Below are 52,134 nucleotides of genomic sequence, written 5' to 3'. Positions count from 1 at the left end.
GTTATAGCAAAAGGTATTCAACACTTTCTTGCCTGAGCTGTATTGAGCCAGCTTCTTTCGGTTTTCCCGCTGATCGACAAAAAAGCCTGTTTTTTGACCGTTCAATAGATCGAGGCTATAAGAAAGCCCCCATTCTTTGGCCATATACTCTGTGCTTGCTTCACCATAAAGAACTTCGGCTTGTGTAGAATTGGTGGCACTGGGGTGCTTCAAAATAATACACTCCAATTCGTTACCCAACACTTCTTTCAATGCCGTGGCTATATTTTTGGCCTGCAGGAACATGCCATGGGAATGAGGTTGTATAACAGCTGTTTTAGCATATACATCAATCACCAAGCCTGTGAGTGAGTCGCCTTCTCCATGCACCAGTCTATACATATTGGTATCGGCATTGGGCAATCCCAAGCGCTGACGGGTCTCCAGAGCTGATTGCAGCGATTTTTGCCAAAAAGCCTCATCAATTGGCTGGTCTTCGAAAGAAATGATGCGTATGGCTATGGAAGCATTCTGATAATGGCCAATCCCAAGAAACTGGCCTCTGTGAGACTGCACACGAACCAATTCTCCGTTGTGCAGACTTTCTTTCAGGTTTAATGCCCCACTAAACACCCAAGGGTGTCCGCGAAACAATGATTTTTCTTTACCGGGCTTTAAGGCTATGGTCTTCAATTTTTTGGCTTTTCACTAACTGCCCGCAAGTTTACATATTCTTGCAACAACCTGTAGGCAATTGACTGCCGATCTACTACTTTAAAAAGATGTGGGAGCTGGGTACACTAGCTTTTCTATGGTTATATTTTCTTTTGGCAGGTAAGGCAAATCATCATATAAAGCATCGGTTTCGTTACTTTTGATTATGCTTGGCTTGAATTTCCATGAAACCTTTCTGGTGCTCACTTCGGTGCTGGCCTGCGCGGTGCTGTTCAACCTAACGCTCTATTTTGGCTATAGAAGACAAATCACCTATTTGTTTTTTGCGGCTTATTGCGCCTTTCATATGCTTAAAGTGGGGTTGAAAACTTTACCACCGGAAGAACTGTTGATTCTTGGGTTAAAGGCCTCAGACTGCATTTACATAAGTGTCATATTAGGTCTCTTTAGCTTAAACTTGTTCTTAGGCTATTATCATAGGCTAAGTAACCTTAGGTGGTGGGCATTGGGTTTTCTGTCCTTTTCGGCCATAGCTTATGGTTGGTTGAGCGAGGACTTATTTCTTGTGGCAGGGATTGTTATTGCCATTTTGCAAACAGCCCGGTACACGAAGAAAGAACCTTCATCTATACTTTTTCTACTCGGACTCATAATGCTTTTGGCCTTTACCTTACTGGCGTTGGCCAACCTTGTGCCCTTTGGCTACTTTATTGGTACTATAGTAATGGTGTTAATGATGATGGCCGCCAGCGGAATGCGACTTTCCAAACAGACGCTCGATTATCAAATGGCGCAGCGCAAATCGGTCGAGTTGGAAAACCATCTGTTGCGAAAAAGTATTCAGCCACATTTTATTCTCAATTCCCTTACCTCATTGCAGGAGCTGATCGAAAGTCATCCTCAGAAAGCCGGTGAATTCGTTCAACATTTATCGGAAGAATTCAGCTTCTTTTCAAAGCTAAGTCAACAGCGCATGGTGAGTGTACAGGAAGAACTGCAACTTATTGAGGCTCATTTGGGCATTATGTCTACACGCCTCAACAAAGTGTTTCGCACACGCATTGAAAACATTTCAGTAGAAGATGAATTGCCTCCGGGCATACTACTTACTCTGGTAGAAAATGGAATTACACATGGGTATAGCAGTAAGCAGGAGGGACTTTTCGTAATTCGAAAAGAAGAAAAGGAGAGCTCTATTGACTTTGTGGTACATAATGACGGAGAGGCTCCTGAAAGCGTGAGAGAAGGTCTGGGCCTGCAGTATGTGCGATCAAGACTCACAGAGGTATATAAGCGATTTGAGCTCAAACACGAGTGGAACAATTTTGGATTTTCAACCCGAATAAGCCTGCCCAAATGACGGAAGTACTGATTATAGAAGATGAACACCTGGTCTTTCAGCGGCTGGCACGCTTCGTTCGCCTGGCTTTTTGCGACCGGTTGGTATTGCACCATGCCGATTCGCTTGAAACCGCCCACGAGCTATTGGAAGAACACCCAATTGAACTTACATTTTTAGACCTGAACCTGCATGGAAAAGATGGATTTAAGGTATTGGATTTCTTTTTAGCACAACCTTTTAAAACCATTGTTGTATCGGCCTACACCGACAGGGCCATTGAAGCCTTCGAACATGGTGTGCTCGATTTTGTGGGCAAACCATTTACCCAAGACCGTATTGCCAAGGCGGTAGAGCGGTTTCGCCTATCTAAGGGCACTGATACTCATTTGCAACGGTTGGCGGTAAAACTGAGGGGAGATATCACCCTGGTGCCCATAAGCGACATTCAATTTATTCAGGCTTCAGGTATTTACTCGGAATTACATACTTCTAACAAAACCTATGTCTACGATAAACCGCTCAACCACTTGCTCAAACTGCTTCCCAATCAGTTTATGAGAGTGCATCGGTCGTTTGCAGTAAATTTTTCTCTAGTTACGGATATAGTGCGGGTAAAACATAACCTCTATCATTTGCAGCTAAGTACCGGTAAAACCGTTCCTGTGAGCCGCCAAATGCGGCAACAGATCAGGCAACGCCTAATGGCATAGAACCCTCTGAAAGTAAATAGTACTGACGAGAAAGATAAACGAATACGCTTCGCAGGAATTAGTCAACTTAAGTCCATGACGCGTATTCAACAATCAATTAACCGTAGAGACTGGCTTGGAACGGCCCTTACAATGGGAGGGAGTCTGTTGCTATCTCCGTACCTCTCCAAAGAATTTTTAAGGCAAAATGATGCGGAAACAGTCATTAAACTTAATGCCAACGAAAACCCCTATGGACCACCGAAAAGCGTCTTAGATTCCATCCGTCATTTTGATGGCGAACTATTTCGTTATCAGGGAATATATGCCAATAATCTGCGTGAGCAACTGGCATCTTTTCATGGGCTGGAAAGTCAAATGATAATGCTTGGGGCCGGTAGTTCGGTTTTACTGCAACTGCTGGGACATTATGTGCAGCAGAAAAGCGCTACCCTGCATTATTGCAGCCCAACCTTCAACATCTTGCCTGACACGCTAAAGAAAGCAGGAGGGAAGCTAAACTCCTTACCACTCACTACAGACTATAAGTTCGACCTTGCTGCATTGAAAGAAGCAGATGAAACCCCGGGAGCCATTTATCTGGTGAACCCGAACAACCCCACAGGTACCTTTTATGAACGGACTGAAATGGAGCTTTTTTGTAAAAGCATTAACTCCGAAACCCTGATTATACTCGATGAAGCATACATTGAGTATGCCGGTGACGGGCAGTCTTTGGTGGGGCTTCTCAAGCAAATGCCCAACCTTATTATCGTGAGAACTTTTAGTAAAATCTATGGTATGGCCGGGCTTAGAATGGGGTATTTAATGGCTTCAGCTGCCATTATCAGGCAGTTGCAACAACTTGTTCCCTGGCCCAACCACGACTTGAGTACTCTTTCTCTTGTGGCAGCCGGTAATGCACTACAATCTAGCAGCTTTGTACAAACCACGCGAACCACAAATGCCCGGGTTATGCAATCCACCATAAAAGCACTGGAATCGCTTGGCTACCGTTGTAGCCCTTCGGTAGCCAACTTTGTCTACTTCAATACTAAGGGCCAGAATTTGCGTGCAGCGTTAGAAGGCTATGGGGTGCAAATAGGCCAGCTCGATTATGAAAATCAAACCTATGCAAGGGTCACGGTTGGTAAAGAACAAGAGATGGAAAGGTTTGTTCAATGTCTCCAAAAGCTCAATTAATAACACTTAATTAAAAATCAAAAATCATGAACATTAGTAAAATTCTGGTTTGCCTTATTGGGCTTACCATCAGTAGCTTATCGACACAGGCTCAATCGCAGAAGCAGGAAGTAGACCAGATTACCACCACGCTTAATTATTACCTGGAAGGTGGCACAAACAACGACTACGCTACTTTGGCCAAAGCTTTTCATCCGGAGGCCATGATGCAGTCAGTTGGGGGCAACGGACACCAAAACGTAAATGTGCTGGAGTTCTTTAAGAAAGGCATGAAGCCGGGCCCCAGGCAAAACCGAACAACCCGCATTGTTTCTGTCGATGTGCAAGGCAATGCTGCGCAGGCAAAGCTTACCATTACTTATGAAGGCTTTCGTTTTATCGACTACATGACTTTGTTGAAAGTAGACGGGAAATGGCTGATTGTAAGCAAGGTTTTCTATAAAGAAGATCTATAAACAATACTTATATTCAAGGATAACGGGTCAAGAGTCAGGTTGATTTTTGGCCGAGAGAGTTGGGAAGAAATCCCTTTCACCTAAGGTTAACTACCCACTAAAAGCCTGTGTGGCCGTGCGTTTTTCTGCAAATTCTGTGTAGATTTCAGAAATAATAAACACCACACCATGATCTCCACATACAAGCTCTTTTGCTTTAAAGTATTAATCAGCACAGCTTTATTAAATAAGTGCAATCTAAAGAACGGTTCCCTGTTTTATGGTGGAACCGTTTTTTTATAGCTGTTTGTCTGTGCCTATGGTCTGTTCATTTAGGCAAGGAAGCACGTCTATCAGATCTTATATTGCACATTATAATCAATTGATTTACTGATACTTAAAAACACATACATAAACAAACACCACACATATTATGAGCATTGAAAAATACGAAGTTATTGTAATTGGAGGCGGGGCTATGGGCCTGGCTTCTGCCTATTACCTTGGCAAACGCAAGGTAAAGTCGCTTGTCTTAGAACAGTATGAATTTCTAAACCAGCAAGGAAGTTCGGCTGGGGTATCCCGGCAATTCAGGATTCCATATCCTCAAGAATATATGGTGCAAATGGCTCTGGATTCCATGCCTTATTGGGATGAGCTACAATCACATGCCCAATCGGTATTATTGGATAAGGTAGGAACCCTGTGGTTTGGGGACCCAACCGTACAATCGACCGAGGGCAATATCAACGAAGCGAAAAAGGCGATGGACGCTCTTAACGTACCGTATGAATCGCTTACAAGCAGTCAGATTGAATCGCAATATCAGTTTAAGAACTTGCCTGATTCTTACGAGGGTATATTTCAGGCCGATGGTGCCAGCATAGATTTTAGAGCAACTATCGAAACTTTATTGGAGCAGTGCCACAACAACTCATACATAAGCCTGAAACAGCAATCGCCAGTAATTCACATTCAACCGGAGGGAAGCGGCTTTATGGTTTCTACCCCAACGGCTAAGTTTTTGACCGAAAAACTGATACTAACCCCAGGTCCGTTTGTGAACGATGTCATTAACCTGCTCAATTTTAGCATAGAAGCCACTTATTGGAATATGGCCTCGGCCTACTTTAAAAAAACCGAAAACAGTATACAGTATCCTACCTGGTTTGTTTTTCAGAACCCCGAAGGCACTAATGGCAATCAGTTTTACGGGTTTCCGGAAGTATACTGGGATAACCCCGAATACATACGAGTAGCTCCTGATTTTGTAATGCAATCCCTGGACGACCCTTCTCAACGCACATTTATACCCAATCCACAAGAGTTGGCCTATACTTCTCAATGGGTGAAAGACCATATGACCGGACTGGCTCCTGAACCGCTTTTTACTTCTACTTGTCTGGTGGCTCTAAGCAAAATACCAAACAAGGAACTCATTATAGATTTTGCACCAAATTATGTAGATAACTATAAGAATGTGGTGATTTATGCCACCGGCTGGGCGGCAAAGTTTACGCCATACTTAGGAAAAATTCTGGTAGACCTAAGTCTCGATGGCCATACTTCAATCGATTTAAGTCCTTTTAAAATGGGCGACCAATTCTTCAAAGCATTAAAGTAACATACAAAACAACTTTACATTATGAACAAAAACACACCACTCAACTCCGGTTTTAAAGACGGACTTCAGGTTGAAGTTGCCATAGTAGGAGCCGGAACCTCAGGCCTCTACAGTGCCTACCGCCTGTTGGACGAAAAGAAATACAACGGAAGCCAGGTACAAATATTCGACATGAACACCAAGCTGGGAGGAAGGCTGGAGTCGGTTATTATGCCGGGTATGAATTTTTGGGGCGAACTAGGAGGCATGAGATACCTTACTTCGCAAGAAATAGTGACTACGCTCATAGAAGGTTACCCACTCACTGAGCCGGACCTGAACAAACGAACTCCGGTACTTAAGGATAAAATGACACCGGTGCCGTTTCCTATGGGCAATACTTCCAAGCTACTTATGTATTTACGCAAAGAGCATTTTAAGCAAGATGCATGGGAGGCGGCCCAAAAGCAGAATAAAAAACTTACTACCCGTTACTTCCTTAACCAGGACGATATTGGCTACAGTGCCGATCAGCTCTTTAATAAAATCATTTACGATGTATTAATGGCCGACCCGTGGTTCAAAACCAACTATGGAAGTAAAGTAAGTCATGAGGCTGGCAGCTACGACTACACATTTATGCTTACCAGTCGTGATTGGGACGAGGTAAAACCCATGCTCACCTATAACTTCCCGGGCTCGCCTTATCATGCCCGAAAAGTAAACGACATAGGTTTTTGGAACCTCATTAAAGACCAGGTATCACAAGAAGGCTATCTGTTTTTGGCCAATGCCGGAGGCTACTATTCCAACACCATCAACTGGAACTCTGCCGAGGCATTTCCCTATATGGTTGGAGATTTTTCGCAAAACCCAACCTATAAAACCATTGAAGAGGGTTACGACAGTATTGCCTACGCCCTGGCCAATCAGTATATGGAATACTCCGGAGCCTGCATTTGGAGCGAAAACCAACTTCTTGACTTTGGTAAAAACGATGAGCAGTCTAAGGGCAGGTACCAGCTGACCTTCCTGAATTTAAAGAGTAATGAAAAATGGCAGGTATTTGCCAACTCCATTATTCTGGCTATGCCCAGAAAGTCGTTGGAGCTGCTCAATCAGCAAAACTTCTTCTTTAGCGATGACAGTGTAAACAACAACATGCGATCGGTGATTAAAGAGCCTTCTTTTAAGATTCTGATGGGCTTTGAACGGCCCTGGTGGAAGGAGTTGGGTATCGATTCGGGGCATTCCATTACCGATCTGCCAATGCGACAGTGTTACTACTTCGGTACCGATCCCAACAACCAGCACTCTATGCTATTGGGAAGCTATGGCGACATGGAAACCGAAACTTTCTGGAAGGCCCTTTCAGACGATGAGCTGTTGTTTGAAGTAAAGCCTACCCAGTCGGTTGGAGCCGAAGAAGTAAAGAGCCTCAACGATGTACAGGCCAGCCAGTTTATGGTGAACGAGCTAATGAATCAGCTGAGAGAGTTGCACGGTGACAGCGTAGAAATTCCCGATCCGTACATTACCTATTTCAAAGACTGGACAGACGATCCCTTCGGGGCGGGCTACCACGCCTGGAAAGCCGGTTTTAAAGTGAACCGGGTAATGCCCTACATGCGCAAACCCATTTCGGGCGAAAACATTCATGTTTGCGGAGAAGCATACTCCGATCAGCAAGGTTGGGTAGAAGGTGCATTTTGCGTGGCCGAAAATATGCTGCAAGAACACTTTGGATTAGGCTGGCCATACTGGCTCGACAAAGACTATTATTTGGGCTGGTAGAACAATCAGACCGGGGTTGCCTGTGCAAATCTTGCCTGTGGAGTAGTTTGCATGGGCCTTCAGTTAAATTATCTTGTATTTTGATGGCAGAATAGGAAATCCCATTAATTAACCCCACCTTTGCCATAAGAAATAGCAGGAGTAGCTTTTCTTTATTTAATCCCACCTGATTCAATAAAAATTTTGCCCCACTTATTTCTTGATTAAAATGCCTGAAAGGGCAAGCCTTGGGTTGTACGTCTAAACCATTTAGTACAGCTCCGGGAAATAGTAATTCATTAATGTTTAATACAATGCAAAAAGGAACAGTTAAATTTTTCAACTTCTCTAAAGGTTTTGGCTTTATTGTGCCTGCCGATGGAGGAAACGACATTTTCGTTCACCAGTCAGGTCTTACTGAAGACATCCGTGAGAATGACGAGGTAGAATTCGAAACTGAGCGCGGTAAGAAAGGTATCAATGCCGTGAAAGTAAGAGTAGTAGCTTAAGCACTAAACTTTATACCACTCGATGGTGTACCTGTGATGGGCTATCGAGTGGTTTTCAATACTTTATATTCATTTCTAAACTAATTTATGGCCCGATCACAAACCACATTCAACAAAAAAGAAAGAGAAAAAAAGAAACTTCAGAAGAAGAAAGAAAAGCAGGCAAGACGCGAAGAACGCAAAGCCAATTCTTCTGATGGTAGTCTGGATAGCATGATGGCTTATCTGGACGAAAATGGAAACATTACAGACACCCCACCAGATCCGAACGCAAAACCAAACAAGGTAAAGGCTTCGGATATTGAAATAGGTATTCCTAAAAAGGAAAAAGAAGACCTGACTGCCGAACGAAGAGGTCGTGTAGCCTTCTTTAATCATGCCAAAGGCTACGGATTCATCGATCAGGATGGAACCAAAACCCGCTACTTTGTACACATCAATAGCACCAAAGAAACCATTCAGGAAGGCGACAAAGTAAGCTTTGAGGTAGAACAAGGTCCTAAAGGACTGGTAGCCGTTCAGGTGAAAGTACTTCGCTAAACCCTACTGATTTGCCGATACTTGCAGGGTTGGGATTTTTCCGACCCTTTTTTAATGCAATTGGTTTTTGGTTCATAATTCATTGTTCATGGTTTATGACCTTCCCGAAACACAATGGCTTAAGACTTGTTATACCTAAAAAACGTATGACCCGGCAAGAAGCACAATCGGCCATAGATGCCATACCTCTGGGAGCTACACTGGAGCTTGTTAAAACCAACGGAGATATTATTCAGGTAAAACTGATGAGTAAGGACCTTAGCGCCATTGAAGCCAAAGACTATGGTGCTGTTACGGTACCCCAATTGCCTCCTGCACTTACCGTTGTAGGTGGTACCCGATTTGGCAAATACAGAATAGAACTATCGGAATTGGTGAGCATTGCCAGGGTTGGCTAAAGCATTTCGCTCAACCTGAGGTCTGAGTTTTTATAGCGCTTTTCTTTAAAAAGCCCTTTATATAGCTTGTATAAAAGTGCCCCCAGGGAATAACTATCAGCTCAACCAGTATTGCAACCCTCCAGGATAGAAAAAGCTCCTCACCGGCAGGCTTACCACTCGTGTACAAAGGGTAATAAACACCCACTACCCAAATAAGTTTATATAAGAACTGAAGCACCATAAGCGGAAGCAGTTTATATGGATACCTAATGCCAAGCAACATGAGTAGGGCATAAGCAGCCCAAACACTGTATGTAACTCCATAGATCGGATCCCAGGTGCCTTCGGGCATAAGAATTTCCCTCCATGCCTGAAAACCAACACTTACGGCCGTAGCCAGGTAAATAAACTGCAGTAAATAGGTTCTGATTTTATTGAGTCTTTGAGAATACATGCTCTGTCGATGGTTGATGTCAGGATTCGTTGTTTTCAAACGTTTCGAGTTCCTGAAGATGATTAAGTACTTTGTTTAAAGAAAAATTGATAGATAAATCTGTAAGAAATGACTGTTTGGCGAGCTTTTGCCACATGACATCATTGCCCGGTTTGTCATACTTGTTTAGCAACCAATGGGCGAAAGGAAACCAGCTCACCAACAAGAACACATGAGCCCATACCGTGAGAGGACTCTTCTGCCAGGTGTTTACAAGAGCATTGGCAATATCCCATTCAAAAAGGGTGATAATCAACGACCAGAAATAGACTATACAACTGTAGAAAATTAGCCGATTGTGCCGAATTCTTTCCAGCTTTAGCCTTTCAATCTTCTTCTGATACTTTGCTATGGGCAAAGCCACATTTAGGCTATATATACCCTGGAGTTGTTTTATGTTGAGGTACGCAACCCAACCACTAAGCAGCCATAAAAGTACTGCACCCATAACAACCGCTATAACCTGTTTGTGACTCCATAAAACCATGGTTGACCACCCCAGCATTACCAGGTTATAGAACAAAAAGAGCCATGTATTCAACTTGGTTCGGTCGATTACCCGTTCGGCCTTTTGATGCTTTACTTCCTTAAAAATCCTTAGCACCAGGTCATCAGAATTCTGGGCTTTCCATGCACTATGCAATTTATCTTCTATCATAACCCTCTTTCTTCACGTTCAAATTGTTGCTTCAATACCTTCTTTATTCTAGAAATCTTTGTTGCCACATTAGTTTTACTAATACCCAATGCAGCAGCCATATCGTCATAAGTCTGTTCATCCAAATAGAGTAACATTAATGCCCGATCTAGCGGACGCAGGCGCCCAATGAACCTATAGAGAAGCTTGCGGACTTCCTCAGTCCGGTCCAGTTCTTCAGCTTCAATTAACTCTAATTCAACCTCTTCAATGGCTCTGTACATTTGCACCCGTTTGCTGTGTTTTCGGTAAAAGGAGATGGATACATTAAGAGCAATGGTATATACCCAGGTAGAGGGTTTATACTTTGGGTTATAGTTGGGCCACGATTTCCAAAGGTTATAGCTTACTTCCTGAATGAGGTCGTCTCTATCGTTCTCTGTGTTGGAGTAGGCGTTGGCCACTTTTATAACAATGCCTTTGTGCTGCTCCAAAAGTTGGAAAAACTGTTTTTCGCTATGGTTAAATGCTTTCACTAAAAAATACTCTATTGAAAGTGCCGATTAAACCAGGAAGAAACAATGCTCATGGCTTTTTTGCTGTGGCGTATACCTCCATGTGAAAGCCCTTCTAACACTACTGCCTCACCATTGCTAAATTCTGAAACAGCAACCGGGTAAGCCGAAGCCCGGAATACTTCGTCTTTACCTCCCGCTAAAACCAGCAGAGGTTGGTTTACAGCCCTTAAGCTCTCACGGTAATCATTGGGAGTCATGCTTTCAAATGCCCTGTAGGTATAATGACGAAAGGGGAACTGCTCCGGCAGATTAAAATATAGCACCGGCAAACTATCATACCGATGTTCTTGGAGCAGGTTCAGTATTTTTATTCCCAGAATCCTCCGGGAATGTGCTTTTAGCATTTGAGAACTATCGGGGGGGTCAGAAGATGGCACAGAAGTAGGGGAGTTTTCACCCAACAGAGGGGAAAATAAAACATAGCCGCCTACTTCGGGTACATTCTTCTTCATGGCATAGCGAAGAGCTATTCCACCGCCCATGGAATGTCCTGCCAGAATAATCTTGCGACTTGGTTTTTGCTTCATTAAAAAGGCCACTACATCGGCCAGGTCGTCCACGTACTGATCCACATAACTCACATCTCCTTTAATACCTTCGGAATTGCCATGGCCTCTAAAATCCAGGGCTATTACCTCAGCACCGGTGGCCTCACGCAACAGGCCTGCCGTTTTGTTGTACAGATAACCCGTAGAGAGAGCCGCATGGAGTAATAGAAAGGTGTAGTTACTTTCTGAGGTATAATGATAGGCCTGCAGCTTGTTTCCATCTCTCATGGTCATTTGAATCAGGTGATTGGCATATACCTGTTCAAAGCCAATGTCTTCCAACTCTTCTAAGGTTGGGGTAGAACTTTGAAAAGGAGAAAACTCCGGTGCTTCAGAGTGTATCAAACTAAGAGCCTGTTGAACAATGATATCCAAAGCCCCGGCCGTTTGAAGAGAGTCTCTCGCTTGTTGAGCATTGCCATTGCTCGCCAACATCAGCCAAGTGATACAGATCCCAATTAGCCCACGTGCTTTTGTTCTTCTTAACATTTTTCCTGAGTGATTTTTTTTCATAACCCTTTACTCAATTATTCGCAGCAAGGGCCTGAAAATCACACCGATAAGTATAAAACGAACAAGTCCGCTCAATCAACAATACCTAATTAACTCATAATCAACACTTAAAGTGAAGTGGGGTCGATGTCAAGGTCAGTCCTTTCTTAACATGGGTAAAGCCTTAAATCACGGGAGGTGCTCTATATATTAAGGCTTTATTCAGCCGCGTACACTTTCCATTCAGAGCCAGCAGTCGACCTCTCGGCCCATTCGCCATAGTTCAAATAATAGATTTCATTTAATGAGGGGTCTAACTTTACTAGCTCGTTCAAGCAAATACAGATAAAAGACCAATAACCCGTGGGCAAAAAAGAGATTCCGGATATCCGCTGCGCTACTTCCGGAATGACGTACTGATGGTGAGCTGGGCCACTCTTTGGTGATATGCAGTTCCTAAATGAATTATCCTACTTCTCGTACTCGATACTCATGATTTTCCAAACAAAATCACCCAATTTGGTCGTAACAATGGCTTCGTCACCTACTTGTTTACCAAGTAATGCTTTGGCCATGGGGGAGTCCATAGAGATATAATCTTTATTGCCAATAAGCTCTTCATAACCTACAATCCGGAAGCGATTATGAAGGCCTTTTGCTTCGTTTTTGATTTCTACCCAGGCGCCAAAATTTACTTTTCCTTCCTGGTTGGGGTGGTAGTTTATGACTTTAAAGTCATCGATACACTTCCTTAAATAACGAAGACGACTATCAATTTCTCTTAGCCGCTTTTTGTTGTAGTGGTAATCGGCATTTTCTGAACGGTCTCCCAGGCTGGCTGCCCACGACACCTTAGCGGTAACGTCCGGGCGTTCCACGCGCCACAAGTGATCATGTTCTTCCCTTAATTTTTGCATGCCTTCGGGAGTAATCATTTGCGAGCGATTGAGTTTGGGTAGCGTTGATTCAGGGATTTTTCGCCTCATGGTCAATGAGCAGGTTTTGACTTTTTAGCAAAATAAGCGAATGATCAGCAGTTTGTTGGTGCCAAATACATGAAAATAGGGCAATACGTTGCCTGAAACTTTCAGCAGATATTTGCAGAGTAATCGTGGACCACTCATAATCATCATTCCTTTGACATAAAACCTGACGTTATTGTACTGGCGTAGCGATAACTGATCTTATGTAAACCACTCCGTGGCTGCAAAACACTATAGTTGTTATATAATGGCCTGTGTTATGTTAAATCAGCTTTGGGATGGGGTCGGAATTAATGCTTTCAGGAAGGGAAGGAAAATTATACGCAACAGGAGGGGAGGTCTGGAACACTCTTTTGGCATTCTTGGATTGTGGAAGGATTTGAGCGAATGACAAATGTGTGTGGAAGAAAAGAGAGGGGAATGCGTTAGGGATAGAGGTAAAGTACCCCGCCTTCGTAATGGCACTGAGGATGGGCAGGCGTGTACTGCCGAAAGCCCGACTCGGAGGGGAACGTCCAAAGAAAAAAAGGTATAAAAAAAGGTCTGAGTTTAGTCACCCAGACCATCCTTATTAAAGTCAGAATGAAAACTACAATGTAATTTCCACTTCTGTTGCTAGATCAAGTCCGTCAGCAACAATGTCAAAGATCTCTGCATTGCTAGTTTCGCTAATTACGATTACTCCATCATTGTTCTTGATTGCAGCTGAAAGTTCATCTCTGGTAACTCCTGTAAACCATACAGCCGGATCAAAAGTAACCTCAGCCAATACACTGGCTCCTTCGCCAATAACAATTCTTCCTTCTTTCTCCACTTCAAAGGTTTCTCCTGAATTAAATTCAAAGCGGATTGGATGCGTTTCATCATTGGCATCCGTAAATGTTCCTTCAATTACAACTGAAGGATTATTGTTCTCATCTTGCAATTCCAGTTCCACTTCAACTTCAGCGTAAGTACCAATTGGAAAAACCAGGTCGCTCAAATCCGGAGTTGTAGCACCAGTTGCAAAATCAATATCTACGATCTGCTCAAGATCCACTTCAATAGAATCACCTTCATCCGTTTCTGCTTGGAATTGAATTTGTCTTAGTCTGATAGTACCAGAAGTGAATTGTAAGGTATTTGCTGCAATTCTCCCACCAGGGACGTTGATTGCTGAGCTATTACCCGTAAAACTCATGCTAACAGTAGCATTAGATGGTTCATCATCATCCCCGCAGGATACTAGTGTAAATGCAAGCATTAACATTGCTGCATACTTCGTTAATTGTTTCATTGTTTGTTTCATTTTAATTGTCCTTTTTGTTTAAAATTTAATTTGATGAAAGCTGCAGTCGTTTTGTGCCTTCTTCAGGGTCTTGATATTCCAGTGTGATTTGTGTTTGAGTATGCTCTGTTATTGTCCAGTTCTCATTTAGTAGAACGAGAGGCTCCTCTTCTGTATCGAATTCAATGGAAACTGATTTTGCGGTATCCGATAACTCAATATCCCATTCGCCTTCTACGACCTCAGCACCTTGAGATTGAAGTGTCATATCCTCATTGAATCGCAGGGTATAGCCAGAGAAAAGTGAAGTGTTCTCAACACTATCTGATTCATAGAAACTTACTTCCCAATCGGTCGATTTGAAAAGCATTCTTAGCTCTTCTTCAAAAATTTCTTCGAACTCTATAATGTCTTGCTCATCACATGAATTAGCCGCATTAGTTATGATGTTGGTCAGCTCTTCATTGGTAAAAGCTTCTAAGGTATTTCCGGTTGCATCAATCATCCTTACAGGATATTCAATGGTGGTGATCAAAACAGATGACGTAAAGGTGTTATATGCTTCTCGATCACTCGTTATTTCCCGGGAGTCTACATTTTCTGTGCGTGTATCAAATACCTGAATGGTGAACGGATAGATGAAATCAATACACTCATTGTCTGGATCACTTCCTCCTTCAATACAGCCATCTTGAATGGTTTCAAGCTCATCTTCATCATTCAAAGTAATTTCCGTATGATCGAACAAGATGACATTAAAAGGAAAAACCCAATCTACTTCTAATGCTCCAGCTCCCAGAGCCTCTACCTCAGTCAACGTCTGAAACACTTGTTCTTCATCTTCGAAAATTCCAGCGATTGGGAATATGACTGTTGTACAGCTTGATCGATCAATGATGTTGTCCGTAGAGCCATCTTTCGTGGCAACAGCTACAATTGATTGTGCTACCGGATCATTTGAAACGATCCCATCCATATCTATTTCTATTTCAGGTTCAATTTCATCCTGGCAGCTTGCCAAAGCCACTAGGCTGATACCTAAAATCAGGAGCTTTGCCAATATAGATAGTATATACTTCATTTCAATCAAAAAACAGAAAACCTAAAAAAATCCCTACCGACCGAAAATAATTTATTGAATTTACTTTCGAGTCTGAGTTGTGAAGCTTTAATTATAATAGGTTTGAGCACAATATCATATTGATGCTGATTCAGCACAGCGAGAAATGGATAAAAACGATAACGTATGTGAAGAGCGGGTTTTCAATCAGGTATTTTCGGATAATGCAAAGGACCTGTTTAATTTCCTGCATTTCAAATATCAAGATGAGGATGAAGCAAAGGACCTTGTGCAAGAGGTCTTTGGAAAGCTATGGGACAATTGCAAGAAGGTAACTATTGAAAAAGCAAGAGGATTTCTTTTTGTGTCAGCCAATAACTTGATGAAGAATATTTTATCAAAGAAAAATACTGCTCAAAAGCATCAGCCCTTTCTGAAAGTAGACGAGAGCAGCGTGGAGAATCCACAATATTTAATGGAGGAATCTGAATTTGAGCGCAAGTTGAATGATGCGCTCCAATCACTTCCGGAGGAACAGCGGGTGACCTTATTGCTGAAGCGGATAGAAGGCAAAAAACAAAAAGAGATTGCTGAAATGCTTGGTGTTTCAGAGAAGGCTATTGAGAAAAGACTTTATAAAGCAATGAGCACTTTGCGGGAGAAACTTGGAAACATTTTGTAATGAGCGGTAGGGAAATAATGGACATTTCGGTTTTTTGTAAAGAAGGAGCATGAAGAATGAAGAACTCATAAGGAAATGGCTCACAGATCAGCTTACAGAAGCAGAAGAAAAGCTTCTGAAGGATACCGATGAGTATGCCCAACTGGAAACAATATGGGCTAGCCTGAGTGTCGCAACTCCACCTGACTATTCTATTGAAGAGGAACTGGAGCGCTTCCATTCATCACATAACAAGCAAGCGAAAGTGGTTAAGGTGTCATGGCATCAGCGATGGATCGGAATTGCTGCCTCTGTAATTCTTATATCGATCATCGGATTTTTACTTCTTCGCCCTTCAATGGACACTGAGTCTGCCATGCTATCCGAAGGTTTGAAAGCTTATTATTTGCCAGACTCTTCCATAGTTACACTCAATAAAGGATCTGAGTTGGCTTATGAGACGGAAAAGTGGGCCACTTCACGTAAAGTGATGTTAGATGGAGAAGGATTTTTTCAAGTAAAAAAGGGTTCAACATTTGAAGTGGTGACCTCAAATGGTACAGTAAGCGTTTTGGGTACTTCATTTAATGTGAAACAACGTGGTGATTACTATGAAGTAATATGCTACGAGGGTAAGGTTGGGGTGGAAACTTCAAAACAATCACTAAAACTTATTGCTGGCGGTGGCTATCGCGAGGCTTCCCTTGGTGAAGAAAAATTTAATCTTAATGTTGACGATAAACCTGGTTACTTAATCGGTCAAAGTTCTTTCTTCAGGACTCCATATTATTCCGTATTGGAAGAGCTCGAAAATCAATATGACATTGTTGTTGAAACCAATGACATAGATCTAAACAAAACCTTCACAGGTAGCTTTCCAAACGATGACCTTGATGTAGCACTTGACGCTGTTACTATACCTTCCGGTTATCTTTATCAACAAAAGGATGATAAAGTACTAATCACTGGTGGGAAGGAATAATCTCAAAGTATGCTTATTTCTGCTTTTTGCTTTTTTCTTTTCAGCGAAAAGTGATGCTCAGGATGTTGGTAAAAAACCTCTGCGTGATGTTTTGGATCAACTGGAAGAACGGTTCTCTGTACGTTTTTCTTACATGGATCAGACCATTGATAGTATTCAGGTTCAGCCGCCTGGAACTGATCTTGACCTAGAATTATCTCTTGATAATCTGGAGGGCCAGGTAGCTCTTGATTTCATTACACTTGATGAGGGTTTTATTTCCATTCGAAGGCGGAAAGCGGTAATGAAAATTTGCGGGTATCTATTGGATAAAGACGATGGAAGTCCTGTTTCTGACGTACTCGTTTTCAATCAAAATACTTCTACCACCTCAGATCAAAATGGTTATTTCGAATTGGCAAATTCAGAAACTTCACCCAAACTACAAGTCAGTCACGTAAGTTATCAGGATCAGGCTTTAAGTTTTAATAACTCGTCAGAAGAATGCCCAACATTTTACCTCACCCCGTCCATTGAGCGGTTAGAGGAAGTTATCATCCAAAACTATATCACCAGGGGAATTGACAAGAGGGAAAATGGAGAAACGGTAGTGGACGTTCAAAACACCAACATGCTTCCGGGCTTGACTGAACCGGATATCTTTTTCACTTTACAAAATCTTCCGGGGATTCAAAGCATCAATGAAACAGTCACCGATATTAACATAAGAGGTGGATCTAATGATCAAAACCTGATTTTATGGGATGGGCTTAGGCTTTACCAAACGGGTCATTTTTTTGGGTTGATATCAGCGATCAACCCTCATATCATTGGAAAAACTACCCTTACCAAGAATGGTACACCTGCACGACTTGGAGAAGGGGTGTCCGGTACCATACAAGTAGAGACAAAAAAGAAAAGTGCGAGCGAGATCACAGCACATGCTGGCAGTAATCTGATCAATAGTGATTTGCTACTCGAGGTACCAACAGATAAGCTTCATTTACTTATCGCATCGAGGCAATCGGTTGGAGGTTTGTTTAATACACCTACATACGATCAATACTTTGATCGGGCATTTCGATTTTCTGATGTTATTATTAATGATCCAAACTCTCAAGTGATCAACTCAGATGAAAAATTCAGCTTTTATGATCTTTCATTCAATGCTAACTACAAACCTTCCTCTACTGCAGATATCAGGGGAGGTGTTCTGTTTCTGGACAATGGAATTAGCTATGAAGAAAGTGCTTTAGTGAGCAATAGAGTACAATCTAAAGTGAGCAATCTCGATCAGGGTACAATAGCTGGCTATCTTTCGTATAGTCAACGATGGTCAGATCGATTTAAAACCAGGTTTTATTCATCGATTATGAACTATAAACAAGAGTCAGTAAACTTTGACGTGCTGACTGGACAAGAACATATACTTGACAATGAAGTGCTGGAAACAACAATTAGAGCGCAAGGTTCTTACTTTCTAAAAGACACATGGGATGTAGAAGCCGGAGTTCAAATGGTGGAAACAGGGATTCGCAATTTCAGGAATATTAATCTACCCGCATTTCGTTCTTTAAGCAAAGAAGTACTTCGAACCACCAGCTTATATATGGAAAGTAATGCACACCTGCGAACACACACAACCATAGCTGCCGGAATCCGAGCCAATTACTTTGATAAGCTCGACAGGTATAGAATTGAGCCACGACTTGCTATAGTTACCAGACTTGGAGGACCTTTTTCTTTAGAAATTTTAGCGGAAACTAAAAGTCAAACCACTGCACAAGTTGTGGATTTTCAGACTGATTTTTTGGGTGTAGAGAATCGTAAATGGGAGTTAGTCAATGGTGAGAATATTCCCTTGCTGACCAGCGGTCAGGCTTCTGTGGGAGTAAATTATCAGAAGAAATGGCTATTGGTCTCCCTGGAGGGTTTTATGAAGGAAGTAAACGGTGTAGTAACCGCAAGTCAGGGGTTCCTGAATCAGTTCCAATTCGAGCGTACTTCGGGTAGTTATGTCTCTCGTGGAATGGAGTTATTGATCAATCCAAGTTTTGGGGATTTAGATAGCTGGATTACCTATTCATACCTAAACAGCGACTATACTTTTTCTGATCTTGTCCCACCGGAGTTTAGAAATAATTTCGATATTTCTCATGCCCTGTCAGTTGGGGTGACTTATCAGTTAAACAATCTTGAGCTTTCTTCCAGTGTGAATTACCGAAGTGGTGTGCCGTTTACAGAACCACAAGGAATTGATAACAATAATGATGAGATTGTTTTTGACTTTCCGAACGCAATGACGCTGGATTCTTATTTCCGAATGGATTTTTCGGCTAAGTATAAATTCGACATATCTGATAAATGGAGTGGTAACTGTGGGATTGCTGTTTGGAATCTGACCGACCGTGAAAACATTATTAACACTTTGTCGAGCATCACGGAGGATAGGGAATTGTCACAGGTAAATCAAAAAGCACTTGGTATTACCCCCAATGCGAGTGTTCGAATCTCATATAAGTTTTAAACGCTGTATAAAAGAAAAGGGCCCGAAGGCCCAAATCACCACCAAATATTTATGTAGTCCTAATTATTTGGAGTTAGATGTATCGCAAAAGGTCTTTATTAATCGTCATCACTTTCTTCCTCGTCCTCATCATCTTCATCTTCCTCTTCAGCCTCTAGTGCGACTTCAAGCTTTTCTACAATTTCTTGCATAAGGTCACTATTAGAATTTTCATTGATTCTGATCACGCCATCTTCATCAGCAACTAGCGAACTAAAATCGATAGACGAAAAGAGTACATCAAGGTCTAGCGTAACAAGTATCGCGTTTACTGTGCCTCCGTCTAAAACAAATCCGGCTTCATTTTCAATTTCAAGTTCAAATTCTTCTGCTGTAGAGAACTCAACAAAAGTTGGTTCCGTAGCACCTTCAGGAGTGAAGTTGAAATTTACTATAAGGGTTTTATCGCCTTCTAGTATGTTTTCAAATTCTACTTCCACTTCTTGGTAAACACCTGCAAGAAGCTCTGAAAGTCCAAAATCAGGATCGCTGGTTCCAGTAAGAAGATTGATAATGAAGTTGCCTTCAAATTCCACCTCTTCATTTTCATCTTCTCCATTTTCTTCTTCTTCCAAGTCTTCTTCAAGGGTTTCTAATTCTATTTCAGTAACACCGGCAAATACTTCAGTAAAAGTGTATCCGGTATTGGCCACACGTCCCCGAGTAGGGGCAGTAGTGCCTGTGACTGCTCTCATTTCAAAACTTGCCTGAGCGGTTGGGATATTTTCATCTTCTCCGCAGCTCTGAATCAATATGGCTGAAAAAGCGATTAGCGCAACTAAAATTATTCTTTTCATGATTTTCATATTTTGTGTTTAATCAGAAAACCGAAAAGTCAAGAAAATCCCTACCGGATATTTTAATCTTTTATACCAATAAAAGTTAAGGGTAGGAGAGTTGACCGAAAAAGTCCCTATTCATAAGGGACTATAGAAACACCGAACTCATAGCGGCCGATGCGAATGACATATGAAAATAGCCAATGATGCCGCCAAAACTTGATAGCAAAAGACCACTTTTGATGAAGAACCACAAAAGCCCAACCTCTGTGAAATAAGCAGCGAAAACACCTGTGTACCAATAGCTTATAATCTTTCATAATAGTAAAAATCAAAAGCCCCCTAAAAAGGGAGCTCTGAGATGGAAAACTCTAACCACATGAAGCGACAATAAAAGTCTAAGAACCCGAATGAATGGGAACACCGAAACCTCAAAGCTGTGCCGGAATGCCACACACCAAACCACCAAAGACCAAGAAACCGATAACGTAACAAATACTTGTACATAATAAAATAAGATAAAAGTGAAACCCCGGTAACCACACCAGGGAAAGCGGTTTGACCCGGAAGGTCTGAGGCAAATGCAAGGGGCAAGGCTGGTTTACGGTGTGATTGGTTTGAGCGGTGGCTAAATAAGCCTTGATTCTTTTACCCTTGTCATTTCCTGAAGAGCAACCGGAACTTTGCTTTTCTCTGTGGGGAATACCTAAGTATCAATATTATGTTAAGTAGAATTATCAATCAGAAAGGTGGGTGGGTTGCCAAAACACCGGGCCAGCGTCTGGCCATGCGGGTTGAAGGTTTGTTTTGGCTTGATTTTTTGAATACTTTTTTATCTAAGAAAAAAGTATTTGCCAGCCCGGCACGAGGGCAATGCGAACACAGATAAGAGAAAGACAACCTGTGAGCCATACTGCCATTAGCAAGGAGATTGTCACGTCACCAATCAGCCAACTGGCTGATTGGTTCCTCACAATGACGCTCTTTGGTGATGGACGCTGCGGACAGAGCGCGTTGGATAAAGCAAGTGTATTACAGGCAATTTTCTAACGCCTGAGAATCGCGTAGATGAATTAATCCTGTACGAATGATCATGTATCGTAAAATACAACGTCACAATTGCCTGGAATTCTCTTGCTGTTGAATGGCCAATATCCAGCCTTAGCTGGAAGTGGGTGGGCTGAAAGCAATTAATAGGCGCTTGGATCAGCGGAAGGTGTGCGATGGATCGTGCGCTGGCCGAAGCGGCTATTTAAAATAAAACTAATTATATAACATGGACACGAGATGAACTCGTTGAGCAATGACCCCAAGTACTGAGTTCCAAGAAACGAATAGTCACGGTCCAGCTTAGCTGGTTAATATAATATGAAATTATATAACAGAGAGTCGGGATTAGCTAAGCGTGAATTCCCTTAACATAAAACCTACAGTTATCTCACTAAAGTGTAGATAACGGTTTTATGTTAAATACTCGCTATGCTTGTATTACAGGAATTATTAGGGGTTTGTTATATAATTTACATTATGTTAAATAATAAATTCATTTATAAAGGGAGGCTCCTCAACCTCCCTTTATTCTGATTAGTTACCTCCTTCGAGTTTTTCTAATCTATCCAATATCTCATCACGCTTAGCGTCCATTCCTAACTGATCATAGATGGTGCTCAACGGTCTTAGTGAGTACACATCGTTCGGATCTGCAGCAACTGCCTTTTCGAACATTGGCATGGCTTCTTTGAATTTAGCCAGAGCCTTGTCTTTTAGCTCCTTATATTTCGCATCATCATCCATTGTGCTATTGGCCTCAGTCATAAAGGCCGCACCTTTATTATAGATTACTGAAGCGGCTACGTATAGAGCTTCTGCGTAGTTAGGGTCTAGCTCTAGCGCTTTTTTAGCGTTCTTCTCGGCATCATCCAGGTTATCGTTGTTCCATTGCAGGTAAGCCAACATGTAGTAGATATTTTTTTCAGCATTACCACCTTCGATAAGCTTCTTGAGGTTTTCAATGGCCTCGTCCATTTTCTTAGTCTGAATAAGTACATCTACCTCCCACTGTCTGTAAATATCATCTTCAGGGAAAGCCTTCTGAGCTGCTCTGATTGAAGCCAAGGCTTCATCGAACATCTCGTTCTCCATTTGGTGCTGAATAACCATGTTGTAGGCGTAGTTCTTATTCTCGTACTCCTCATCGTAAGCAATTACTTTCTTGTAGTACTCATAAGCCACATCATCGGCTTCTGCATTCTGTGCAGCATAACCTACGAAGAAATCTTTGGCAATTTCAGTTCTAATCATGGTGGCTACGCGCAGCAACTGGTAGGCTGTTTCGTAATCTTCCTCTTCCAGCGCTTTATTACCTCTATCTAGCAAGAAAGCTTCTAACTGGCCAAGGCCACCACCACCAAGGGTTTTGGTCGGATCCTGAGGGTTTACCACCGCTTCTTTCATCAGGTCTTCTTTCACTTTATCGCCACCCTTTTCTATAGCTTTTTGGTACCACTCATAGCTGGTTTTAGCCAACTCGGCATCGGTTTTCCCATCTTGTACATATTTCTCTTTATAAATATCGCCCAGCAATATGTATACATCCGCTTCTGCACCGGTTTCAGCATCTTGAGTAGCCTGAGTAGCCAGCTCAATAGCCGACTCCATTTCGCCCTTTCTAAAGGCTTTCTGAGCGTCTTTAAGTACTTTCTTTTGTGCAAACGCTCCCATTACCAGAAATGAAAGCGCAAATGTGAAAAACAGTTTTTTCATGAGTATTAGTCTAATTTTAGTTTCAATAATTATTCAGTAGTTTCTGAGGTGGTCTCTTCTCCGCCCTCATTGTTTTCATCGGTAAGCTCATTGTCAAGCTCCGCATCTTCTTCCATTTGTTCAATTTTTTCTACAGAAGAAATCTCATCGCCTTCCTGCAGTCTGATTAGTTTAACGCCCTGGGTAGCTCTACCCATTACACGCAAATCAGCTACAGAAATTCTAATGGTAATTCCCGATTTATTGATAATCATCAAGTCATCAGAGTCGATTACCTCTTTGATAGACACTAAGTTACCTGTTTTTTCAGTAATGTTAATGGTCTTTACGCCTTTACCACCTCGCTTGGTAATTCGGTAATCATCTATTGGAGAGCGCTTTCCGTAGCCTTTTTCAGAAACGACTAACAGATTAGCATCATCTCTAGAAACACATACCATGCCAATTACCTTATCATCGTCACCTTCAAGGGTTACTCCCCTCACTCCTGCAGCCGTACGACCCATGGCCCGTACATCGCTCTCGTGGAAGTGAACTACCTTGCCACTACGCTTACCAATAATGATGTGGTTATCGCCATTGGTAAGTTTTACTTCCAGCAGACGATCGCCTTCGTGGATAGTAATGGCATTGATTCCGTTGGTTCTCGGACGTGAATAAGCTTCAAGCGAAGTTTTCTTAATAGTACCAGACTCTGTACACATCACCACATAGTGGTTGTTTATGTAGTCTTCGTCTTTCAGGTCTTCGGCATTAATTACAGCCCGTATTTTATCACCGGGTTCAATATTGAGCAGGTTCTGAACGGGACGTCCTTTAGAAACCTTGCTTCCTTCCGGTAATTCCCATACTTTTTTCCAGAACACTTTACCAAACTCTGTGAAAATGAGCAGGTAATTGTGAGTCCATCCGGTGAATAGATACTCGGTAAAGTCATCGTCTTTGGTAGCGGCACCTCTGGCGCCCACACCTCCGCGGCCTTGTCTTCTATATTCTGATAATAGGGTACGCTTAATATATCCCTGATGCGAGATGGTGATAATCATCTCTTCGTTCGGGATCATATCTTCGGTGGTGAAGTCTTCGGCCGAATGGACTATGTCTGTTCTTCGCTCATCACCATAGCGATCGCGAAGTTCAATCAGCTCGTCTTTAATAATACCCATTCGAAGCTCCTCTTTCTCAAGAATCTCCTTCAAGCGGGCAATGAGCTCCATAATCTCTTCGTACTCTTTCTTAATCTTATCGCGTTCAAGGCCTGTCAAACGCTGAAGTCGCATTTCCAGAATAGCTTTGGCCTGAATCTCTGACAGACCAAACTTATCTATTAGCCCATTTTTGGCTATTTCCGGATCTCTGGACGAACGAATGAGATTGATCACTTCATCGAGGTTATCGAGTGCAATGAGGTATCCTTCCAAAATATGAGCACGCTTTTCAGCTTCGTTAAGCTCATACTGCGTTCTACGGATAACCACCTCGTGCCGGTGATCTACATAATTCTTGATGAGGTCTTTGAGGTTGAGGGTGTATGGTCGGCCTTTCACCAAAGCCACATTGTTCACCCCAAACGAAGATTGCAACTGGGTATACTTAAACAAATTGTTTAAGACCACGTTTCCAATTGCATCTTTTTTAAGCTCATACACAATGCGTAATCCACTCCGGTCAGACTCATCGCGAATATCGGAAATACCCTCAATCTTCTTTTCATTGACCAAAGCCGCAGTCTTTTCAATCATGCTGGCTTTATTGACCATGTAAGGAATTTCCGTAACGATAATTTGCTCTCTTCCACTCTTGGTGGTCTCAATGTCGGCCTTAGCTCGCAGCACAATTCTTCCTCTTCCGGTTTCGAAAGCCGACTTTACCCCGGTATAGCCATAAATGGTACCTCCCGTTGGGAAGTCGGGAGCGGTTATGTGCTCCATCAATTCGGCTATGGTAATGTCATTGTTTTCTATGTAGGCAATGGTACCGTTTACTACCTCCGTAAGGTTATGAGGTGCCATGTTGGTGGCCATACCCACTGCAATACCGGAAGAACCATTGACCAACAAGCAGGGCAATTTACCCGGCAATACGGTAGGCTCTTTGAGGGAGTCATCGAAGTTGAGCTGAAAATCGACCGTATCTTTGTTGATATCGGCCAGCATTTCTTCTGCAATGCGCTTTAGCCTGGCCTCGGTATAACGCATGGCCGCGGGCGAATCGCCATCGATGGAACCAAAGTTACCCTGCCCATCGACCAGCGGATAGCGCAACGACCACTCCTGGGCCATACGCACCATGGTATCGTATACTGAAGAGTCACCGTGTGGGTGATACTTACCCAACACCTCTCCTACAATTCTAGCTGATTTTTTATATGGTTTATTCCAGTTGACCCCAAGGTCGAGCATTCCGTAAAGTACCCTTCTGTGTACAGGTTTTAGTCCATCTCGAACATCTGGTAATGCCCTTGAGATAATCACCGACATGGAGTAGTCGATGTAGGCACCCCGCATCTCATCTTCTATGTTTATCGGGATGATTGTTTCCTTGTCTCCTTCTGCCATAAATTGGTTAAAAAGTCCGTTTGATTAAGGCGGCAAGATACCAAAAAATATCCGATCGACAGGGCAAAAACCAAGGGTTTAATTGCCTTTTCCGCTGCCTTTTTTCGACTTCTTTTGTTTGATGATTGGAAAGAATGAGCCTCCGGGTTTTCGCCTTACCCGGTTTTGACCGTAGCGTGGGTTTTGCTTTTTATAAAATGGCCTTCCCCGATACATTTTTCCGTTGAAAACATGCTCCATTTGCACCTGATTGGCCACGTACCGGTTGCGCGGATAGGTAGGGTATTTGAGCAAAAGCCCCAGGTCTATGCTAAACATGGTGAACTTGTGCGGCATACTGATGGCGTCATCGGCCAAGGTATAGGACCGCATTTCAAACGAAGGTCTTATGTAGCCTTTAAAGTATTTGGAAAAGGTGGTTTGAAACATGAGCCCCACATTGAAGAAGGGATCGTAAGTTACCTGTTCCTTATTTACCTGTGAAGCTTTTATCTTCCACACTCCGCCATACACATCGGCCAACATGGAAAAATCGCCCAGCGAGTAAAAGTTATAGCTTACAGAGCCAAAAAGCTTGGTGGTGGATAGTTTGGTTTCAGGAAGGCTGTAGCGCCTGAGTATTGGATCTACATCTTGCTCTGAAGAGGGATGCCTGAATTTCATTGCCCCAAAGCCAATACCTCCCCCTACTCGGATCAGGTCATCGTCCAGATAGCGCTTCTCTCCTGTTCGTTCAAAATGTCCTCTGTCTAATTTTTTTAGACTAAGAGAAACGCGCAACGTAAGCGGATTGTATCGGCCTGAGTTGCTGTATGCAAAGCTTGCCGTATCGGTGCGTACAATCTGACTGTCATCGTCTATATAATCAACGGTTGTGGTTTCCAAACGATTGAACCAGTTAGTATATCCTGTTGCGGGTAGATTGGTGCCGGTTTCTTCTCCAAGAGGCACCAGGTATAAAAGGTCATTTCTGGGGTTTCGGATTACTGAAATTCCCTCCAGCGGATTATGATAGGCAAAGTAGCCATAGCTCTTTTCAATCTGAAAATTGAATCGGTTGAGCATTTTGCGCACAGGGCTCACTAACTGACGTTCCAGAGCTTTTTGGCGCTCTTCCGGAGTCACTCCCTCTTCCAGCACAAAGCCTTGAATTTCGCTCTTCTTCTTTTTGTTCTTTTTCTTGAAAAGTTGCGCATGGCCGCTTACGGGAGCCAAAAGGCATAGGCATAGAAAAATGATTTGCCAGTGTTTAATCTTCAAGCGAATGGTATTTTCTTCTAATAAAGACAAACCTATTCAATTATTATGGAATGCGTAAAAAAAGACCACGAATTGAAGCGGTTTATGGTTTAAAAATGAAACGTACTGCCTGTATGGAATAAAGCGCCAATGGGTTCCAAGTAAGGACTGGACACAAAAAAAGACTGCCTTGGGGCAGTCTCTTTTCGTTTTTAGTATGTTAAGGTTGATTAAGGCTTTTCTACTAAATCGGCCATGAAAGCATCTACTTTGGCCTTAGCATCGCCACCTTGAGCGTAAGCTTTTTTAACAGCGTTATATTTTGAAGCACCTAAGCTATGTTTAGCCAATGTAGTTACTACACTAGTGGCAGCCTGTTGCTTTTCTTTAATTTCTTTGTTCACCAGGTTTAAGAATTGCTTTTCCCAATCTTTGGCCGGCTCGCCTTGTTTAGACCTCAACTCTTGAAATCGTTGGCCGGTCATACCCTCTTGTCTTGCAATAAGATCGTTCACCATTGGGCTAATTTTGTCAGTGATTGCTTTTTGAGCTAGAAGAATCACTGCATAATCTTTGTAATCCTGATCGGTCAATTCATCTTGTGCCATAGAGGCAACAGATACGAAGGCAAAGCAAACAGCGGCTAAAACAACTCTAGATAGTCTTTTCATGGTCTTTTTTGATTTTTAGTTTAAGAAAGGCTAGCAACCTCTCTCCCTCAGTTTAGTAGTTTAGTTATTTTTTACAGCGTCACAAGAAAGATGATTTGTTCAAAACATACAAGTGAAAGTTTTCCAAAATTGATTCGGAACGGATAATTTTGGCCGTTTTATTGGAAAAGGACAAATAAAATTAAAGATGAGAAAAGTTTACTACCTCTCTACCTGCAATACCTGTAAGCGCATTATGGATGGTTTCGATTTGTCAGGTTTTGAAACACAAGACATTAAAAACGAACCAATTACACCCGACCAGCTTAGTGAAATGAGAGCTCTTGCCGGAAGCTACGAAAGCCTTTTTAGTAAGGTGGCCAGAAAATACAGATTGCTTGGGCTTCATGAAAAAGAACTTTCTGAAGATGAAATGAAGCAGCATATCTTAAATGAGTACACTTTTCTGAAGCGTCCGGTGTTTCTGATTGATGGCGAAATATTTATAGGTAACAGTAAGAAAACCGTTGAAGCCATTGCCCAAAAACTGAACTGAGCCGATAAATACGCTGCTCACTGATGGTTTTTAAATACTGAGGGTGAAAGGGTGATTTGGAATTCCCCCTCTCCCTTTGCTATATTCATTCTAAGCATTTGCAAAACCACACTTACAATCGCTCCGGGTCATCAGAATGAATCACTTTTACGGTATGCCTCAATAACGGCCATTTCTCCATCAGCTCCGGGCCGACTGTTACCATGCTCCATCCCTATTATTCCATTAAATCCTTTGGCATGAATATGTTTGAACACATTGAGATAATTGATTTCTCCTGTAGTTGGCTCTCTCCTTCCCGGATTATCGCCTACCTGAAAGTATGCAATCTCCTCCCATGAGGCCTCTATGTTAGGAATGAGGTTGCCCTCGGTTATCTGCTGGTGGTATATATCGAACAGAATTTTACAGGAAGGACTATCTACGGCTTTACAAATCTCATAGGCTTGTGCCGCTTTGGTCAAAAATAAACCGGGGTGATCGCGCTTATTTAGAGGCTCCAGTACCATTACGAGTCCATGGGGTTCCAGAATTTCAGCGGCCCGCTTGAGGCTTTCTACCACATGGGCGGTCTGGTAACCCATGTCTTTTCTTAGGTCTACATGCCCGGGTACCACGGTCATCCACTTAGCATTTACACGCTTGGCTACCTCTACCGATTCTTGAATTTCTTTTAGAAAGAGCTCTCTGCCCTCGGCTTTTCCACCGGCCAGGTTAGGCTCAGTCCAAAAAATAGTATGGGCCACAAAAACACCCATTTGCATGTTATGCTTTTCCAATCGCGCTGCAATCTGCCGTTGCTGCTCTAAGGGGCGTTTTTTCATGTCGTTGTCTTCCAACGACCGAAAGCCATGTTCGGCCATAAAATCGAGTTCATTTAAAACGCCTCCCGGGGCCGAATGTCTGAACATACCAAAGTGAGGCGCGTAGTTTAGCTGAAAAGTCTCTGCCCTTGTCGAAGAACGGCTCCACTGGTGGGGGAAAACTGAAAGTGCACTGGCCAGAAGGCTGCTACCCAAAAATTTTCTACGGTCCATGAATGAATATTTTGGGGAAGATAAAGATTAAAGCCCTATTGCATCAACTAAACACGGCCTTAATTGAATTGATGGGTACTCTACAACTCGTTACTCATTAGATAATTGGGGTTACTTACTTAAGCCGCAAGAAGTATATTCCTGAACCTTGCCTCCATTTGTATCTACACAAAGGGCTGTTCAAAGACGCTGTGAGGACACAGCTTGTGAGTAGTATACTGGACAAGCTAAATGAGTAACCCTATTAGATAACTCCCTCTAAATGCCAAATAATGATTCCGTATACCACAAAGCGGAGTATTCTGAAGGAAGAATAAATCAGGTATTTTTTGAGCGGGTAGTCCATTGAGCCGGTGACCAGAGAAATCAGTGAGTATGGCAAGGGTGTAAGTGCAGCCACAATGATAAAACCACCTCCATATTGATCGTACCTCATTTGGTACTTTTTTAGTCGCTTATCGAACCAGCGATGAAAAAAATCTTTGGTGCTAATTACTTTTCCCACTGCAAAGTTTAGCCATCCGGCACCAATAGAAAGCAAGGCCATCACAATTACAATGATGGTATAAACCATTATGGGGTCGTCCTTAGACCAAATCATAAATAGCTCCGGAGGCAGAATACCTACCAATATTTCCGACACCACAAAAATGACAAGCATCAGCAGGTAATCGTCAGATACCCAATGCTCAATGGTATCATACTGGGTCTGAAAATAGTTTTTAAAGAGAATGAGCAGTACAACAAGTATAACCAGATAAAGAATGCCTTTTATCAGGTTTTTCGAGAAATAGTTGTAGAAGTCTTTCTTGCTGCTTTCCATCGGTTGAAGGCACCAAAATAAGACAAATCTTCTGCATTTTGGGGTGTATATAGGCTATTTAGTTTGCGCTGCTTTATACTCATCAATAATCTGCTTGAAGAACATGGGATTAGTGAATTTATCGATGATATGAACCTCCCCGTAATTTTTTAATTCTACTGAAAGTTCGTCTTTCAGCTGGCCACTGTATATGTATATCCAGGTTTTATATTCACTAAGTGTTTCTATTACTTCGGCAATAAACTCAGACCCCTTCATATCGGGCATCATTTGGTCAGAAATGAGTATGTCTATCTTGTGCTTTTTAACCTCTTCTATAGCATCCCGGCCATTCATTGCCTGGTGAATAACCAAATCATCGTAAAAGAATTCGAGAAAGTCTTTTAGGGTATCTCTAACCGAAAAATTATCGTCTACCAGCAGTAAATTAATCATGGCGTTCTATTTCAATTCTAACGGAAGTTCCTACACCGGTTTTCGACTCCACATTTATGCTGTGACCGAGAAGCTGTGTCAACTCCTTGGCAAGGTAAAAACCAACACCTGAAACTTCAGATTTTTCATTCAGTTCAATCTTGGGATTTCCAAGCTCGGTGAGTTCTTGTTTTGTCATTCCCTCACCATAATCTCTTACTTCAATGACCAACCGCTTTTCTACACTAGCCATATATATTTCGGGCTGTCTGTCGCTGTTCATGGAGTATTTGCGGGCATTACTCAGCAGAGTGCTCAACACATATTCCAGCGTGGTAATGTCTGTCTTGTATTTTCCCTTGGTTAGCGTAGGCCGTCTTACTTCCATCGAAAATCGATGACTGATACGATCGGCAATCTCATCAAAAGTATATACCCCTGTAGACTCTCCTCCCCGACTCATAAAGTAAACAAAGTCGTTGACCATTTCCTTGATGTCTTCTACCGCTTCGGAAGCCCCCTGAAGTATTTTAGACATCAGCTCGGGTGGCATTTGTCGGGCTCCCTGGCTGGCACGAAGCATTTCCATATTCATTTGCAGGGTAGCCACCGGTGTCTTAATCTCATGAGAAATGAGCGAAAGCATGGTCTGTTTGCTGCGATTGATCTGTTGCACCGAATCTTCCTTATCAATGGCTTTGATCTTTTGAACAAAGGTTCTGAACAGGGCCAGGTTGCAAAACACGATAATTAGCGAAACCAGGGCTACATTGAGGTAATAGGGTATTTCTCGAATACTCAAAAAGTTAATTACCTGAAAGAGGGTCCAAACCAACACCACCACAAGTGCGAAGAGCAGATAGCCTGAGGTTATTTCCTTTTCGGCTTTGGCCTTTATAATAATGTTTATGAAAACCGCCACATAAAATAGTACAAAGAAAAGGAAGTACTGCAGCAGACCGGTGAACACTATGGGCTCCAGAAACACCACGCAGCCCAGACTTATAGCCACTCCGGAGAGGAAGATATACTTGAGATACTTGTTGGTTTGTCTGGGATACAAATAAAATATGAACAATCCGCCAAAGAGTGCTGCTGTGTGTATGGTTCCATATTCCATGTGAATGGACCAATCGAAAGGCAACTGATTGATGAGGGTATGCAAAGGATACGGATCTGCTCCAAGCATTCGATACATAAGGCTTATGGAGAATAATGCGTAAAAGGGTATTTGCCACTCCAACTGCTGATAAGCAAAAGAAAAAGCCAGTAACACAAAGCCGGTGATAAAGAGGCCTCCGGCCAGAAACAAATTCACATCTTGTTGCAAATTTAGCTCATAACGCAAGTCGGCATAATTGCCTAACTCCAGTGCGTAAATCATTCCAGAGTTCACATGGTCATAATTGGCCACCTGAATGATAATTTCATAGGTTCCGGAAGCGGTAGGTGCCAATGAAAATACCTGCGGTTCTCTATAGGGCACATAGCTTTCTTTAGTTGCACCAACCCTACCACTCTCATAAACTAAGTCCCTGTTTATAAATAGTTTATAAGAGCTAAAAATATGCGGAATGTTCAACCCCAGTGGCTCCTTCTGGCCAGGGTTTATCCGCACCAATGTGCGGTAAGTGCCATAACCCGTTTTTGCAAAACCCAATTCTGCGTTGTCATACCAATCAGAAGGGACCTCCAGAACTACAGGTGTCAGCTTGTCCAGGCCATCTATCTCCAGAGTATTCCAATAAAACTCCCAATTTCCTTCCAGTCGTACGGGCTGCTCAAAAGTCTGGTCAGTCAAATCGAAAACCGATAGACTACCTGAGCTTTGCCCTAACATAGCGCAGTTTATTAGCCATAGACTTATAAGCAGTGATATTCGCATAAAAGCTGCTTAACGTACGATGATTATCTCTTCCTGGCGGCCATCAATGTAGCGGACTCCGCTGGCATCAAAGTATGCTTCTTCCTCCAGCATTATACGTATTTCCTTCCCCCACTCCTCAATGTAGGTGGCCGCATTCAGTTCGATGGAATAGGCCGTATTCAAATGCAGTGGATAGTCGCCCGTAACGGGTACCCCGCCCTGCGAGTCCCACATACCGAGTGTTGTGCCTGCAGCATGGCCGTGGTAACCAATAGGGTGTGTATATATGGAGGGCTTAATTCCCTCGGTAATGGCTTGTTCACGACTCATTTTGAGCACTTCGTTGCCCGTACGTCCTTCTTTAAAATGACCGGTAAATATGTCTTGTAGTCTATTTCCGTTTTTAAAAGCCTTCTTCAGGTAATCGGGAACATCGGTTTCTCCGGGTCTCAGTACATAAGCGTGCTGCTGCTGATCGGTATTCAACCTTAGGTAAGTGATACCGAAATCGCAGTGCAACAGATCGCCCGGCATAATGACGTTCTTTTCTGGTCGTTTGGAAAAGGTGCGCAGATGATCGAAACTCTCAGGGTCTGCCCGCTGCACATCAATAGTTGGATGAAACCAGGTTTCGAGCTTCAACTCTTTTACCTTTTCGCGCATCCACCACACCACATCTTCAGTAGTCGTTACTCCCGGAGTAATCACCTTGCTGGAAAATGCCTCCTTAATAATATTATGCGACAGCCTCACAATGTGCGGATATATGGCCATCTCTGCTTCTGTTCTGGTTTCGAGCCAGCCAATGGCCACCTTTTCGGCCGAAACAACACGAGAGGCCCAATTGCCTAAAGAAGCTTTTAGCTCTTCATAATCGGTGGCTACAATACCATCGGCCAAGCCAAAGTACTCCGACTTATTCACTCCAATCTTCTTAGGGTTTCTCTCCTTGACCAACTCCGCAAAGCGTGCCCATTGGTTAGGCTGTTGCTCCTTGTCCCAGGCACTTTTAAAAATAGACCCCACATCGTAGCGGGCTACAGCCAGGGTTTCAATGCCCTTTTCCGGCCCACGATCATAAAAAATAAGAATGGTTCTTCTTCGGGCAGCCAGCCATTCGGCAGGCAAAAGTGTTTTAATTACCGGGTCTTCGTTGTACTCGCGAGAAACTACCACCCACATGTCTATACCCTCTCGCCTCATGATTTCCGGCAGGTAGTTTTGAACTTTATCTTCCAGCAGGCGGTTAATGGTGGCTGCACGATCTTTCATGGATAAAATATGGCCGTAATCGTGCTGGGCATTCAGTGAAAAACTGAGCAGGGACAAAGAAATGAGGAGTGTTAGTTTGTTCATGCATTTAAGGTTTACTGCCTAAAACTATAATAAGTATGGGAAAGAAAAGTGCAGAAGGACAAACAAAGTTGAACATCTTCCGAAAAACACATCAATTTTTTGATCAGTATAAGCAATACGCTTTCCTAATCAAACACACTGTTCATTTAAATAAAGGACTTTACTTAACTCCCCTTGCCTGACTCTGACCAGCCATAAGGGAATCGCCTATGGGCATTTTTGCCCTGACTGTCGTTCAAACAGTTTTTTTAACGTTAATCAAAAACCCAAGTCACTTTTTCTCAATCTGTCGTTATTCGCCAAACAATTAAATACCAATGCAAGGACTAAAGCTCACCACACTACTTGTCTTTTTAACAACCGGCTATTTCAGCTTCAATAATAACCCACCTAAATCAGAGGATAACGGCCAGAACAATGAACCTCAAATTCTGCACCCCGGCACACTCTCCAACGATTTACCACAATGGAATAACTACTTTAATCGCAAACTGAGCATTGGCCTTTGCACCCAGCTCATAGATGGCAAATCTCGCATTATTCAATATCCCTATGCAGACAGTGCCTTCTCTCAGGGCAGTATCATTCCTTTCAAAGAACAGTTTGAGTATGCTTCTCCTTGGGTGAACCTGGAGGGAGATTATATGTTGCTTCAAGCTAATATTGGCCCCTTAGGCGAAGTAAGTCGCGACTTTGGTATTTGCGAATCAAGGTTGGTAAACGGCCAATGGACACAACCCAAACCTCTAAATCACATAAATAACATGCCGGGCAATGAAGGTTCTCCGGCTCTTGCCGAAAATGGAAATCTCTATTTCAATGCTCAGAATGGCAACAGAGGCTACGATATTTTTGTACTGAAAAAAGGGGCTACCAAACCCGTTGCGTTACCCGAAGCAATTAATTCTACTTACTACGAAGGAGACTTTTATATTGATAAAGATGAGAAGTTTATTGTGTTTTCTTCGGCCGATAGGCCCGATGGACAAGGCTCGACAGACTTGTATATTTCTTTTAACGAAAACGGCCGATGGACAAAAGCCGTTTCTTTAGGCAACCGCATTAACACAGCCGCAGAAGAGTTTAGTCCCTATGTTTCTATGGACAGGCGCTTTCTGGTGTTTACCAGCAATCGCAATTACCCCGATGGCCTCATTCCTTCCTATAATCACTTTATTGTAGAAATTGATCTGGACAGAATAAAGCAGCACTTTGGTGACTGACCCTCTCTATGACGGTATGTGTGGCAGCAAGCCATAAAAAAGTGTGGTGCATTGCAAACGTTTGATTGGGTGAATTAGATCCACTCAGCTTCATATCTTTTCTCAAATCTTGAGAATTGATTAGTTTACCCTACACAAACCGAAAACTATGACCCGATACCTGATTAGACCGCTTGCTCTGTTATTACTCCTTGTTTCGTCTCTTAGTGCGCAAACCGATTTACGGGTAGAACCTCCTTTTTGGTATACCCAAATGCAGAGCAACCAATTGCAGCTCATGATTCACGGGGCCAACATTGGCCGGTTTCAGGCTTCGGTAGATCATCCGGGAATAAAAATCACCAAACAGATTACAGGCGACTCACCCAACTATCGGTTTGTTTATCTCCAAATTGACCCTGACGTAAAACCCGGCGGTTTTAGCCTAAGCCTTAAAAACGGAGATCAAACCAAAACCATTACTTACAGCCTGAAAGAACGCGCCAAAAGCATCAACAGAAATCAGGGTTTTAGCAGTGAAGATGTAATATACCTGCTCATGCCCGACCGTTTTGCCAACGGTAACCCGGCCAATGACACGGTAGAAGGAATGCTGGAACCCGCCCGGAGAAACGACCCCAGCGGAAGGCACGGAGGAGACATTAAGGGCGTTCAAGATCATCTGGATTATATAAAGAATCTGGGCATGACGGCTGTTTGGCTTACCCCCGTTTTTGAAAACGATCAGACTCCCGAATACAAGGCTTACCATGGCTATGCCGCTACCGATATGTATAAAATAGACAGGCGTTTTGGCAGCAATGAGGAGTTTGTAGCCTTTGTAAAGGATTGCCACGATAAAGGACTTAAAGTGATCATGGATATGATTCACAACCACATTGGCGATCAGCATTGGTGGATGAAGGACCTACCCTTCAACGATTGGGTGCACGATCAGTCCGTCTATGGCAACACAAACTATCGTGGCACAGTAGCTTCCGATCCCTATGCCTCTCAGCACGACACTGACCGACTGGTAAAGGGCTGGTTTGTGAACGAAATGCCCGACCTGAACCAGCGCAACCAGCAATTAGCCGACTACCTTATTCAAAACACCTTATGGTGGATAGAATATTCAGGTATAGATGGTATTCGAATGGATACCTACCTCTACCCCTATCAGGACTATATGGCTCGCTGGGCCAAAGAGGTATTGGAGGCTTATCCTTCATTCAATATTGTTGGTGAATCATGGGTAGAAAGTGTAGCCCATGAATCATACTGGCAAAAAGATCGCGATGGTGAAAATGATGGGTATAACTCTCACCTGCCATCGGTTACGGACTTCCAGATTCATTTTGCAGTTCGTGATGCCTTTAACTCTCCCTTCGGATGGGAATCGGGCATCATGCGTCTCTATTACACCCTTTCGCAAGATCGGTTGTACTCCGACCCCATGCAAAATGTGATCTTCCTGGATAACCATGACATTAACCGCATTTACAGCACTCTTGGCGAAAACCTGAATAACCTTAAAATGGCCTACGCCTTCTTAATGACCACCCGAGGAATTCCGCAAGTCTATTACGGAACGGAATTGGCCTTTAAAGCAGGGCCTGGTTCTTGGGGAGATGGTGCCAAACGGGCCGATATGCCGGGCGGTTGGCCGGGAGACGCTCGCTCGGTTTTTACGGCCGAAGGGAGAACACCGGAAGAAAATGCCATGCATAGCTATGTGACCAAGCTAACCAACTGGAGAAAAACCAGCGATGCAGTTAAAAATGGCAAGCTGATACACTTTGTACCCGAAGAGAATGTGTATGTTTATTTTCGCTATACCAATCGCGAGCGCGTAATGGTTATTATGAATATGAACGATACGGAGGCCACCATTTCACGAAAAAAACACCTCGAAATGTTAAGGGGCTATACCTTTGGCCTGGATGTAATCACCGGCAAAAGCACCAATGTGGGACAAGATTTTAAAGTTCCGGCCAGAACAACCACAATACTTACTCTAAAATAAACCGTATTGGATTTTTCACAAGCCAAGCATAGTTGCGATGAATTCATCTACAATGCCCTCTTTAGAAGCATAGCCCCACTCTTGCGGAATTTTCTCTATGCCCGCTACAAGGATGTTGAAAAAGCTAATGATATGGTGCAGGAAGCCTTTCTTGCCTTATGGAAAAACTGCAGTAATGTGCTACCTGCCATGGCCAAAGCCTATGTCTTCAGAGTAGCACAAAACCAAATGCTTAAAAGCATTGATAAGGAGAAGACCAAAGACAAGCATATTCACTTTATTCAAAAAAGTACCAATTATGAAACTCCTCACTATCAACTGGAATTCAGTGAATTTGACCGAAAAGTGCAGGCGGCTATTGCCAGTTTACCGGAGGGCCAGCGCGAAGTGTTTCTGATGAACCGGATTGAAAAACTTACCTATACTGAAATAGCTGAACTACTGGAGGTGAGTGTAAAGGCGGTTGAAAAACGCATGCATAAGGCTCTCCAAAAACTAAGAGCAGACATTCATGAAAATATATAAACATTAGGTAGGGTAAAATCCATCTGGCCGGATGTAAGGGTAGAACAACACCAATGAGCGACAACCACCATAGCGAAGAAACCATCAATCGCTGGCTGCAAGGCAAGCTTTCGGAAGCCAAGCGTATAGCTTTTGAGCAATCGCCTGAGGGACAGGACTACCTGCAAATTTTGCAAGCCACCGACAAACTGGGCTTTCCTGACTACGATGTAGAGGCCGAACTACAAAAGCTACACGCGCTCAAAAAAGAGCAAGGACCCAGCGCTTTCTCGTTCTGGAAAATAGCCGTTGCGGCCCTACTTATTGTTGGTGTAAGCTTGGTATACTACCTCACCCAAACCGGGTATACCACTCACAACACCGGCTTTGGTGAGACCTTAGCCATTACATTGCCAGATGCCTCTGTGGTTACCTTAAATGCCAACAGTGAACTGCGATACAAAACCTCTGATTTTGCGGAAGATCGAAAACTGAAGCTCCGGGGAGAAGCTTTTTTTGAAGTAACCAGGGGGATAGATTTTGAAGTCCAAACCTCTGAAGGTAGCATAAAAGTGCTGGGCACCAGTTTCAATGTGAAACAACTTAGAAACGTGCTGGAAGTACAGGTATATTCAGGGCTAGTGGCTGTTGAAGGGAGTAGCACCCGACAGCAGCTTCAAAAAGGCGAAGGCTTGCGGTTAGAAAATGGTGTATTACACAAAAGCTGGACAAAACCGGTGGAAAACAAACCTTTATGGATTAGTGAGCACATGGTGGAATTAGAAGATGCTCCCCTTCAGGAAGCACTTGTGCAACTAGAAAATAGCTATGGCATAACCATCCGTTCTAATATTTCAACGGACTCGATTAGATTTACAGGAGCTTTCCCAACCGATGATGTAGAGAGTGCTCTGCGCATCGTCTTGTCGGCTGCAGAACTAGACTATACCTATGACCCGCAAAACAAAGTACTTACGATCAGCGGCCGTCAAAATCCTTAGTTTTTGGCTGTTCTCAACCTGTTGTGCTGCGGTCTTTGGGCAGGCAGAAAGTAGCTCTAATGAACAGCGGCCTTTAAAACAGGTGTTGGCCCAACTGGAAAGTACTTATGGTGTCTATTTTTCCTACAATCCGGCAGAAATTAAAGGATTAACAACTTCTTTACCGGACTCAACACTTTCTACGGAAAAGGCTCTCCGCCAATTGCTGCAGAATTTACCCTTAAGCTTTGAAAGGGTTAAGGATAAGTTTTATGTCATAAAAAAAGCAGACTCTCGATTTATAGAACTGCAGATTAAAGATGGTGAAACAGGAGTACCACTACCCTTTTCAACCGTTCGGCTAAAAGGAACCTCCAAAGGGCAAATAGCCAACAATGAAGGGGTTGCCCGTTTAATTATTCCGGCCGGAAAAGAACAGTGGCTAGAGGTATTTTTTCTGGGCTACCAAACCAAAAGCATTTGGTTAGATACCCTGTCTGCGGTAAGTAGCCTCAAACTCAACCTTTATCCGGAACCACTGGAATTGAATGACTATGAGATAAAAGAATACCTGAATCCGGGCATAGTAGCTGACCCCAAAGCCAATAGCTTTCGCATTTTACCACAAAAGATGGAAATTTTGCCCGGTCTTTCGGAGCGTGATGTGCTTCTTTCAGCACAAATTATTGCAGGCGTCAGCTCCAACGATGAGTCGGCCTCCGGCATCAATATAAGGGGTAGTTCCAGAGACAATACGTTGCTTTATTGGAACAATGTGCCCATTTATCATACTGCCCATTATTTTGGCAATATTTCTAGTTTCATTCCCTCTTCGGTGGGGGCACTCGATATCTACAAAAACTACATTCCGGTGCGCTACGGAGGAGCTTCTGCCGGCCTAATAGCCATACAACCCCGAAATTCTGTTGAGGACAAAATCAGCGGAGAAATAAGTACTAATATGACCCATGCCGATGGTTTCCTCAAGTTGCCTATGTTGGATAAAAAAGGCTCTCTGATGCTGGCCGCCAGACGTTCGTATAACGATGCCATACCCACCTGGACCTTCAACGCTTACGGCCGCAAGCTTTTTGAAAGCGAGACCAGAGATAGACAAGGGCTATTGCGTGTAGCCGACTTTAGCAACAATCTGAATTTTAGCGACTTAAACCTACAATGGAACTATGAAGCGTCCAGTCGATCGAACTTTAGTATTGGCTACATTTCGGCACATAGCCAGTTTGGCTATAAGGAAATGAATCCTCAGCAAAGGATCAACATTGAGCAGGCGCATGAGGTGAATAGCTACGGAGCCGATCTGGCCTGGAACCACCGGGTGGCCGATAGAACCTCCTTGGCTGTTAGCATGGCTTATTCCGACTATGCCATGGCCTACTCTTTCACCAACCTGCGTAACCCCTCCGATACCAGCGATGACGATACGGAAAGCAGAAGCAACACAGTTAAAAACTGGGAAGCCCGGGTGGCACTCACCCAAAGATTTGGAAAGGGTCATTTGCTTAGTTATGGCTATCAGTTCAATAATTTAGACATTGTCAACCTCATCAATACCCAAAACTTCTTTGAACAAAACAATGCTGAGCTAATCGACTCAAAGGCCAATGTGCACGCCTTTTTTAGCGATATGAATTTAACAATGAACCAAGACTTTGAGTTGGTGCTCAGTGGCCGACTCACCCTGCTCGAGTCGCTGCAAAAAACAGTTTTCAGTCCTCAAATTAAGCTCAATTACAATCTGGGCTCTCACCTGCTGTTCAAATCATCGTACGGTCTTTACCATCAGTATCTAAGTACGATCAAAGAATCTCAGTTCACCCTTTCTAATGCCGTGGAACAGCACTGGTTACTAGCTGATAGTGAAGAACTTGTACCTTTAGTAGAAAACCAACAGTTGAGCATAGGGTTGATCTACAATTATGCAGACTGGTTATGGGATGTGGACATTTACACAAAAGCTATCGATGGGCTATTGGCGCGTAATCTGGGCTTTGGGTTTACTCGCGAAGATGGCTTCAACCAGGGCAGCGAACGCATTTGGGGAGTAGACCTTACCCTGCGCAAACGCTGGAAATATTTTCGCACGTGGGTAAATTACAACTTTCAAGACTCTGAGGTTAGCTTCAGCAACCTTTTTCCCAATTCCTTTCCTTCAAGTCTGAATATTCGACATCAGGTTGGTTGGTCGGGCAGCTACAGCAAAGGAGCATGGGAATTTTCGCTGGGTTACACCTTTAAAACCGGGGCTCCTTATACCAGTATTGACAATGTGAGGCTTGATGACAGACGACCTCCGCCACCTCCGGGGCAGGGTAACCCGGGAGACAGACAATATAAACTGCGTTTTAGCGCACCTAATAGTATCAGACTGCCAAATTACCACCGGGTAGATGCTTCTATTTGGCACAGGTTTAAAGGACATAACTGGAAAGGTGAAGTAGGCCTTAGCTTCATCAACCTGTTGAATAGAACCAATACCTATGCTGTAAGCTATTTGGTAGATTTTAATAGGAATGGCGATGTAGATGTGCTTGAACGAACCAAATTCTTCTTACGCTTCACTCCTAATGTGAGTTTACGCATACTTTTTTAGCCCTACAGGGCTAAAAAAAGCGCCAATAAGTTCTGTAGATTCCAAACTTATTGGCGCCAAAGCCGGGTTGATCAGGAGGTCATTTGCCCCGTTGACCCATAAATAGTTTACCCTTCATTTTCACAATTATCACCTCCATGATGACCATAACGTTGACTCTCAATAAAGGAGCCATCGGCTGCAAAAAGCAGTGCTAGGGTTGGTTCATTTAATATCACCCCATACTCACCAGCCGCGTTGGTTCCGGCCCGCATTATAGTGGCATCAGGATAATTTGTGGCTATATAATCCAGCACGTTTTGGGGCAAACTCTCAGAATCTATAGCCGTCCACTCTCTACTGTGATGACTGCCGAGTTCTCTGGCCGCAATAAAATGACCATCGGCATCGAACAAGAGCGCAATAGCCGAATCCAGAACAACTCCATACTGCCCTTCCCTGTTTGTTCCGGCACGGACCAATTCGTTGTCTGGGTAGTGCTCGGCAATGTAGCGTAAAACAGCTGTCGGCAAAGAGTCGGTCGGTATGGCCTCCCAGTCTTCGTCATGTGCTCTGCGCTTTCTTCTTCGTTTTTTGTCTTGCGCACTTCTTTCTTCCACAAAATTGCCCTGCGCATCGAATATTACGAGTGGTCCCTCGGCCAGCTTCACATAATATTGGCCTTCGGCATCTGTTCCTGCCCTTTCTATCGCAAAATCGGCATAATTATCGGCCAGATAGAGGCTAATGGCTTCCGGCAGATCTTCAGTCGCTATGGCGGTAATCTCCGGTCTTCTTTTTCTTCTACCGGCTTCCTCTATGGTTTCAGTATGATTCCCGGCATTGTCAAAACGCAGGGCTGTCCTGTTTTGCAGCAATACCACATAACCACCATTTTCGTCTAGCCAGGCTTTGGTAATGGCTTCTGAAGGATAATTTTCGGAAACATAGTCGACAACAGCTGGGGGCAGGTCATCTGCAGCAAGCACCGTCCACTCTTCCATTTGACTACTGCCAAAGGCTGCAGAATCCAGTTCGGTAGTCTCAGCTTCGGCTGCTACTTCATTCAAAATGTCTGGGTTGGCATCTTCATTATCACAGGCTGTACACAGCCCTACCAATAGCACGAGTGCCGCTAACATCAGGTTTTTTAGGTTTTTCATTCCTTTGAAATTTAGTTGTACATGCATTTTTGAGTTCATTTCACTTGAACTTTGACCTTAAATACTGTTGGTAGCCATTTACCCCACCCCCATAGACAGAGAGTAATCTGTAATAGCTTACCAGTTATCGAAGAATCACTACCATTGATCGATTCTGCCTGAAAAATGCCTGTAAACGAGGCAGATTTGAAGAAAAACAATCGCATGGAAACCATACTTATCGTTGAACACAGCTACATGATGAGACTCTTCCTCATCAATTACCTGAGCAAGAATTTTGATGTGAATGCCGTAGAAACCCCTACTGAGGCATTAGAATATCTGGAAAAGAATTTGAGACCGGCAGCCATACTGTCCAACTTTCATTCGAATGCCAGCCGTGAGCGTGAAGGCTTTCAGCAAATGATAGCCACGCTGGAGCAAAACAACATTCCACTTATTGTATTGACCGATCAGGACAAGAGTGATCAACGCATTGAGGCCCTAAAACTTGGAGCCAAAGATACCATGAGTAAACCCTTTAATCCCGTAGAAATGCAGCTTAGACTTATGACAGCCATGGGCTTTAAGCAAAAAGATAAGATGAAACGAGTGGCTTAGATTCTGCCAATAACCGCTCGTTAACCAAACACTAATGCAACAACACCAAAAGCCACTATTCAAATTAAATTTTCACCAGAGCAAACAACAATGAAAAAACTATTGCCATTGATTACTTTGCTTCTCCTGGTACAAAGTTGCCTCGAAAAGCCAGTTGTTGAATTAGAAGAAACGGTTAACGAAACTACTAATTTCGACTTTGCCACTACCCAGGAGGTTGCCATAGATATAAGTTTGGCTGACGCCTCAGGGAACGCCTTTAGGGGCGTAAAATTCTCCATTTTTGAAGTTGACGGAGATACACTTGGTAAGCAGTTGTTTACTGCAGTTACCAATGCCAGCGGAGCTTTCAGCGACAATCTTAGCCTTCCGGCATATTATGAATCTGTTTATGTTCAATCTGCATTTGTAGGTATTCCAGGACAAATTCAGGTACCCATTCAAAACAACCTCATAGAAGTTGTTTATGCCGAAGGAGAACTTAAGTCGGCCATTATAGAGAAAGAGGAACAATCTCAGGGAGGCACTGCTGCCAACCAAAGCTATTCAGTAAACGGAATTACTTTCAGCTACATGGATAACTATAGCTTTTGGTGGGGTGTGCCCAAAAACCTGGAGAAGAAAAGAGATAAGATTAGTACCGATTTATTAGACATCATAAATTCTTCATTGCCTGAAGGACAACCCGTTCCCGATTATCATCCTACCTACCTGGCTGATGGCCGTAAAACTACTCTGGATATAGTAGAAACTGCCGATGTATGGCTAACCTTTGTACATGAGGGTGCAGGATGGAGAAATGCGATTGGTTTTTACACCTACCCTACGAGCAACCCTCCCAGTACACTAGACGATATTGATGTAATTAATGTGGCCTTCCCGAACCTGTCTTATTTTGGGTCGGGCGGTAAATTACGATCAGGCGATAAAATTAATCTCGGACGCTTTGAACCCGGCACTTCCATTGGGCTTGTACTTTTGGCTGACGGATGGAATGGCTGGAATTCTGAAAGCTATGATTATCTGGTATTTGCCGATAAAGACCTGAATCCTGAGAGCGATCCTGCGCTTAGACAACACAATGTGCTTCTTTGGGACGAAGAAAACGAGCTCTTTTTACTGGGCTTTGAAGATGTGAATCGGGAATACCTGTGGTGCGATCAGGATTTTAACGATGCCATTATGTTTGTAACTTCTAACCCTCCCACCGCTATTAGCACCACTAATGTGAGCCCGGTAGATAAGCCAGGCACATTAGACTCTGACGGTGACGGAATCAACGATGTGTTGGACGAATTCCCTAATGATGCCAATAAAGCTTACTCCAGCTATTACCCTTCATCTTCTACCTTTGGCAGTTTTGCCTTTGAAGACAATTGGCCAAACTATGGAGACTACGACTTTAACGACCTGGTGATTGACTATCAGTTCAAGCACATTCTGAATGCGGATAATAAGGTTGTAGAAATGGAGTCTAAGTTTAAGGTGAGAGCCATTGGAGCTGGTTACCGAAACGGCTTTGGTTTTGCCACCAAGCTGCTGCCTGGAGACGTTAGTTCCAGCACCGGACAGTTGATTAACAATGCCAACATAAAGCTGAATGGAAACGGCACTGAGCAAGGACAAGACAATGCGGTGTTTATAGTAACCAGCAGTGTACACGACCTCTTTTCTACTTCAGGGTTTGTAAATACTGAAGACGGAGCACAAGAGTTGGAACCTCAAGTTTTGACCATACAAACTCAGCTGACCAACCCAAAGGCTTATTCAGAGATTGGCACAGCTCCTTACAATCCATTTCTGATTATTGGACAAGACCGTGGACGTGAAGTACACCTGCCCGGCTATGAACCAACCAATCTGGTGAACTCAGAATACTTTGGAACCTTAGACGATAATTCCGATCCGGATGCCGGAGTCTATTACCGTTCCAAAACAGATTTGCCGTGGGCTATTCACCTGCCTGAAAGCTTCGATTATCCTACGGAGAAAATAGATATTAGAGAAGGCCACCTTCGGTTTAGAGACTGGGCCCAAAGCTATGGCTATAGCTATATGGACTGGTACAAAGAGCGAGATGGCTACAGAAACAGAAGAAAACTATTCAAAAAGTAAGTGTCGGTTTAGTTTGTGTTTTTTGGGGCTGCTCAGTTGAGCGGCCCTTTTTTATGCTATGCATCCTGGTTTGGGTCAAACAAGGTTCTCCACGCAGTGCCAGTATGTCTCAGCTTCATGGTATGCAACGGCTTCCCTGCCAATCGGACAGCCGAAGACAGCTACAAGAAGTGGTACCAGAGAAAGGTTTGACACAGCCCGAAATGGCGCTAGTGTAGTTCTCCCGAAAGGTCTAAAGCCAGCAATCTCATCTCAAAATGACCAATTGCACAGCACCGCCTCCAATCACCCTCATTTTTCATTTACCGACAGAGAAGGGCATTCATCTGCCATTACCGGTCAGTCATCTAATAAAACCGTCATGGCCTCAGGCTTAAATTATTTTTGATTAAACGAAAAACACAAAAACCGTGAACAAAAGAGCCACATTTATCGTCAAACGAATCTTCGATATCCTCTTTGCGGGAACGCTGATTCTACTTATTAGCCCCATCCTGATAATCGTGTCACTGGCCATCAGGCTCGACTCGAAAGGGCCCATTTTCTACTATTCATACCGGGTAGGTCGAAACTACAAGATCTTCAAGTTCTACAAGTTCCGTTCTATGAGAACTGATGCCGACCGATTGGTTGAGAAAATGAAGCACCTTAACCAGTACGGAGTTGCAGAAGACAACCAGTTGGAAGAGCGTGCCTTGAACAGACATGCTATTGCATGGCATGCCGATGACCCGATTGTAATTGCTGATGAAAAGTATAGCGAAAAGGATCGCTTTGAAGATCTCAAATCTCAAGACAACAGCAATTCATTCGTAAAATTTAAGAACGACCCACGCATTACTCGAATAGGTCGGTTTATCCGAAACACCAGCATCGATGAACTACCTCAGCTTTTCAACATTCTTAAGGGCGATATGTCGGTAGTAGGCAACAGACCTCTACCGCTTTATGAAGCAGAAAAACTTACCACTGACGAACGAGTGGGCAGATTCCTCGGTCCTGCTGGCCTTACCGGCTTATGGCAGGTAACCGAACGCGGCAAAGAAAATGTAGACCCGGAAAACCGAGTGAAGCTAGACATAGAGTACGCCATGAATTACAATTTATGGATGGATCTTAAAATATTAATAAAGACGCCCCTGGCGGCCTTCCAAACCGAAAATGTGTAATCATGCAATGGCTTCTCAAAAATCTAAAAAGACCCAATTCGGGCAGAGCTTATCTTCCATTTGTTGACGGAATACGATTTGTAGCCATACTGCCTGTTGTAATTCTCCATGCCAACGAACGATTTCTCAGGTACGTATATGGCGAACACAATCTGGAAGGTGCTACCGAACAAGTGAGTTACCTGATTAGCCGAGGAGCCATAGGTGTTATGATTTTCTTCGCCCTGAGCGGTTTTGTATTGGCCTTGCCTTTTGCCAAAGGTAGCAGCAATGGCCCTTTTAGTTATAAAAAATACTTTACCCGAAGGTTGGAGAGGCTCGAACCTCCCTACATCTTCTGGATGAGTTTGTTTGCCCTCGTACTCTTCCTTAAAAGCAATATCCCCTTTGAACAACTCGCTGGCCATTACTTCAGCAGTATTTTCTACGTGCACAATATAGTATATGCCGATTTTCCCATCATTAATCCTGTCGCCTGGTCGCTGGAAGTAGAAATACAATATTATCTACTCGCTCCATTTCTAGCCATCGGTTACTTCAGTATAAAAACGGTGGTTAAAAGACGCCTAATGCTGATTGGCTTCACAGCCCTGTTCATTGTAGCACAGCATCTTTTAGGCTGGCAGTTCCAACCCTTCAGAGCAAGCTTGTTGGGCCAATTACAACACTTTCTCATTGGCCTTTTTGCAGCCGACTTGTTTGTGCACTCCAAAAACTGGTTGGCAGCCAAGCACAGAGCTTATGATCTACTTGGGGTTATTTCCTTTGCCATTATGATGTTTACCTGGACAGACGATATGGAAAAAGCACTGCTCTTTTCGGTTGCCCTCTGTGGGTTCTTCCTTAGTACACTCAAAGGGCGCTCTATTCCACAAATTCTTTCTTTCAAGTGGATTCCTGTCATCGGTGGCATGTGCTATACCATCTATCTTACCCATTTACCCCTTTTGGAGTTGTTTTATTCATTCATCGCCAAAATCGGTTATTCAACGACATATTTCTTAGGTCTAACGATAAGCCTGAGCATTGCGCTCGCTATGGTCTTACTTAGTAGTATCATTTTTTACCGGGTCATTGAGCGGCCATTCATGAAGAAAGACGGAATGAGCCAGGTGATCGACAAAGTGAAATCACTCTTCGGTAAGAAAATGGCAAAAACAGAATAAGACCATGAAAAAGACACTTAGCATACTCGCCCTTCTTATCGGCCTTCAGTGGGTGGCCATGGCTCAGAGCCCCACCCAGCTCAAGGTAGAAAACCTTAGACCCGTAGAAGAACTTATTGCTGTGGCCATGCAACAGTCATCGGCTATCAAAGCTCTTGGAGTGGCTCAGCTACAGGCCGATCAGGAAATACAGATCAACAAAAAGAAGTGGTTGCAGCACATCACGGTGGCAGCAGGTGTCAATTATGGTAACGGCATTGTGGCCGATCAGCTTACGGGCGATCAAAGCGGTACAAGACTTACTTACCTGAGCCGTCAGAATGTAACCTACAACCTTGGTCTTAACATTAGACTACCCTTTACCGAGGTGAGCTCAAGAAAAAACGAAATCAAGCTTCAGGCGCTTGAAAAGGAAAAGCTGGATCATCTGAAGGGTAAAGAAGAAGAACTCATTAAAAAAGAAATCATAAAAATTTATTCTAACCTGAAGCACTTCATCAAGGCGGTTGAAATTCAGGTAGAAGTAGTACAATCGAACGAAATGGCCCTGGAAGTGGCTGAAGGCTACTTCAAAGCCGGTAAGCTTCCCCTTGAGCAGTACCGAATGGCCATGGAATCGCTTTACTCCTCAAAAATGGAGTTTGAAAAAGCCAAAAACGAAGCGTGGTTGGCTTACACTACCCTTAAGACTATTGTTGGAGAAGATATACTCAAGTAAGTCATGACCATTGTAGAAATCGTACGACTTATAGTAAGGTACTTCCACTTTATAGCCGGAACCGCCATACTCCTCGCCTTCCTGGTCTTCTACAGCACCAAAGACGGTAAGAAAGAGTACTCCACTCATACGCTCCTCAATACGGGACTCATATCAGGTTACAGTATCGAAAGCAATGCCAGCGGCAGAGTGGATTATGCCAAAACCAACAACGAGTTAGAAAACCTCATCAACCTGGCTACCTCTTACGAAACCAACAAGGAACTCTCGGCCCGACTAATGGCACACCTTCTGTTGGCCCGCAAAAAAGGAGTACTAAGACTTTTGCCAGAAAATTTAGATCACTTTGAGCAAACCCTGAAAAACCTGGAAATCAATATTACTGATCAGGATACAGAAATCTCAATTTATCAGAAACTGGTAAATATGAGAGAAGCCGATCAGTTCAACGAAGTATACCTGATTGCTAATTCCAAGAACGATTTCTTTGGCATTGAGCAATTGGAAAACCTGGTGGTGACCCGCGAAGGTAACAGCGACATGATTCGCATGGAATACACCTCAATAGATCCGTATATAAGCCAGAAAACACTCGAACTCCTCACCGGCATTTTCATGTCGAAGCAAAAAGGAATTAAAGAAGGCCAAAGCGATTCTGTAATTGGCTTCTTTGAGCAAGCTGTAAACAAATCTTCTGCAAAATTAAAAGGGGCTGAGGATGCTCTACTACAGTTTCGTGTAAACAACAAAATCATTAACTATTACGAGCAAACCCGCTTTATCTCGGGCAACAAAGAAGAACTAGACAAGCAGTACCAGGACGAGTTGAAAATACTAGCCGGAGCCAAATCGGCCCTTGCAAAAATTGAAATTGAAATCTCTGATCGCGATATACTTGCCAGCCTGCAAACCAAACTTGCCAATAATCGAGGCAACATTTCTAAGTACAGTGCCGAGCTTGCTTCACTTGAGCTAACCGCAGACACCGTACCTAATCAGGCCATGGTAATTCGCAAATCTGAGCTCAACCTGCAGATTGACTCGCTCAAAAGCCAAATGACCAATATTGCCAACGATTTGCTGTTTACCAGCCAAACTCCTGATGGGCTTGAAACTCGCGAAATGCTTACCCAGTGGCTCAACTTCACCATTATGAAAGAAGAGTCTGCCGCCAAGCTATCCGTAATGGAGGCACGCCAGCAGGAGTATGAAAGAATTTATGACCGCTTTGCCCCCTTAGGTTCTACCCTAAAGAGACTTGAGCGCGAAATTGATGTGGCCGAAAGAGAATATCTGGAAAACCTACATAGCTACAACCAGGCTCGACTGCACAAGTACAGCATGATGATGTCGAGCAATATTAAGGTAATAGATGCGCCTTACTACCCCATTAAGCCGCTAAAGTCTAAGCGAATGATGATGGTGATTCTGGCCTTCTTAGTAGGAGCCATTTTGCCTACAGCCATCATTATTGCCTCAGAGTTGATGGATAATTCTTTGAAGAAGCCGGAAACAGCCAAGGTGCAAACCGGATTGTATGTAGGCGGCATATTAGCTAAAAACACCAAAAAGCTTCAAAAGAGCATAGACATGGACTCGTTGGATCGATTGGCCCTTAACCTCTTTGTCCAGGAATTAAGAGCCAATGCACAAGGGGTAAAAGAACCAAAGACCGTAATTTTCTTTAGTACCGAAGCGGCAGAGGGTAAAAGCTACATTATTGAGCAATTAGAGAAGCACTTCCCCTATCTCAATTCGGGTGAAAATCCTGAGTTCATTTTCAAAGAACTTCCTTCTATTCTGCATAACCCATACTCGGAAGAAGAAGTAGCCAGTGGCAATGTGCATGTACTCGTAGCCCGTGCCAACAGAAGATGGATGGCCTCAGACAAACATGTATTGAAGATATACCGCAAGCTTGCCAATAAAAAACCCCTACTATTTATCAACGCAGTGACTGCCGAGGTAATGGAAGAAGTAATTGGCGAAATACCTAAGAAAAGAAGCTGGCTGAGAGCCAGAGTAAAACAAGTGTTAACCACAGGTTTTAAAACTAACTCCATATGAAAAAAGTGATCGTTTGTCATAGTTTTCCGGCTTGGGACACCCCCTATATTAAGTCTACCATTGAGTTGCTCAAGCAATTAAGCGCAGACCATCGTGTAATAATGATAGACTATCACTACACACTTAAGGATCTGTTTTTCAATAAATTTGCTCCTGTTAAACAAATTTTAGGTTTAAGCAGAAGAACACGTACTTTCACCACAAATCAGGGAGCCATTGAGGTAATCTCAACTCCCCCTATACTGCCCATCAACTGGATTAAGCACAAAGGTTTGTTTAAGGCAATGGCCCGGCTAAACGCCTGGGTCATTGGCAGGAGCATCAAAAAACAGCTACAGCGATCAGCAGTAGATTCTTATACTTTGGTGAACGCCTTTAATCCCGTCTATGGCTACTACTGCCGTTCATACTTCGCTCCGCTTAAAACAGTCTATTACTGCTACGATGAAATTGCCGCTACCGAATGGTCGGGAGTACATGGAGCAGCCTATGAAGAACGTTTTATGCCATTGGCCGATGAGGTGATTTGCACCAGTAGTGTATTAAAAAGAAACAAGTCAGAGCTGGCCAAACAGATTCAGTTTATACCCAACGGGGTAAATCTGGACCTCTTTCTAGCCCCACACAAAGAGAAAAGCAACGGCTCTACGATTGGCTACATCGGAGCCATTGATAGCCGGATTGACTTCGATCTGGTTGCACATTGCGCTCAGGCCCTGCCCGAGTTTGAATTTCAGTTCTACGGACCGGTGAAAACCACTTTGCCAAAACTACCGGCCAATGTGAAAATGCTGGGCGCAGTGGCTCAGGAACTATTGCCCGAAAAAGTTCAGGCCTTTGATGTTTGCCTCATTCCATTTGTAAAGAGTAAACTCACCGAAGCCATTTACCCACTCAAAATCAATGAATACCTGGCCATGGGAAAAGCCGTAGTTTGCACCGATTTCTCAGACCTTTCCGACTTTGAAAAAGTGGCCGAAATAGCCACTGACAAAGATGGTTTTGTAAAGGCCATTCGGAAAGCCCTGCGGTACAACACCAGACTAAAAACCCAAAAACGAATTGAGTTTGCCAAACAAAACTCCTGGGAACATAGAGCCCGGCAGTTTGCCGAAGCACTTTCCGCTTAACGCTCTTTTCGGTTATTCACCGAAGCATACCATCCATTGAACGAGTACAGACCAAATTGGCCTAAAGCCTTTGCACTTTTGTATTCATGGATAATCCACAAAACGTTTATACTCCAAAGGGTGCAGCCATTTTTGGCACTCCATTAGGATGGCTCATTATTCTAGCAATCCTGGGGCTTAGTTTTGTACTTATTCACTTTATAGGCCTCATTGGTGGCATGCTACTGCTAGGGCTACCCGTAGGCCTGGTGGTAGTTTCCTACATATGGAACCGACCCAAGATTGGCGTATGGGGAACACTCATTATGGCTTTCTTTTCGGCCGGAATTACCCGATATGTTCCCGGCCCCTGGGGACTCACGGTAGACATACTGCTTGCCCTTTCATGGCTAAGTATAATTCTCAATAAATCCATTAAACCCAACTGGAAACACGCCAAAAACCCGATTGTGGCCCTCACCAGCTTTTGGATGCTTTTTCTGGCTCTTGAAATCGTAAACCCCAGTGGCAACGGGCTCATTGCCTGGTTTTATGCCATGCGCGGAATTGGCTTTTATCAGGCACTTACGGTACCCCTGGTCTTTCTCTTTTTCAGAAAGCAGAAAGACATGGATCAATTCTTTAACGCCCTTATACTATTCTCTCTAATTGGTACGGTTTGGGGCTTTAAGCAGCAAATACTGGGTGTAGATGCAGCGGAACATCACTGGCTTTATGCCGAAAACCATCATGAAGAGCATGTATTGCATGGGGTATTGAGGGTCTTCTCCTTCTACTCTGATGCGGGGAGTTTTGGCTCATCGCAGGCCATGATGGCCCTTATGTGCGGTATTCTGTTCATGGGTCCCTACCCCACAGCCAAGAAAATAAAATACCTTGTTCTTGCCATTGTATTCTTGTTGGGCTTTGCCATTTCAGGAACCAGAGGGGCTTTGGCCGTGCCATTGGCCGGAGGTATTGCATACCTCATACTCATAAAGAATTTTAAAATACTTATAGCCGGCTTTAGTGCCATGATCATTGTGTTTGTCATACTCAAATACACCTTTCTTTTTCAGGGTGTTGAACAGGTAAGGCGAATGCGAACGGCATTAGATCCTAATAACAAGTCGCTTAGTGTACGGCTGGAAAACCAGAAAACCTTTGCCCGCTATCTGGCCACACGACCTTTTGGTGGAGGCATAGGCACAGCTGGTTTTTGGGGCGCACGATTTAACCCTGATTCTCTGATGGCCAATACGGCCACCGACAGTTGGTTTGTGAAAATCTGGGCAGAAACGGGGCCCATT

45 protein-coding genes are annotated in these 52,134 nt (G+C 43.4%); 26 read left to right on the top strand and 19 right to left on the bottom strand.

Features of this window, described 5'->3' with window-relative positions; translation table 11 throughout:
* Nucleotides 1-672, bottom strand: a 672-nt coding sequence (locus B3763_RS18435; protein WP_286748325.1) for a class I SAM-dependent rRNA methyltransferase, incomplete at its 3' end; no start/stop codon positions are given.
* A 187-nt stretch (nucleotides 673-859) separates the two neighbouring features.
* Between B3763_RS18435 and B3763_RS18430 the strand changes: the two genes are divergently transcribed.
* From B3763_RS18430 to B3763_RS18390, 9 genes are all read left to right on the top strand, one after another.
* Nucleotides 860-2,014, top strand: coding sequence for a sensor histidine kinase (locus B3763_RS18430; protein WP_286748323.1), 1,155 nt, complete (start codon nucleotides 860-862; stop codon nucleotides 2,012-2,014).
* A complete protein-coding gene (locus B3763_RS18425) occupies nucleotides 2,011-2,706 on the top strand; it encodes a LytR/AlgR family response regulator transcription factor (RefSeq protein ID WP_286748322.1) in 696 nt (231 codons plus the stop codon). The genes B3763_RS18430 and B3763_RS18425 overlap by 4 nt, the downstream gene beginning before the upstream one ends.
* 75 nt (nucleotides 2,707-2,781) lie before the next feature.
* Nucleotides 2,782-3,888 carry a pyridoxal phosphate-dependent aminotransferase gene (locus B3763_RS18420; RefSeq protein WP_286748321.1) on the top strand — a complete coding sequence of 369 codons (1,107 nt, stop codon included), beginning with the start codon at nucleotides 2,782-2,784 and terminating at the stop codon, nucleotides 3,886-3,888.
* A gap of 26 nt (nucleotides 3,889-3,914) precedes the next feature.
* On the top strand, nucleotides 3,915-4,343 hold the full coding sequence (locus B3763_RS18415; protein ID WP_189631288.1) for a nuclear transport factor 2 family protein: 429 nt from the start codon (nucleotides 3,915-3,917) through the stop codon (nucleotides 4,341-4,343).
* 412 nt (nucleotides 4,344-4,755) lie between these two features.
* Complete coding sequence (locus B3763_RS18410) at nucleotides 4,756-5,946, top strand: FAD-dependent oxidoreductase (protein ID WP_286748320.1); 1,191 nt, start codon at nucleotides 4,756-4,758, stop codon at nucleotides 5,944-5,946.
* A 21-nt stretch (nucleotides 5,947-5,967) separates the two neighbouring features.
* Nucleotides 5,968-7,719 carry a flavin monoamine oxidase family protein gene (locus B3763_RS18405; RefSeq protein WP_286748319.1) on the top strand — a complete coding sequence of 584 codons (1,752 nt, stop codon included), beginning with the start codon at nucleotides 5,968-5,970 and terminating at the stop codon, nucleotides 7,717-7,719.
* Nucleotides 7,720-8,012: 293 nt separating this feature from the next.
* Nucleotides 8,013-8,207 carry a cold-shock protein gene (locus B3763_RS18400; protein WP_189631291.1) on the top strand — a complete coding sequence of 65 codons (195 nt, stop codon included), beginning with the start codon at nucleotides 8,013-8,015 and terminating at the stop codon, nucleotides 8,205-8,207.
* Nucleotides 8,208-8,294: 87 nt separating this feature from the next.
* Nucleotides 8,295-8,747, top strand: coding sequence for a cold-shock protein (locus B3763_RS18395; protein ID WP_189631292.1), 453 nt, complete (start codon nucleotides 8,295-8,297; stop codon nucleotides 8,745-8,747).
* 146 nt (nucleotides 8,748-8,893) lie between these two features.
* Nucleotides 8,894-9,145, top strand: a complete 252-nt coding sequence (locus tag B3763_RS18390) for a hypothetical protein (RefSeq protein ID WP_189631293.1) — start codon at nucleotides 8,894-8,896, stop codon at nucleotides 9,143-9,145.
* A gap of 10 nt (nucleotides 9,146-9,155) precedes the next feature.
* Here the strand turns inward: B3763_RS18390 and B3763_RS18385 are convergent, their stop codons facing one another.
* The 7 genes from B3763_RS18385 to B3763_RS18355 form a co-directional block, all read right to left on the bottom strand.
* Nucleotides 9,156-9,581: a hypothetical protein gene (locus B3763_RS18385; RefSeq protein ID WP_189631294.1), complete on the bottom strand. Its 426-nt coding sequence runs from the start codon at nucleotides 9,579-9,581 to the stop codon at nucleotides 9,156-9,158.
* Between the two features lie 19 nt (nucleotides 9,582-9,600).
* Nucleotides 9,601-10,278 (bottom strand): hypothetical protein, encoded by a 678-nt coding sequence (locus B3763_RS18380; RefSeq protein WP_286748318.1) that lies wholly within the window; start codon nucleotides 10,276-10,278, stop codon nucleotides 9,601-9,603.
* Entirely contained in the window at nucleotides 10,275-10,793 is a 519-nt protein-coding gene (locus tag B3763_RS18375; protein ID WP_286748317.1) for an RNA polymerase sigma factor, read from the bottom strand. The genes B3763_RS18380 and B3763_RS18375 overlap by 4 nt, the downstream gene beginning before the upstream one ends.
* An 11-nt stretch (nucleotides 10,794-10,804) precedes the next feature.
* Nucleotides 10,805-11,896: an alpha/beta hydrolase gene (locus tag B3763_RS18370; protein ID WP_286748316.1), complete on the bottom strand. Its 1,092-nt coding sequence runs from the start codon at nucleotides 11,894-11,896 to the stop codon at nucleotides 10,805-10,807.
* A gap of 449 nt (nucleotides 11,897-12,345) precedes the next feature.
* Nucleotides 12,346-12,861, bottom strand: coding sequence for a transcription elongation factor GreB (greB, locus tag B3763_RS18365; protein ID WP_286748315.1), 516 nt, complete (start codon nucleotides 12,859-12,861; stop codon nucleotides 12,346-12,348).
* Nucleotides 12,862-13,447: 586 nt separating this feature from the next.
* Nucleotides 13,448-14,134: a hypothetical protein gene (locus B3763_RS18360; RefSeq protein ID WP_286748314.1), complete on the bottom strand. Its 687-nt coding sequence runs from the start codon at nucleotides 14,132-14,134 to the stop codon at nucleotides 13,448-13,450.
* Nucleotides 14,135-14,171: 37 nt separating this feature from the next.
* The gene (locus tag B3763_RS18355; RefSeq protein WP_286748313.1) at nucleotides 14,172-15,206 is read right to left on the bottom strand and encodes a hypothetical protein; all 1,035 of its coding nucleotides are present in this window, start codon (nucleotides 15,204-15,206) and stop codon (nucleotides 14,172-14,174) included.
* Between the two features lie 145 nt (nucleotides 15,207-15,351).
* On the opposite strand from B3763_RS18355, the gene B3763_RS18350 reads away from it, so the two are divergent.
* The 3 genes from B3763_RS18350 to B3763_RS18340 are packed head-to-tail and all read left to right on the top strand — an operon-like array spanning nucleotide 15,352 to nucleotide 19,334.
* A complete protein-coding gene (locus B3763_RS18350) occupies nucleotides 15,352-15,867 on the top strand; it encodes an RNA polymerase sigma factor (protein ID WP_286748312.1) in 516 nt (171 codons plus the stop codon).
* 49 nt (nucleotides 15,868-15,916) lie between these two features.
* Nucleotides 15,917-16,828 (top strand): FecR family protein, encoded by a 912-nt coding sequence (locus tag B3763_RS18345; RefSeq protein WP_286748311.1) that lies wholly within the window; start codon nucleotides 15,917-15,919, stop codon nucleotides 16,826-16,828.
* Nucleotides 16,815-19,334: a TonB-dependent receptor gene (locus B3763_RS18340; protein WP_286748310.1), complete on the top strand. Its 2,520-nt coding sequence runs from the start codon at nucleotides 16,815-16,817 to the stop codon at nucleotides 19,332-19,334. The genes B3763_RS18345 and B3763_RS18340 overlap by 14 nt, the downstream gene beginning before the upstream one ends.
* Before the next feature lie 98 nt (nucleotides 19,335-19,432).
* Here the strand turns inward: B3763_RS18340 and B3763_RS18335 are convergent, their stop codons facing one another.
* The 5 genes from B3763_RS18335 to B3763_RS18315 form a co-directional block, all read right to left on the bottom strand.
* Complete coding sequence (locus tag B3763_RS18335) at nucleotides 19,433-20,170, bottom strand: hypothetical protein (RefSeq protein WP_286748309.1); 738 nt, start codon at nucleotides 20,168-20,170, stop codon at nucleotides 19,433-19,435.
* Nucleotides 20,171-21,736: 1,566 nt separating this feature from the next.
* A complete protein-coding gene (locus tag B3763_RS18330) occupies nucleotides 21,737-22,915 on the bottom strand; it encodes a tetratricopeptide repeat protein (protein ID WP_286748308.1) in 1,179 nt (392 codons plus the stop codon).
* Between the two features lie 29 nt (nucleotides 22,916-22,944).
* Nucleotides 22,945-25,473 carry a DNA gyrase subunit A gene (gene gyrA / locus B3763_RS18325; RefSeq protein WP_189631315.1) on the bottom strand — a complete coding sequence of 843 codons (2,529 nt, stop codon included), beginning with the start codon at nucleotides 25,471-25,473 and terminating at the stop codon, nucleotides 22,945-22,947.
* 78 nt (nucleotides 25,474-25,551) lie between these two features.
* Entirely contained in the window at nucleotides 25,552-26,733 is a 1,182-nt protein-coding gene (locus tag B3763_RS18320; RefSeq protein WP_286748307.1) for a hypothetical protein, read from the bottom strand.
* Between the two features lie 209 nt (nucleotides 26,734-26,942).
* A complete protein-coding gene (locus B3763_RS18315) occupies nucleotides 26,943-27,383 on the bottom strand; it encodes a hypothetical protein (protein WP_189631317.1) in 441 nt (146 codons plus the stop codon).
* 187 nt (nucleotides 27,384-27,570) lie between these two features.
* Between B3763_RS18315 and B3763_RS18310 the strand changes: the two genes are divergently transcribed.
* On the top strand, nucleotides 27,571-27,918 hold the full coding sequence (locus tag B3763_RS18310; protein ID WP_286748306.1) for an arsenate reductase family protein: 348 nt from the start codon (nucleotides 27,571-27,573) through the stop codon (nucleotides 27,916-27,918).
* Between the two features lie 131 nt (nucleotides 27,919-28,049).
* Here the strand turns inward: B3763_RS18310 and B3763_RS18305 are convergent, their stop codons facing one another.
* The 5 genes from B3763_RS18305 to B3763_RS18285 form a co-directional block, all read right to left on the bottom strand.
* Complete coding sequence (locus B3763_RS18305) at nucleotides 28,050-28,955, bottom strand: hydroxypyruvate isomerase family protein (protein WP_286748305.1); 906 nt, start codon at nucleotides 28,953-28,955, stop codon at nucleotides 28,050-28,052.
* 244 nt (nucleotides 28,956-29,199) lie between these two features.
* Nucleotides 29,200-29,778, bottom strand: coding sequence for a YqaA family protein (locus B3763_RS18300; RefSeq protein ID WP_189631320.1), 579 nt, complete (start codon nucleotides 29,776-29,778; stop codon nucleotides 29,200-29,202).
* A 54-nt stretch (nucleotides 29,779-29,832) separates the two neighbouring features.
* Complete coding sequence (locus tag B3763_RS18295; RefSeq protein WP_189631321.1) at nucleotides 29,833-30,213, bottom strand: response regulator transcription factor; 381 nt, start codon at nucleotides 30,211-30,213, stop codon at nucleotides 29,833-29,835.
* A complete protein-coding gene (locus tag B3763_RS18290; protein ID WP_286748304.1) occupies nucleotides 30,206-32,077 on the bottom strand; it encodes a sensor histidine kinase in 1,872 nt (623 codons plus the stop codon). The genes B3763_RS18295 and B3763_RS18290 overlap by 8 nt, the downstream gene beginning before the upstream one ends.
* Before the next feature lie 9 nt (nucleotides 32,078-32,086).
* Nucleotides 32,087-33,415: a M24 family metallopeptidase gene (locus tag B3763_RS18285; RefSeq protein WP_286748303.1), complete on the bottom strand. Its 1,329-nt coding sequence runs from the start codon at nucleotides 33,413-33,415 to the stop codon at nucleotides 32,087-32,089.
* 317 nt (nucleotides 33,416-33,732) lie between these two features.
* Here B3763_RS18285 and B3763_RS18280 point away from each other — a divergent pair, with 317 nt between their 5' ends.
* The 5 genes from B3763_RS18280 to B3763_RS18260 all read left to right on the top strand — a co-directional run bounded on the left by B3763_RS18280 (nucleotide 33,733) and on the right by B3763_RS18260 (nucleotide 40,738).
* A complete protein-coding gene (locus tag B3763_RS18280; RefSeq protein ID WP_189631324.1) occupies nucleotides 33,733-34,638 on the top strand; it encodes a PD40 domain-containing protein in 906 nt (301 codons plus the stop codon).
* Nucleotides 34,639-34,786: 148 nt separating this feature from the next.
* Nucleotides 34,787-36,643 (top strand): glycoside hydrolase family 13 protein, encoded by a 1,857-nt coding sequence (locus tag B3763_RS18275; RefSeq protein ID WP_286748302.1) that lies wholly within the window; start codon nucleotides 34,787-34,789, stop codon nucleotides 36,641-36,643.
* A 6-nt stretch (nucleotides 36,644-36,649) separates the two neighbouring features.
* The gene (locus B3763_RS18270; protein WP_286748301.1) at nucleotides 36,650-37,168 is read left to right on the top strand and encodes an RNA polymerase sigma factor; all 519 of its coding nucleotides are present in this window, start codon (nucleotides 36,650-36,652) and stop codon (nucleotides 37,166-37,168) included.
* 53 nt (nucleotides 37,169-37,221) lie between these two features.
* The gene (locus B3763_RS18265) at nucleotides 37,222-38,148 is read left to right on the top strand and encodes a FecR family protein (protein ID WP_286748299.1); all 927 of its coding nucleotides are present in this window, start codon (nucleotides 37,222-37,224) and stop codon (nucleotides 38,146-38,148) included.
* Nucleotides 38,099-40,738, top strand: coding sequence for a TonB-dependent receptor (locus B3763_RS18260; RefSeq protein WP_286748297.1), 2,640 nt, complete (start codon nucleotides 38,099-38,101; stop codon nucleotides 40,736-40,738). Before B3763_RS18265 ends, B3763_RS18260 begins: the two co-directional genes overlap by 50 nt.
* A 107-nt stretch (nucleotides 40,739-40,845) precedes the next feature.
* Here B3763_RS18260 and B3763_RS18255 read toward each other — a convergent pair whose 3' ends face one another.
* A complete protein-coding gene (locus B3763_RS18255; protein ID WP_286748295.1) occupies nucleotides 40,846-41,880 on the bottom strand; it encodes a PepSY-like domain-containing protein in 1,035 nt (344 codons plus the stop codon).
* A 186-nt stretch (nucleotides 41,881-42,066) separates the two neighbouring features.
* Between B3763_RS18255 and B3763_RS18250 the strand changes: the two genes are divergently transcribed.
* From B3763_RS18250 to B3763_RS18215, 8 genes are all read left to right on the top strand, one after another.
* Complete coding sequence (locus tag B3763_RS18250; protein ID WP_189631329.1) at nucleotides 42,067-42,480, top strand: response regulator; 414 nt, start codon at nucleotides 42,067-42,069, stop codon at nucleotides 42,478-42,480.
* Nucleotides 42,481-42,570: 90 nt separating this feature from the next.
* A complete protein-coding gene (locus tag B3763_RS18245) occupies nucleotides 42,571-44,595 on the top strand; it encodes an LruC domain-containing protein (RefSeq protein WP_286748294.1) in 2,025 nt (674 codons plus the stop codon).
* 410 nt (nucleotides 44,596-45,005) lie between these two features.
* Nucleotides 45,006-45,764 (top strand): sugar transferase, encoded by a 759-nt coding sequence (locus B3763_RS18240; RefSeq protein ID WP_189631331.1) that lies wholly within the window; start codon nucleotides 45,006-45,008, stop codon nucleotides 45,762-45,764.
* Nucleotides 45,765-45,766: 2 nt separating this feature from the next.
* Nucleotides 45,767-46,930, top strand: coding sequence for an acyltransferase family protein (locus B3763_RS18235; protein ID WP_286748293.1), 1,164 nt, complete (start codon nucleotides 45,767-45,769; stop codon nucleotides 46,928-46,930).
* 4 nt (nucleotides 46,931-46,934) lie between these two features.
* The gene (locus B3763_RS18230) at nucleotides 46,935-47,648 is read left to right on the top strand and encodes a TolC family protein (RefSeq protein ID WP_189631333.1); all 714 of its coding nucleotides are present in this window, start codon (nucleotides 46,935-46,937) and stop codon (nucleotides 47,646-47,648) included.
* A 3-nt stretch (nucleotides 47,649-47,651) separates the two neighbouring features.
* Complete coding sequence (locus B3763_RS18225) at nucleotides 47,652-49,715, top strand: GumC family protein (protein ID WP_189631334.1); 2,064 nt, start codon at nucleotides 47,652-47,654, stop codon at nucleotides 49,713-49,715.
* On the top strand, nucleotides 49,712-50,845 hold the full coding sequence (locus B3763_RS18220) for a glycosyltransferase (protein ID WP_286748292.1): 1,134 nt from the start codon (nucleotides 49,712-49,714) through the stop codon (nucleotides 50,843-50,845). The genes B3763_RS18225 and B3763_RS18220 overlap by 4 nt, the downstream gene beginning before the upstream one ends.
* Before the next feature lie 86 nt (nucleotides 50,846-50,931).
* The coding region (locus tag B3763_RS18215) for an O-antigen ligase family protein (RefSeq protein ID WP_286748291.1) at nucleotides 50,932-52,134 on the top strand (1,203 nt) is incomplete at its 3' end.

Origin of the sequence: Roseivirga sp. UBA1976, assembly GCF_002336325.1 — a bacterium.
In the GTDB taxonomy this organism is placed as follows: domain Bacteria; phylum Bacteroidota; class Bacteroidia; order Cytophagales; family Cyclobacteriaceae; genus Roseivirga; species Roseivirga thermotolerans.
This window is presented reverse-complemented; position numbering and strand designations above follow the sequence as displayed.

Bases quoted from the DNA above. Each gene is read 5' to 3' on its own strand.
- B3763_RS18430 (WP_286748323.1), top strand. From the start codon at position 860: ATGCTTGGCTTGAATTTCCATGAAACCTTTCTGGTGCTCACTTCGGTG.
- B3763_RS18425 (WP_286748322.1), top strand. From the start codon at position 2,011: ATGACGGAAGTACTGATTATAGAAGATGAACACCTGGTCTTTCAGCGG.
- B3763_RS18420 (WP_286748321.1), top strand. From the start codon at position 2,782: ATGACGCGTATTCAACAATCAATTAACCGTAGAGACTGGCTTGGAACG.
- B3763_RS18415 (WP_189631288.1), top strand. From the start codon at position 3,915: ATGAACATTAGTAAAATTCTGGTTTGCCTTATTGGGCTTACCATCAGT.
- B3763_RS18410 (WP_286748320.1), top strand. From the start codon at position 4,756: ATGAGCATTGAAAAATACGAAGTTATTGTAATTGGAGGCGGGGCTATG.
- B3763_RS18405 (WP_286748319.1), top strand. From the start codon at position 5,968: ATGAACAAAAACACACCACTCAACTCCGGTTTTAAAGACGGACTTCAG.
- B3763_RS18400 (WP_189631291.1), top strand. From the start codon at position 8,013: ATGCAAAAAGGAACAGTTAAATTTTTCAACTTCTCTAAAGGTTTTGGC.
- B3763_RS18395 (WP_189631292.1), top strand. From the start codon at position 8,295: ATGGCCCGATCACAAACCACATTCAACAAAAAAGAAAGAGAAAAAAAG.
- B3763_RS18390 (WP_189631293.1), top strand. From the start codon at position 8,894: ATGACCCGGCAAGAAGCACAATCGGCCATAGATGCCATACCTCTGGGA.
- B3763_RS18385 (WP_189631294.1), bottom strand. From the start codon at position 9,581: ATGTATTCTCAAAGACTCAATAAAATCAGAACCTATTTACTGCAGTTT.
- B3763_RS18380 (WP_286748318.1), bottom strand. From the start codon at position 10,278: ATGATAGAAGATAAATTGCATAGTGCATGGAAAGCCCAGAATTCTGAT.
- B3763_RS18370 (WP_286748316.1), bottom strand. From the start codon at position 11,896: ATGAAAAAAAATCACTCAGGAAAAATGTTAAGAAGAACAAAAGCACGT.
- greB (WP_286748315.1), bottom strand. From the start codon at position 12,861: ATGAGGCGAAAAATCCCTGAATCAACGCTACCCAAACTCAATCGCTCG.
- B3763_RS18360 (WP_286748314.1), bottom strand. From the start codon at position 14,134: ATGAAACAATTAACGAAGTATGCAGCAATGTTAATGCTTGCATTTACA.
- B3763_RS18355 (WP_286748313.1), bottom strand. From the start codon at position 15,206: ATGAAGTATATACTATCTATATTGGCAAAGCTCCTGATTTTAGGTATC.
- B3763_RS18350 (WP_286748312.1), top strand. From the start codon at position 15,352: ATGGATAAAAACGATAACGTATGTGAAGAGCGGGTTTTCAATCAGGTA.
- B3763_RS18345 (WP_286748311.1), top strand. From the start codon at position 15,917: ATGAAGAATGAAGAACTCATAAGGAAATGGCTCACAGATCAGCTTACA.
- B3763_RS18335 (WP_286748309.1), bottom strand. From the start codon at position 20,170: ATGAAAAGAATAATTTTAGTTGCGCTAATCGCTTTTTCAGCCATATTG.
- B3763_RS18330 (WP_286748308.1), bottom strand. From the start codon at position 22,915: ATGAAAAAACTGTTTTTCACATTTGCGCTTTCATTTCTGGTAATGGGA.
- gyrA (WP_189631315.1), bottom strand. From the start codon at position 25,473: ATGGCAGAAGGAGACAAGGAAACAATCATCCCGATAAACATAGAAGAT.
- B3763_RS18315 (WP_189631317.1), bottom strand. From the start codon at position 27,383: ATGAAAAGACTATCTAGAGTTGTTTTAGCCGCTGTTTGCTTTGCCTTC.
- B3763_RS18310 (WP_286748306.1), top strand. From the start codon at position 27,571: ATGAGAAAAGTTTACTACCTCTCTACCTGCAATACCTGTAAGCGCATT.
- B3763_RS18305 (WP_286748305.1), bottom strand. From the start codon at position 28,955: ATGGACCGTAGAAAATTTTTGGGTAGCAGCCTTCTGGCCAGTGCACTT.
- B3763_RS18300 (WP_189631320.1), bottom strand. From the start codon at position 29,778: ATGGAAAGCAGCAAGAAAGACTTCTACAACTATTTCTCGAAAAACCTG.
- B3763_RS18295 (WP_189631321.1), bottom strand. From the start codon at position 30,213: ATGATTAATTTACTGCTGGTAGACGATAATTTTTCGGTTAGAGATACC.
- B3763_RS18290 (WP_286748304.1), bottom strand. From the start codon at position 32,077: ATGCGAATATCACTGCTTATAAGTCTATGGCTAATAAACTGCGCTATG.
- B3763_RS18285 (WP_286748303.1), bottom strand. From the start codon at position 33,415: ATGAACAAACTAACACTCCTCATTTCTTTGTCCCTGCTCAGTTTTTCA.
- B3763_RS18280 (WP_189631324.1), top strand. From the start codon at position 33,733: ATGCAAGGACTAAAGCTCACCACACTACTTGTCTTTTTAACAACCGGC.
- B3763_RS18275 (WP_286748302.1), top strand. From the start codon at position 34,787: ATGACCCGATACCTGATTAGACCGCTTGCTCTGTTATTACTCCTTGTT.
- B3763_RS18265 (WP_286748299.1), top strand. From the start codon at position 37,222: ATGAGCGACAACCACCATAGCGAAGAAACCATCAATCGCTGGCTGCAA.
- B3763_RS18260 (WP_286748297.1), top strand. From the start codon at position 38,099: ATGACCCGCAAAACAAAGTACTTACGATCAGCGGCCGTCAAAATCCTT.
- B3763_RS18255 (WP_286748295.1), bottom strand. From the start codon at position 41,880: ATGAAAAACCTAAAAAACCTGATGTTAGCGGCACTCGTGCTATTGGTA.
- B3763_RS18245 (WP_286748294.1), top strand. From the start codon at position 42,571: ATGAAAAAACTATTGCCATTGATTACTTTGCTTCTCCTGGTACAAAGT.
- B3763_RS18235 (WP_286748293.1), top strand. From the start codon at position 45,767: ATGCAATGGCTTCTCAAAAATCTAAAAAGACCCAATTCGGGCAGAGCT.
- B3763_RS18230 (WP_189631333.1), top strand. From the start codon at position 46,935: ATGAAAAAGACACTTAGCATACTCGCCCTTCTTATCGGCCTTCAGTGG.
- B3763_RS18225 (WP_189631334.1), top strand. From the start codon at position 47,652: ATGACCATTGTAGAAATCGTACGACTTATAGTAAGGTACTTCCACTTT.
- B3763_RS18220 (WP_286748292.1), top strand. From the start codon at position 49,712: ATGAAAAAAGTGATCGTTTGTCATAGTTTTCCGGCTTGGGACACCCCC.